Annotated in this window: 43 protein-coding genes, 1 tRNA gene, 4 pseudogenes and 3 riboswitches (1 of these 51 running past the window's edge); of the genes and pseudogenes, 15 read left to right on the top strand and 33 right to left on the bottom strand. The window is 46.9% G+C overall.

Features of this window, described 5'->3' with window-relative positions; all coding sequences use genetic code 11:
- The 19 genes and pseudogenes from ACWGOO_RS19055 to ACWGOO_RS18965 form a co-directional block, all read right to left on the bottom strand.
- Positions 1-2,646, bottom strand: partial view of a valine--tRNA ligase gene (locus tag ACWGOO_RS19055; protein ID WP_452485978.1) — the 5' portion only. Its footprint begins 21 nt before the window's first position; only the first 2,646 of its 2,667 coding nucleotides appear in the window; its start codon is at positions 2,644-2,646; its stop codon lies beyond the left edge, outside the window.
- A gap of 408 nt (positions 2,647-3,054) precedes the next feature.
- The gene (locus tag ACWGOO_RS19050) at positions 3,055-4,329 is read right to left on the bottom strand and encodes a LysM peptidoglycan-binding domain-containing protein (RefSeq protein WP_452485976.1); all 1,275 of its coding nucleotides are present in this window, start codon (positions 4,327-4,329) and stop codon (positions 3,055-3,057) included.
- Between the two features lie 125 nt (positions 4,330-4,454).
- Positions 4,455-5,366, bottom strand: a complete 912-nt coding sequence (locus tag ACWGOO_RS19045) for an RluA family pseudouridine synthase (protein WP_452485974.1) — start codon at positions 5,364-5,366, stop codon at positions 4,455-4,457.
- A complete protein-coding gene (gene hemL / locus ACWGOO_RS19040) occupies positions 5,363-6,667 on the bottom strand; it encodes a glutamate-1-semialdehyde 2,1-aminomutase (protein ID WP_452485972.1) in 1,305 nt (434 codons plus the stop codon). Before hemL ends, ACWGOO_RS19045 begins: the two co-directional genes overlap by 4 nt.
- Before the next feature lie 30 nt (positions 6,668-6,697).
- Positions 6,698-7,696 carry a porphobilinogen synthase gene (gene hemB / locus ACWGOO_RS19035; RefSeq protein WP_452485970.1) on the bottom strand — a complete coding sequence of 333 codons (999 nt, stop codon included), beginning with the start codon at positions 7,694-7,696 and terminating at the stop codon, positions 6,698-6,700.
- A 45-nt stretch (positions 7,697-7,741) separates the two neighbouring features.
- Entirely contained in the window at positions 7,742-9,295 is a 1,554-nt protein-coding gene (gene cobA / locus ACWGOO_RS19030; RefSeq protein ID WP_452485968.1) for a uroporphyrinogen-III C-methyltransferase, read from the bottom strand.
- Positions 9,296-9,299: 4 nt separating this feature from the next.
- On the bottom strand, positions 9,300-10,226 hold the full coding sequence (gene hemC / locus ACWGOO_RS19025) for a hydroxymethylbilane synthase (protein WP_452485966.1): 927 nt from the start codon (positions 10,224-10,226) through the stop codon (positions 9,300-9,302).
- Between the two features lies 1 nt (position 10,227).
- On the bottom strand, positions 10,228-10,875 hold the full coding sequence (locus ACWGOO_RS19020) for a precorrin-2 dehydrogenase/sirohydrochlorin ferrochelatase family protein (RefSeq protein ID WP_452486022.1): 648 nt from the start codon (positions 10,873-10,875) through the stop codon (positions 10,228-10,230).
- Between the two features lie 8 nt (positions 10,876-10,883).
- A complete protein-coding gene (gene ccsA / locus ACWGOO_RS19015) occupies positions 10,884-11,711 on the bottom strand; it encodes a cytochrome c biogenesis protein CcsA (protein ID WP_452486020.1) in 828 nt (275 codons plus the stop codon).
- A gap of 16 nt (positions 11,712-11,727) precedes the next feature.
- Positions 11,728-13,122 carry a glutamyl-tRNA reductase gene (hemA, locus tag ACWGOO_RS19010; protein ID WP_452485964.1) on the bottom strand — a complete coding sequence of 465 codons (1,395 nt, stop codon included), beginning with the start codon at positions 13,120-13,122 and terminating at the stop codon, positions 11,728-11,730.
- A 255-nt stretch (positions 13,123-13,377) separates the two neighbouring features.
- Positions 13,378-13,458, bottom strand: a pseudogene (locus tag ACWGOO_RS19005) (adenosylmethionine decarboxylase); the annotation flags it as partial.
- A 32-nt stretch (positions 13,459-13,490) separates the two neighbouring features.
- Positions 13,491-14,105 (bottom strand): ribosome biogenesis GTP-binding protein YihA/YsxC, encoded by a 615-nt coding sequence (yihA, locus tag ACWGOO_RS19000; protein ID WP_452485962.1) that lies wholly within the window; start codon positions 14,103-14,105, stop codon positions 13,491-13,493.
- A gap of 18 nt (positions 14,106-14,123) precedes the next feature.
- Entirely contained in the window at positions 14,124-16,460 is a 2,337-nt protein-coding gene (gene lon / locus ACWGOO_RS18995) for an endopeptidase La (protein WP_452485960.1), read from the bottom strand.
- Between the two features lie 111 nt (positions 16,461-16,571).
- Entirely contained in the window at positions 16,572-18,299 is a 1,728-nt protein-coding gene (lonB, locus tag ACWGOO_RS18990) for an ATP-dependent protease LonB (RefSeq protein WP_452485958.1), read from the bottom strand.
- A gap of 227 nt (positions 18,300-18,526) precedes the next feature.
- The gene (gene ispG, locus ACWGOO_RS18985; protein WP_452485956.1) at positions 18,527-19,645 is read right to left on the bottom strand and encodes a flavodoxin-dependent (E)-4-hydroxy-3-methylbut-2-enyl-diphosphate synthase; all 1,119 of its coding nucleotides are present in this window, start codon (positions 19,643-19,645) and stop codon (positions 18,527-18,529) included.
- A gap of 110 nt (positions 19,646-19,755) precedes the next feature.
- A complete protein-coding gene (clpX, locus tag ACWGOO_RS18980) occupies positions 19,756-21,012 on the bottom strand; it encodes an ATP-dependent protease ATP-binding subunit ClpX (RefSeq protein ID WP_452485954.1) in 1,257 nt (418 codons plus the stop codon).
- Positions 21,013-21,024: 12 nt separating this feature from the next.
- Positions 21,025-21,615, bottom strand: coding sequence for an ATP-dependent Clp endopeptidase proteolytic subunit ClpP (clpP, locus tag ACWGOO_RS18975; protein ID WP_452485952.1), 591 nt, complete (start codon positions 21,613-21,615; stop codon positions 21,025-21,027).
- A gap of 407 nt (positions 21,616-22,022) precedes the next feature.
- A complete protein-coding gene (tig, locus tag ACWGOO_RS18970; protein ID WP_452485950.1) occupies positions 22,023-23,336 on the bottom strand; it encodes a trigger factor in 1,314 nt (437 codons plus the stop codon).
- 142 nt (positions 23,337-23,478) lie between these two features.
- On the bottom strand, positions 23,479-24,390 hold the full coding sequence (locus ACWGOO_RS18965; RefSeq protein WP_452485948.1) for a hypothetical protein: 912 nt from the start codon (positions 24,388-24,390) through the stop codon (positions 23,479-23,481).
- Positions 24,391-24,648: 258 nt separating this feature from the next.
- Between ACWGOO_RS18965 and ACWGOO_RS18960 the strand changes: the two genes are divergently transcribed.
- Together ACWGOO_RS18960 and ACWGOO_RS18955 are read left to right on the top strand one after the other, a co-directional pair.
- Positions 24,649-24,722, top strand: a tRNA-Arg gene (locus tag ACWGOO_RS18960).
- A gap of 226 nt (positions 24,723-24,948) precedes the next feature.
- Positions 24,949-25,713: an exodeoxyribonuclease III gene (locus ACWGOO_RS18955; RefSeq protein ID WP_452485946.1), complete on the top strand. Its 765-nt coding sequence runs from the start codon at positions 24,949-24,951 to the stop codon at positions 25,711-25,713.
- Positions 25,714-25,781: 68 nt separating this feature from the next.
- Here ACWGOO_RS18955 and glpK read toward each other — a convergent pair whose 3' ends face one another.
- Positions 25,782-27,275, bottom strand: a complete 1,494-nt coding sequence (glpK, locus tag ACWGOO_RS18950; protein WP_452485944.1) for a glycerol kinase GlpK — start codon at positions 27,273-27,275, stop codon at positions 25,782-25,784.
- A gap of 30 nt (positions 27,276-27,305) precedes the next feature.
- Complete coding sequence (locus ACWGOO_RS18945; protein WP_452485942.1) at positions 27,306-28,127, bottom strand: MIP/aquaporin family protein; 822 nt, start codon at positions 28,125-28,127, stop codon at positions 27,306-27,308.
- 409 nt (positions 28,128-28,536) lie between these two features.
- Here ACWGOO_RS18945 and ACWGOO_RS18940 point away from each other — a divergent pair, with 409 nt between their 5' ends.
- Both ACWGOO_RS18940 and ACWGOO_RS18935 read left to right on the top strand, forming a co-directional pair.
- A complete protein-coding gene (locus tag ACWGOO_RS18940) occupies positions 28,537-30,066 on the top strand; it encodes a PTS transporter subunit EIIC (RefSeq protein ID WP_452485940.1) in 1,530 nt (509 codons plus the stop codon).
- 68 nt (positions 30,067-30,134) lie between these two features.
- Entirely contained in the window at positions 30,135-30,323 is a 189-nt protein-coding gene (locus ACWGOO_RS18935; RefSeq protein WP_452485939.1) for a hypothetical protein, read from the top strand.
- Between the two features lie 289 nt (positions 30,324-30,612).
- Here the strand turns inward: ACWGOO_RS18935 and ACWGOO_RS18930 are convergent, their stop codons facing one another.
- Positions 30,613-32,031 (bottom strand): alanine/glycine:cation symporter family protein, encoded by a 1,419-nt coding sequence (locus tag ACWGOO_RS18930; protein ID WP_283653027.1) that lies wholly within the window; start codon positions 32,029-32,031, stop codon positions 30,613-30,615.
- Positions 32,032-32,189: 158 nt separating this feature from the next.
- Positions 32,190-32,284: riboswitch (glycine riboswitch) on the bottom strand.
- A gap of 17 nt (positions 32,285-32,301) precedes the next feature.
- A riboswitch (glycine riboswitch) is annotated at positions 32,302-32,377 on the bottom strand.
- An 81-nt stretch (positions 32,378-32,458) separates the two neighbouring features.
- Here ACWGOO_RS18930 and ACWGOO_RS18925 point away from each other — a divergent pair.
- Together ACWGOO_RS18925 and ACWGOO_RS18920 are read left to right on the top strand one after the other, a co-directional pair.
- A pseudogene (locus tag ACWGOO_RS18925) lies at positions 32,459-32,566 on the top strand (PTS glucose transporter subunit IIA); the annotation flags it as partial.
- Positions 32,567-32,680: 114 nt separating this feature from the next.
- Positions 32,681-33,196, top strand: a complete 516-nt coding sequence (locus ACWGOO_RS18920; RefSeq protein ID WP_452485937.1) for a thioredoxin family protein — start codon at positions 32,681-32,683, stop codon at positions 33,194-33,196.
- A gap of 199 nt (positions 33,197-33,395) precedes the next feature.
- Here ACWGOO_RS18920 and ACWGOO_RS18915 read toward each other — a convergent pair whose 3' ends face one another.
- A complete protein-coding gene (locus ACWGOO_RS18915) occupies positions 33,396-34,754 on the bottom strand; it encodes a sugar phosphate nucleotidyltransferase (RefSeq protein WP_452485935.1) in 1,359 nt (452 codons plus the stop codon).
- Positions 34,755-34,912: 158 nt separating this feature from the next.
- Here ACWGOO_RS18915 and ACWGOO_RS18910 point away from each other — a divergent pair, with 158 nt between their 5' ends.
- Positions 34,913-35,608: a response regulator transcription factor gene (locus tag ACWGOO_RS18910; RefSeq protein ID WP_452485933.1), complete on the top strand. Its 696-nt coding sequence runs from the start codon at positions 34,913-34,915 to the stop codon at positions 35,606-35,608.
- A gap of 37 nt (positions 35,609-35,645) precedes the next feature.
- Here the strand turns inward: ACWGOO_RS18910 and ACWGOO_RS18905 are convergent, their stop codons facing one another.
- Genes ACWGOO_RS18905 through ACWGOO_RS18895 form a run of 3 tightly spaced genes read right to left on the bottom strand, consistent with a single transcriptional unit; the run spans position 35,646 to position 42,303 of the window.
- Positions 35,646-40,073, bottom strand: coding sequence for a hypothetical protein (locus ACWGOO_RS18905; RefSeq protein WP_452485931.1), 4,428 nt, complete (start codon positions 40,071-40,073; stop codon positions 35,646-35,648).
- Between the two features lie 50 nt (positions 40,074-40,123).
- A complete protein-coding gene (locus tag ACWGOO_RS18900) occupies positions 40,124-41,857 on the bottom strand; it encodes an ATP-binding protein (protein WP_452485930.1) in 1,734 nt (577 codons plus the stop codon).
- Positions 41,854-42,303: a hypothetical protein gene (locus ACWGOO_RS18895; RefSeq protein WP_452485928.1), complete on the bottom strand. Its 450-nt coding sequence runs from the start codon at positions 42,301-42,303 to the stop codon at positions 41,854-41,856. Before ACWGOO_RS18895 ends, ACWGOO_RS18900 begins: the two co-directional genes overlap by 4 nt.
- A gap of 45 nt (positions 42,304-42,348) precedes the next feature.
- On the opposite strand from ACWGOO_RS18895, the gene ACWGOO_RS18890 reads away from it, so the two are divergent.
- Positions 42,349-43,053, top strand: a complete 705-nt coding sequence (locus ACWGOO_RS18890; RefSeq protein WP_452485926.1) for a response regulator — start codon at positions 42,349-42,351, stop codon at positions 43,051-43,053.
- Here the strand turns inward: ACWGOO_RS18890 and ACWGOO_RS18885 are convergent.
- The 4 genes from ACWGOO_RS18885 to ACWGOO_RS18870 are packed head-to-tail and all read right to left on the bottom strand — an operon-like array spanning position 43,021 to position 47,494.
- Positions 43,021-43,932 carry a glycosyltransferase family A protein gene (locus ACWGOO_RS18885; RefSeq protein ID WP_452485924.1) on the bottom strand — a complete coding sequence of 304 codons (912 nt, stop codon included), beginning with the start codon at positions 43,930-43,932 and terminating at the stop codon, positions 43,021-43,023. The two genes, ACWGOO_RS18890 and ACWGOO_RS18885, sit on opposite strands and share 33 nt — an antisense overlap.
- Positions 43,892-45,118 carry a glycosyltransferase family 4 protein gene (locus ACWGOO_RS18880; protein WP_452485922.1) on the bottom strand — a complete coding sequence of 409 codons (1,227 nt, stop codon included), beginning with the start codon at positions 45,116-45,118 and terminating at the stop codon, positions 43,892-43,894. Before ACWGOO_RS18880 ends, ACWGOO_RS18885 begins: the two co-directional genes overlap by 41 nt.
- Positions 45,115-46,368, bottom strand: coding sequence for a transporter (locus ACWGOO_RS18875; protein WP_452485920.1), 1,254 nt, complete (start codon positions 46,366-46,368; stop codon positions 45,115-45,117). Before ACWGOO_RS18875 ends, ACWGOO_RS18880 begins: the two co-directional genes overlap by 4 nt.
- Positions 46,369-46,372: 4 nt before the next feature.
- Entirely contained in the window at positions 46,373-47,494 is a 1,122-nt protein-coding gene (locus ACWGOO_RS18870; protein WP_452485918.1) for a glycosyltransferase family 2 protein, read from the bottom strand.
- A 399-nt stretch (positions 47,495-47,893) separates the two neighbouring features.
- Between ACWGOO_RS18870 and ACWGOO_RS18865 the strand changes: the two genes are divergently transcribed.
- From ACWGOO_RS18865 to ACWGOO_RS18835, 7 genes and pseudogenes are all read left to right on the top strand, one after another.
- Complete coding sequence (locus ACWGOO_RS18865; protein ID WP_452485916.1) at positions 47,894-49,615, top strand: NAD-dependent malic enzyme; 1,722 nt, start codon at positions 47,894-47,896, stop codon at positions 49,613-49,615.
- Positions 49,616-49,639: 24 nt separating this feature from the next.
- Complete coding sequence (locus tag ACWGOO_RS18860; protein ID WP_452485914.1) at positions 49,640-50,593, top strand: AEC family transporter; 954 nt, start codon at positions 49,640-49,642, stop codon at positions 50,591-50,593.
- Between the two features lie 180 nt (positions 50,594-50,773).
- A riboswitch (TPP riboswitch) is annotated at positions 50,774-50,877 on the top strand.
- A 1,078-nt stretch (positions 50,878-51,955) separates the two neighbouring features.
- On the top strand, positions 51,956-52,513 hold the full coding sequence (locus ACWGOO_RS18855) for an ABC transporter permease (RefSeq protein WP_452485912.1): 558 nt from the start codon (positions 51,956-51,958) through the stop codon (positions 52,511-52,513).
- A gap of 6 nt (positions 52,514-52,519) precedes the next feature.
- Positions 52,520-52,948: an FtsX-like permease family protein gene (locus ACWGOO_RS18850; RefSeq protein ID WP_452485910.1), complete on the top strand. Its 429-nt coding sequence runs from the start codon at positions 52,520-52,522 to the stop codon at positions 52,946-52,948.
- 15 nt (positions 52,949-52,963) lie between these two features.
- The gene (locus ACWGOO_RS18845) at positions 52,964-54,172 is read left to right on the top strand and encodes a hypothetical protein (RefSeq protein WP_452485908.1); all 1,209 of its coding nucleotides are present in this window, start codon (positions 52,964-52,966) and stop codon (positions 54,170-54,172) included.
- Positions 54,172-54,831 (top strand): ABC transporter ATP-binding protein, encoded by a 660-nt coding sequence (locus ACWGOO_RS18840; protein WP_452485906.1) that lies wholly within the window; start codon positions 54,172-54,174, stop codon positions 54,829-54,831. The genes ACWGOO_RS18845 and ACWGOO_RS18840 overlap by 1 nt, the downstream gene beginning before the upstream one ends.
- Positions 54,832-55,265: 434 nt before the next feature.
- A pseudogene (locus ACWGOO_RS18835) lies at positions 55,266-56,187 on the top strand (IS3 family transposase); the annotation flags it as partial.
- Positions 56,188-56,226: 39 nt separating this feature from the next.
- Here the strand turns inward: ACWGOO_RS18835 and ACWGOO_RS18830 are convergent.
- From ACWGOO_RS18830 to ACWGOO_RS18820, 3 genes and pseudogenes are all read right to left on the bottom strand, one after another.
- Complete coding sequence (locus ACWGOO_RS18830; protein ID WP_452485904.1) at positions 56,227-56,421, bottom strand: XRE family transcriptional regulator; 195 nt, start codon at positions 56,419-56,421, stop codon at positions 56,227-56,229.
- A 61-nt stretch (positions 56,422-56,482) separates the two neighbouring features.
- A pseudogene (locus ACWGOO_RS18825) lies at positions 56,483-56,647 on the bottom strand (Spo0E family sporulation regulatory protein-aspartic acid phosphatase); the annotation flags it as partial.
- Between the two features lie 409 nt (positions 56,648-57,056).
- Positions 57,057-57,344 carry a YciI family protein gene (locus ACWGOO_RS18820; protein WP_452485902.1) on the bottom strand — a complete coding sequence of 96 codons (288 nt, stop codon included), beginning with the start codon at positions 57,342-57,344 and terminating at the stop codon, positions 57,057-57,059.
- Between the last annotated feature and the right edge of the window lie 327 nt (positions 57,345-57,671).

The following is a 57,671-nucleotide window of genomic DNA, read 5'->3' as shown; positions in this document are numbered from 1 at the left end:
CCGTGCGATAACTTTGGATCGTTTATCCGAATAATCGGCTTGCTTGGCCTTCTCTTCCTCGATGACTTTGGCTGGTGCCTTCGCCACGAAGCCTTGGTTGGACAGCTTTTTCTCCACACGCTCCACTTCACTGTTCAAATGCTGAAGCTCTTTTTCCAGTCTGCTAATTTCCTGGGCAATATCAAGCAGCCCAGCTAATGGCAGGTATAGCTCTGCTCCGCTGACTACAGAAGTCATGGCTTTATCTGGAACAGAGAGCTCCAATCCCACGTCGAATTCAGACGTATTACAGAATCGGCGTACATATACCCCATTGCGGTTAATGATATCGAGAACGGCTTGATCGCCGGGTTTTACGAGCAATTCGATCTTTTTACTCATCGGTACGTTCACTTCAGCGCGGATATTCCGAACTGCGCGAATCACGTCGATCAGCAAGTTCATTTCAGCTACCGCATCTTTGTCCTCGAAAGCCGAATCGTAAACAGGCCAAGCGGCCAGTGTAATCGTTTCGCCTTCATGCGGGAGATGCTGCCATATTTCCTCGGAGATAAACGGCATGAACGGATGAAGCATACGCAGTGTCCGATCCAGCACATACGCCAGTACGGACTGTGTTTTCTTTTTCGCCTCAACGTTCTCCCCATACAGGGAAAGCTTCGCAAACTCGATGTACCAGTCGCACAAGTCATCCCAAATAAAGTTATACAGAAGGCGGCCTGTCTCGCCAAATTCATAAGTATCTATTAGACGCGTGATGTCGCGTGAAGTTTCGTTCAAACGATGCAGGATCCAGCGGTCAGCTGTGCTCAAATCACCAGTAATGTCGATATCCGCCGCAGTAACTCCTTCCAGATTCATCAGCGCAAAGCGTGACGCATTCCAGATTTTATTGGCAAAGTTACGTGCCTGCTCTACCCGTTCCCAACGGAAACGAAGGTCCTGTCCAGGCGTGCTGCCTGTAGAAACCATGTAACGCATGGCGTCCGTACCGTATTTGTCGATTACGTCGAGCGGATCTACACCATTGCCGAGGGATTTGGACATTTTCTTTCCATCCGCATCACGAACCAGCCCGTGCATCAACACATCCTTGAACGGGATTTCCTCTGTGAACTCCAGCGCGGTAAAGATCATCCGCGACACCCAGAAATAAATAATGTCATAGCCTGTAACCAAGACATTGGTCGGGTAGTAGCGTTTGAGATCCTCAGTCTGTTCAGGCCAGCCCAGTGTCGAAAACGGCCACAAGGCAGAGCTGAACCATGTATCCAGCACGTCCTCATCCTGTTTCAGCTTTCTGCCAGCATATTCAGGCAAGGTTGTAGGGTCCTCCACCGATACAATAACCTCACCGGTTTCTTCATCGTACCAAGCCGGAATACGATGTCCCCACCACAATTGACGGGAAATACACCAGTCACGCACATTTTCAATCCAATGCAGATAAGTACGCTCAAAGCGATCCGGGACAAAGTTTACGCCATTGCCAGCCTTCTGCACTTCTATCGCTTTGGCTGCCAGAGGCTTCATTTCCACGAACCATTGTGTAGACAGATAAGGTTCTACAACCACACCTGTACGCTCGCTGTGGCCTACCTGGTGCACATGCTCTTCAATACGGATGAGTACGCCCTGCTCTTTCAGATCAGCGACGATTTGCTTACGGCAATCGCTGCGATCAAGACCCTGATATTTGCCTGCTTCGGCGTTCATCGTACCTGTTTCGTCCATAACGGTAATCTGTGGCAACTGGTGACGTTGTCCCATTTCAAAGTCGTTCGGATCATGAGCTGGCGTAATTTTAACAGCACCGCTACCAAAATCTTTATCTACATAGTCGTCCGCAATGATCGGAATTTCCCGCCCGATAATCGGAAGCACGAGTGTTTTGCCGATCATATGCTTGTACCGTTCATCCTCAGGATGTACGGCTACCGCTGTATCGCCCAGCATGGTTTCAGGACGCGTAGTGGCTACAGTGATAATCCCGCTGCCATCTTGAAGCGGATATTGCAGGTGATACAGATTTCCGTTTACCTCTTTGTATTCCACTTCAATATCTGACAGAGCCGTACGTGCAGCAGGGTCCCAGTTAATGATGCGTTTACCGCGATAAATCAGGCCCTTCTTGTACAACTTGACGAATACTTCGCGAACGGCTTGAGACAGCCCTTCATCTAGCGTAAAACGCTCACGCGAATAATCAAGAGAAAAACCCATTTTTTCCCATTGATTATGAATATTGTCCAGGTAGAGATCCTTCCATTCCCAAACCTTCTCCAAAAATTTCTCACGTCCCAGATCGTAGCGCGTCAAGCCTTCCTCACGCAGCTTCTGCTCTACCTTCGTCTGGGTAGCAATGCCCGCATGGTCTGCCCCTGGCAGCCACAATGCGTCATAGCCCTGCATCCGCTTGGTGCGGATAATAATGTCCTGCAAAGTAAAATCAAGAGCATGTCCAATGTGCAGCATGCCTGTAACATTCGGTGGTGGAATAACGATTGTAAAAGGTTCTGCCTCTGGAAGTCGCCCAGCGCGGAAATACCCCTTCTCCATCCACGTTTTGTACCACTTTTTCTCTGCTGATTTTGGATCGTACGTTGTCGGCATTTCCAAGGTTGTCTTGTTGTCTTGTTCTGACATATCAGGATACCTCCATGATTTTTCAATTGGCAAATAAAAAAAGCCCTTCATCCTCAAAGGACGAAAGGCTGTTCTCTCGCGGTACCACCTTTGTTTCACCCCTAGTGTATGTATCCACTGATCCATTACACATGGTGTGACACTTATGCAGATAACGGCTGCGGACCGGCCTTATTCTACCGTGAACCTCGTACCTTCCGTTGGGATTAAATGAGGGACCGTTCAAACAGGCGACTCCCGGGTGACTTCGGCCAGTAGCTTCCTGTGGAACCTCACAGCGCTGCAATTCCACTCTCTGAAGGGCTTGCTGCCTACTCTTCCCGATCTCAGTCTTTCAATAGCTATACCACATCATACATTTCCCATTGATTATAGTCAACACCCGTAGCTCATTTTCCAATGACCGGATTAAGGGATGTACAATACCTGCCCTTCTTCTACATGATGCTCTCCCAGCCTGTTATACAGTTGCAGTTCCCGTGTGCTGAGTTGATAGCGATCAGCGATCGTTTCCAGTGTATCTTCACGCTGAACGATGCATAATCGGACCTTACGGAAAGGTGTTTCATCCTGTGTATGGAAAAAAAGGTTTTTCCATTTGGCATCCTCACGCTCTTCTTGGGCTTTCTGCGCCTGACCCTGCGGTTCATGCTCCAGTTGCTGCTGGAATTCCGCTTCCTTCACCGAACGACTGGATTGGAGCAATGATGAGTAGACCACCGGGTCCGGCTCGCCTGCTTTTTCGTCCTTTTTGCTGTTCAGTGCCACGCGCATCTCCGGCTTATCGTCGGCAACAGTGCCATGGAACACAGCTTCCAACTGCGGCTCCAGATAGATCTCCGACTCCGTCGCGGGATGCGGTTCAGCCAGCAAAGGATCATAGACCCCATCGGGAGCTGTGGAGGATATTTTCGGCTCATTTCCCGGCCAAGCTTCCTCTTGCTGAAATCCCCATACTTCTGGTGTCTCATGCTCGTGCTTTACCTCGGAAGTGCTATCTTCAACAGCTTTACCCGCCCAAGGATCATAGATCCGGTTCGGGTCTACAGCAGGCTCATAACCTTGCTGTTCCGATGATGACTTCTGCTCCCCATACTCTTGCGATGGCTGTTCCCAGGAAGCGTACTCTTGCTGAGCTGGCACCCTGTATGAAGATTCAGACTCCGTCGCGTGATCGGATACAGAATTCTGAGTGGCATAAGTTTTTTCCTGACGCTGCTCTCCATTCGTGGAAAAGGGGTGAGCGGGATGTTCAGGTGCGTGCACCACCGTAAATTCCTCATCCAGCCAAACCGCTGTCTCCTCCGCATGGGAGCTTTCCACCCCGTGCAGGGAAAGAACACCTGTAATATTCAGACTACGTAATGACAGCAGGTCCACATCAAAATTCTCAATCTCGACTGAGATGTCTTCCAGTCTTCCTACCCGATTCAGTGGAATCGTAATTTCCACAGGGATCAAATGATGAAGCTCGTTCGTTACCTGTTCAGGTGTGCGGTACACGCCCTCCAGCAGCAAATGCCCTCGCAAAGCGGCATGGTCGCCGTGGGTTACAACCTGAATGCGTGGCAGAAGCTCAATTCCCTCCAACTCAGCAATCCCGGCAGCTTCCTCCGTCAAATGAATGCGTTCATAAATATCAAAACGCAAGCCTTGCGGCTGATCATTCTGTTGTTTGTTCAAGGATGGCATCCTCCTTTGGGCAGCCTCCGCACATCCTCTGACTCCTGTCAGGCGCACGGAAACTCCATATTGCAAACCGTTTCTAGGTTCAAGTATATGCGCCAAAATAGAAGGCATGCCATCTTTTATAGCTGTTGATGCAGCTTTTGAAAATCATCCGGCCAAGCATCTTCCACAGTAATCGTTTCACCACTCAGCGGATGACGGAAGGTAAGACGCTCTCCGTGCAGCGCCTGCCTGCCAAAATCAGCAGCCCGTCCCCCGTATAATACATCCCCCAGTAACGGATAGCCCGCATGACTAAGATGAACGCGAATCTGGTGCGTTCGGCCTGTTTCCAGTGTTAAATATACGAGGCTAACCGCCTTTTGACCGCTCCCCCACACTTCACCAAGTTCCACATGGGTAACCGCACTCTGACCGGTCGGAGAAACACGGCGACGTTGCTTGTGATGCCTGTCCTTACCAATCGGCCAATCCAGCCTCCGCAGTGATGAAGGGACTTCACCCCGTACCAAAGCTACATACCGGCGACCGATATCCTTGGCCCGCATTTGCTCGTCCAGCTTCAGCAACGCGAATTCATTTTTGGCATATAGCACCGGGCCTGTCGTATCTGTATCCAGACGATGCACATGCCGTACTGCCGCATGGATGCCATTCATTTCATAATACGATGCGACCGCATGATCCAATGTCAATGGACCCTCTTTTACAGCTCCGTCCGGATGTACCGACATACCCGCCGGTTTGTGTACGACCAGGCAAAAATCATCCTCATACAGCACCTTCAAATCGTACCAGCGAGGGGTCACGCCAAGGTCCGTAACGGGAAAAAGGGCCAGCCGCAGCCGATCCCCCGCAAGTTCAACCTGCTTTTCGTGTCGTAGTCTGCGCCACAGCTTGTCCGGTAGCTCCAAACGGTTCAGCAACCAGTGATCTACAGCATCGGTGCGATGTTCACCCTCTGTGATTTCCCGTCCCGGTGTGACTTCCAGCCACGGCCCCCGTCTTTTCCAGCCGCCTTGCCAGCTCATAAACGTTTGAGCGCGCGATAGTTCGCTTCAATGGTAGCATCAATATCTTCCACCGTATGCACACCCGATACAAACATGCCTTCAAATTGGGATGGCGCCACACTAACTCCCTCGTTCACCAATTCGGTAAAGTAACGACGGAAATGGTCCTGATTACTTGTTTTGGCGGTATCAAAATTGACGACCTTCTCTTCCGTGAAAAATGGACAAACCATGGAACCTACACGGTTGATCGTGACAGGTATGCCCAGCTCACGTGCATTACGTTCGAATCCGGCCTGAAGCCGTGCTGCCCGTTCTTCCAGTCGATCATATACTTCTGGAGTCAGCAATTTAAGCGTCGAATAGCCTGCTGCCATAGCCAGCGGATTTCCGCTAAGCGTACCCGCCTGATAGATCGGACCGGAAGGTGCAATCTGTTCCAGAATATCACGACGCCCGCCATAAGCACCTACAGGCAGTCCACCGCCAATGATTTTACCCAGGCATGTGAGATCCGGGATTACACCAAAGCGACCTTGAGCTGAATGAAGTCCTACCCGGAATCCAGTCATCACTTCATCAAAAATCAGCAAGCTTTCATATTGCCGGGTTACTTCGCGCAGTCCTTCCAAAAATCCGGGTTGTGGCGGTACGACTCCCATATTTCCGGCTACCGGCTCGACAATAATTGCAGCAATTTCCTCGCCAAATTTTTCAAAAGCCAGCTTCACCGCAGCCAAATCATTGTAAGGAACGGTGAGCGTATGGCTAGCTACAACCTTAGGTACACCGGGACTGTCGGGCAAACCCAGTGTTGCCACACCAGAGCCTGCTTTAATCAGCAAGCTGTCCGCGTGACCGTGATAAGAGCCTTCAAATTTAAGGATTTTGCTGCGGCTCGTAAATCCGCGTGCAAGTCGAATCGCGCTCATCGTTGCCTCGGTTCCCGAGCTGACCATGCGAACGATATCCATGGAAGGAACACGCTCACAAACGAGCTTCGCCATTTCGGTTTCCGCCAACGTTGGCGCTCCGAAGCTGGTTCCTTTGATAACAGCAGCCTGTAGAGCCTTAACGACCTCAGAATGCGCGTGTCCCATAATAAGCGGTCCCCATGAACATACATAGTCAATATAGGATTGACCGTCGATATCATATACTCTTGATCCTTCTCCACGGTCGATGTAAACGGGCGTAATACCGACAGATTTAAAAGCCCGTACCGGACTGTTTACGCCACCCGGAATATATTGCTTTGCTTCATCAAAGGCTGCTTTGGAGCGCGCATCTTCGCGCACTGTTCGTTGTTCGTTGATCATTCTGATCACTCCTGTCTTGTGAAAATGGACTTATTGCTTCAACCATCTTGCTGCATCCTTAGCGGAATAGGTAATAATCATGTCCGCACCCGCACGCTTCATGCTTGTCAGAATCTCCAGTACCATTGCTTTTTCATCAATCCAGCCTTGGAGGGCTGCCGCCTTGACCATCGCGTATTCACCGCTGACGTTGTAAGCCACCAAAGGCAAATCAAACTGGTCTTTAATTGTACGCATCACGTCCAAATAGGAAAGGGATGGCTTCACCATCAGCATGTCCGCACCTTCCAGCACGTCGGATTCTGCTTCTCGCAATGCTTCACGTGCATTCGCAGGGTCCATCTGATAGGATTTGCGGTTACCGAATTGCGGTGCAGAATCCGCCGCTTCCCGGAAAGGACCATAAAAAGCAGACGCATATTTGACGGAATACGACATTATCGGAATATGCGAAAAGCCTTCCTCATCCAGCCCTTGTCGAATCGCCTGCACAAAACCGTCCATCATATTGGATGGCGCGATAATATCAGCGCCTGCTCTGGCTTGAGAAACAGCTGTACGTACCAGCACCTCCAGCGATTCGTCATTCAGCACTTCGCCACATACCTCACCATCATGCTCATGCATGTGGACCATGCCGCAATGCCCATGATCCGTAAACTCACACAAACAAGTGTCAGCCACAACCAGCAGATCGGGATAACGCGACTTGATCAGACGTGTAGCTTCTTGAACAATACCATCGTCCACAAAAGCCGAAGTGCCCAAGCTATCCTTCGTCTCCGGAATGCCAAACAGGAGCACGGCAGGAATGCCAAGCTCACTAATTTCTTTCAGTTCTTCCTCCAGTTGATCCAGAGAAAATCGGTACACACCCGGCATGGAGCTGATTTCTCGTTTCACTCCTGTACCGAATGTTACATAGATCGGCTGGATAAAATCAGCCGGACTCAATACCGTCTCACGCACCATACTGCGGATGGCAGCGGATTGACGCAAACGGCGATGTCTGGTAAAAGGAACACTCATGATTGCAAACCTCCAGTTTTTATACTTTCATTTGGTAAAATAATATTATGATGTCATAGCATTCGATTGTTTCCAGTCACATAGCGATTGGATCAGGCTTTCAATGGTTGCTTTTTCGGCCATGAAGCTGACGGTCAGGCCCGCTCGGGTCGCTGTTTCTCCGGTGAGAGGGCCAATCACAGCAATCGTCACTCCTTCCAGCAGCGACAGCGGATCTTCGACTCCCATCTGCTTGAGTGCTTCCAGAAAAAAGGTTACTGTTGAGGAACTGGTAAAAGTAATCGCATGGATGGCACGTTCCTCAAGCAGCTTGAGCAGCTCATCATCCTGCGCGTTTGCCGCCAGCACGGTTTGATACAAATCGGCCTCGGTCACCTCAAGTCCAAGCTCTCTCAGCTTCTCCGGCAGCCAGGACCGAGCGAGATCGCCTCTGGGCAGAAATACGTTCTGCCCTGCCTGCAAATCCTGCTCAAACGCTTCGAGCAAGCCCTCTGCCTGAAAAGGACCTTCGATCTGCTCCGCTTCAATTCCGTGCGTCCGAAGCGCTGTTGCTGTAGCTGGTCCGACTGCGGCAATACGCGCTTTGAACAACGAACGCACATCCTTGCCTTGTTCCTTCAGATGAGTAAAAAAGTATTCCACTCCGTTGACACTGGTAAAAAACACCCAGTCGTATTCGGGTAGTCGCGCAAACGCCTCTTTAATTTGCCGTTGTGTCGGCTCATCCGAAGGGACAACCGTCTGGATGACAGGAAATTCATAAGGCTCTCCACCAAGCTCCTCAATCCGATGAACCAGACTGCTGGCCTGGGCACGCGCACGTGTAACTAAAATCCGCTTGCCGAACAAAGGCATATCCTCAGCCCATTTTAACTGTTCACGCTGATTAACCACTTCTCCGACGACGATAACGGCGGGAGGCTGAAAATTCGCGGCTTTCACCTTGGCCTCAATATCTGCCAGCGTACCCACCAGTGTATCCTGCTCCGCCCGGGTTCCCCAACGGATCAAAGCAACGGGGGTGCCAGGCGGCTTGCCGTGCTTCATCAGTTGCTCACTAATATAGCCGATCTTCGCCACACCCATCATAAAGATCAGTGTACCCGTTGCGTTCGTTACTTTATCCCAATGAATACTCTTATCGAGCTTGTCCGGACTTTCATGACCCGTAATGATAGACAGCGATGAGGCCATATCCCGGTGTGTGACCGGAATGCCCGCATAGGCAGGTACACTGATCGCTGATGTGATGCCGGGTACGATCTCATAGGAAATACGGTGTTTGCGCAGCAGTCCGGCTTCTTCGCCGACCCGCCCAAAAATGGTGGGGTCCCCGCCCTTGAGCCGGACGACCGTTTTTCCTTCTAGAGCCAAATCCACCAGCAGCTGATTGATTTCCTCTTGCTTCATGGTGTGACGATCCGGCAGCTTGCCGACATATATTTTCTGAGCACCTGGCTTCATCAACCCCAAAAGGCGAGGGCTTGCCAGTCTATCATAGACAATAACATCACCCAGTCGAATACATTCCCAGCCCTTGACCGTAATCAGTCTTGCGTCTCCAGGTCCTGCGCCTACTAAATAAACCTTTCCCGCCATTCCATCATCCCCTTACCTGTGCCAGAATCTGTTCCGCTCCTTTGGCGATCAAGCTGGTCGCCACCGCTTCTCCCAGTTTTTGCGGATCATTTCCCTGAAGCGTTTCCTTCAAAATAACCTCGCCATCCGGCGAGCCTACCATACCCGTGAGGCGGATCTCCTGGTCAGCCCAGACTGCGTGGGCGCCGATTGGCACCTGACATCCCCCATTGAGCACGCCAAGAAAGGTTCGTTCTGCCGCAACTGTAGCCGAGGTATCCTCGTCGTTGTACAGGCGCAGCAATGCCAGCAGCTCTTCATCGTCTGCACGGCACTCAATACCAAGCGCTCCTTGTCCGACTGCTGGCAAGCAGGCTTCCTCCGGTATATAGGACGTGATTCGGTCTTTCCAGCCCATCCGGTTCAAACCTGCCGCAGCCAAAATAATGGCGTCAAATCCTTCAGTCTCCAGCTTTTTCAGGCGGGAATCAATATTACCGCGCACAGGCTCCAATTGAAGATCAGGTCGTAATGACTTGATCTGGCTGGCTCTGCGCAGGCTGCTCGTACCCACCTTCGCCCCTTGCGGCAGGTCCTCCAAGCTCTTGGATCCCAGGGTAACGAGACAATCCCGTGGGTCCTCCCGACGCGGCACCGCACCGTTTACCAGCCCTTCAGGCAATTCTGACGGCATATCCTTCATACTATGTACTGCCATATCAATTTCACCAGCCAGCATGGCCTGTTCAATTTCTTTGACAAACAGCCCTTTGCCACCTACCTTGGACAAGGTTACATCCAAAATCCGGTCGCCCTTGGTCAATATTTTTTTTACGACAAACTGCATATCTAGCCCATGCTCCGCGCACAGCACGTTCAAATCCTCTATGACATGCCCGGTCTGAGTTAGCGCAAGTGCGCTCTGTCTGCTACCTACCACAATTGTTCGCATACTATTCCTCCTGATTTTGCGCAATCCATATGTCCATCTCTTCTTGCGTCCATGCAGCAAATTCCTGACGTCGTATTTGCTCCAAAATTCCGCTGCTCGCCAAACGTCTCAGCAGTTTCGCCCTTTGCTGCGGGGAAGATACGATATGTTTAATCGCTTGCCGCATATCGTACATGAAATCCAGATACGGCTCGTATTCCCTACCAAACAGCGTATCCAAAGCCGATGTAATTTCGGACGTAACAGCCGGACCTGCACCTGCGGTGGATATGCTGATCGTTAGTCTACCCCGCCGGATGATGCCCGGCGTTATAAAGTCCGCCTCTTCCGAACGATCCGCCACATTTACCAGTATACCCCTTTGCCCGGCCTCATGCGCAACCGCATTGTTCACTTCTCTCCGGTCGGTCGTCGCATATACAAGAAAGGCTCCCTGGAGGTCACCCTCGCGGTATACGCGATTTACCCAGTGGAGCTGCTTATGATCGGCCAGAGCCTGTAAATCCGGCGTTATATTCGGACTGATGACGGTAATGAACGCCCCGCTTTCCATCAGTCCCTTTACCTTGCGTTCCGCTATCCTTCCGCCGCCAACAATACAACAGATCTTATTTTTACAATTCAGCGAAATCGGCACAAAATGCTGCAAACGGCCACTCACTCTCCCGTCCACTGATGAAATACAGACCAGGAATTCAGCAAAAAGTTTAGAATCAATAGCGTGTAGCCCACTAATGCCCACTTCGCCATTACGAGGCCCGACTTCTGATTGAATTTTTTGCTCACTAAAAATACAATATACACGCACAGGGCTAGCGCTGTCATCCATACTTTCGTATCCAGTAGCAGACGCCAGCGTTCTTCAGCAATAATAGAAATGACGGCAACTATAATGGAGACCCCAAGCAAAGGAGTACCAATCAACAGCGCCATATGGGTATACCGATCCATCATTTCCAGACTGGGCAGACGCCGGATTGTATCATTCCATTTCTTGACTTTCAATTTACGATGCAAAAAAAGATAGAGCCCCGAAAATACAGCCGCTACCGTCATGGCTACAAAGCCAAGATTAGCCAAAGCGATATGGATGAGAAGTAGCCCATGCACCGTATGCCAATTTCCAAGCGGATTGTCGGTGGGGTCCATCCATATATTATTAAGCACAAGAACCGCAAAGCTAATAATGTTAAGCAGCAATACTGCAAATTCCGACCGCTGATAGCGTGAGAGAATTAAAGAAATCAGGACCAAAATAAATGAAAACAGAAATAAAAAATCATAGGTTACGAAAATAGGAAGATGTCCCTCGTTCCAGGTTCTTATCCCCATATATACAAGCTGGAGCAGAAGAACGACAGCAAGAAGCCCTGTACCTGTCCGTTTGGCACTCGCATTACGGCGAATGCCATCCGAGAATACAAACAGAAGGCTCAGGGCAAAAACGTAAATCATCGAATCATATATAAGCGTGCTTAAAGCCACGTTCACTCACCCGCCTTTACAGGCCAGCCGGCGCAAACGACGCTGGCGAGGCTTGGGCCTGGCCAGATTTTTCATGAATACTGGCCTTCGGTAATATTAGCGCGGATGCATCGCTTTTATCTACTTGCTGAGCGGCGTCCTCCAAACGATCCTCCAGAGCAAAAATGTGGCTAAACAGTTCAAGCGCCTCATTCCCCTGCTTTTGGACAGCCAGTTCCTTCACCGAATTAATCGGATCATGCATCATCTGGTTCAGCATGCTCTTCGTCAAGCGGCTAATCACTTTGCGTTGTCGTTCATCCAACTCGGGAAGCTTGTTGAACAAGCTTTCCAGCGTATCTTGATGCACGGACTCTGCTTTTTCCTGTAAAGCACGAATCACTGGACGCACTCCCATCGTTTTTAACCATTGATAGAACTCGCCAAGTTCTCCTTCGATCATATGCTCAATTTTAGCAGCCTCAGTACGGCGCATTTCCAAATTGCTCTCCACGATGCCTTCCAGATCATCAATATCGTAGAGAAAAACATTCTGCAATTCACCAATACCTGGGTCCAAATCTCGTGGAACCGCAATATCAATCATAAATAAAGGACGGGACCGACGACGTTTCATATTGGCTTCAACCCGCTCGCGATCCAGAATATATCCTTGTGCACCTGTCGAGCTAATGACAATGTCCACATCCGCCAACCGATTCATACCTTCCTCCATCGTGACCGGCGTTCCATGAAACTTGGAAGCCAAATCTTCTGCTCTGGATAAAGTCCGATTCGCCACAATGACCTCGGCTGCTCCACCGCTGTACAAATGCTTAACGGTAAGCTCGCTCATTTTACCCGCGCCGAGAATCAGCACTTTTTTATCGGTAAACATCCCAAAAATTCGTTTGCCCAGTTCAACTGCTGCATAGCTGACGGATACGGCGCTTTCTCCAATGGACGTCTCTGAATGGGCACGCTTGCCCAATGTGACAGCCTGCTTAAACAACATATTAAACCACGTTGCCGTAATTTTCTGGGATTGAGCCTGAAGAAAAGCGTTCTTCACCTGTCCCAAAATTTGTGTTTCTCCGATTACCATAGAATCCAAACCACAAGTCACACGGAACAAATGCCGGATGGCCTGCTCGTCCTCATATATATATAGATGCTGTGTGAATTGATCGCGAGGAATGCCGAACCATTGCTCCATAAAACTGCGTATAAAATAACCGCACATGTGAAGGCGGTCCACCACGACATAAATTTCAGTCCGATTGCAGGTTGCGACAATTACGCCCTCCAACACACTTTTGGTGAGTTTGAGTTGTTCCAGCGCTTTTGACAAATCTTGTTCTGCAAATGTAAAACGCTCTCTGACTTCCACAGGCGCCGTACGATAATTCAACCCAACAACGACAATGTGCATTGCAAATTCACCTGCCTAAACTGTAATAAGAATAACCACGGTTATTATAAACTATGTTAATTATATCACAGAAGTCCGAATCTCCTCCGGCTGTTTTATGAATTGTTTATGAAAATTGGATGGCAAACTCAAACATCCAATACGTTCTGTATCGTTTGATATAGTTTGAACCATTTTCAAAACAAATAACCATGGATTAAATCCATGGTTATAGTGTGTGACTCGCAAATGGCTCCATTGAAAACGATTTTATACTCATTCGGCGTACTTGCACTCCGGTGTCTCCACCTGAAGTTCTCCCAAGCCACGAACCAGCTTCTTCGCATATGTCTTTTCCGATAGAGCGCTCTTCATGAACGTCCTTCTTCTTAAATTTCCGGTTGTTCCTCGTCTTCTTCGTTCTCAATATAGCTGGAGATGACTGACCATAGTTCGTCCTTACCCATGCCTTCTTCAGATGAAAAGGGGATAAATAACCCCCCTGGAAGTATTCCGAGTTCCTGCTTTATTACTTTATAATGCTTTTCCCGCCGTGTTTTGGGGATTTTATCTGCCTTCGTGCCTACAACGCATACCGGAAGCCCGTGATGGCGCAGCCAGTCGTGCATCATAATATCATCTTTGGACGGCGGATGGCGCAAATCGACCATCTGAAGCACCAGCTTGAGCGGCTCCCGTTCCAGCAAATACGACTCAATCATTTGCCCCCAGGCTTTGCGAGACGTTTTGGATACCTTTGCGTAGCCGTAACCCGGAAAATCGACGAAATAGAGATCATCATTAATCCGGTAATAATTAAGCTGCTGGGTTTTCCCCGGTGTAGAACTGGTGCGCGCCAAGTTTTTACGACTAATCAACCGATTAATCAGTGACGACTTCCCGACATTGGAACGCCCCGCCAGAGCAATCTCCGGCAAAGCGTCCACAGGGAACTGGTCGGGGCCAACCGCGCTAATAATAAATTCTGCTTTTGTTACTTTCATTGTGTCCTTAATTCCTCTCTAATGTACCCTTGCCTGCTCAACCAAAGCGTGCTCTAGCACCTGATCCATATGGGCAACGGGAACAAATTCAACATCCTGCCTAATACTGTCGGGAATATCCTTTAGATCCCGTTCATTATCCTTGGGAAGCAGAATTTTTTTATAGCCTGCCCGGTGGGCTGCCAGCGACTTCTCTTTTAATCCACCAATCGGCAGCACGCGGCCGCGCAGGGTAATTTCACCCGTCATAGCCACATCCTTGGATACATGACGGTTGGTCAGAGCTGAAATCAACGCTGTAGCAATGGTAATCCCCGCCGAGGGCCCATCCTTTGGAATTGCTCCCTCCGGAATGTGGATATGAATATCGTTTTTCTCATAAAAGTCCGTATCAATGCCCAGCTCAACCGCTTTGGAGCGAGTGTAGCTAAATGCGGCCTGCGCGGATTCCTTCATAACGTCTCCCAGTTTACCGGTAAGAATCAGCTTACCGCTGCCGGGTACGACTGTCACTTCAATCATCAGCGTTTCACCGCCGACCTCTGTCCACGCCAAGCCTGTAACCGTACCAATCTGGTCTTCCAACTCCGCTACACCGTAACGGAATTTGGCGACGCCTAAATAATCTTTCAGATTGTCCGGTGTAATTTGAATTGGGCCTTCTCTGCCGGATACCACTGACTTCGCAGCCTTGCGGCATAGAGAAGCCATTTGCTGTTCGAGATTCCGCACGCCGGATTCACGGGTATATTCACGGATAACACACAACAGCGTATCCTCCCCGATGACCAGCTGTTCCTCTTTCAAACCATGCTCTCTCTTCTGCTTGGGCAGTAGATAACGATTGGCGATTTCGAGCTTTTCCAGCTCGGTGTAACCCGGAATGTACAGTGTCTCCATCCGGTCCATCAGTGGACGCGGAATATTGTGCGCGGCATTGGCTGTCGTCACGAACATCACATTGGACAAATCGAAGGGCAGCTCGACAAAATGGTCACTGAACGTATTGTTCTGTTCAGGATCAAGCACCTCCAGCAGCGCCGCCGAAGGGTCGCCTCGAAAGTCAGAAGCCATTTTATCAATCTCATCCAGCAAAAAGACCGGATTAGACATTCCTGCCGTCTTCATCCCCTGAATGATCCGCCCTGGCATTGCGCCTACATAAGTCCGGCGATGGCCACGAATTTCCGCTTCATCCCTCACACCTCCCAGGGAGATGCGAACAAATTCCCGACCCATGGACTTGGCGATGGAACGAGCCAGCGAGGTCTTGCCGACCCCCGGTGGCCCTACGAGACACAGAATCGGCCCCTTAATGGTCTTCACCAGCTTGCGTACAGCCAGATACTCCAGCACCCGCTCCTTTGGCTTATCCAGTCCATAGTGGTCATTATTCAGTACCTCTTCAGCCTTGACGATGTCCAGGTCATCATCCGTAAACTTGTTCCATGGCAGACTTAACAGCCAATCGACGTAATTACGGATCACCCCGCTCTCGGCAGAGCTTGCAGGCATTTTCTCCAGACGGTCGATTTCCTTCTCGACCTTCTCCTTCACAGAAGCGGGCAGCTCCAGTTCACTTAGCTGATTGCGCAGTTCTTCTACTTCTCCCGCGCGACCTTCCTTCTCGCCAAGCTCCTTCTGGATCGCCTTCATTTGCTCACGCAGGTAATATTCCTTCTGCGTTTTCTCCATCTGTTTCTTCACACGCTGGTTAATTTTACGTTCCAGCTCCAGTACCTCACGCTCGTTATTCAAAATATCCAGAAGCTTCTCCAGACGTTGAGTTACGTCGATCGTCTCCAGTATATCCTGCTTCTCCTTGATTTTGAGCGTTAGATGGCTTGTAATCACGTCAGCCAGCCGTCCGGGCTCCTCAATGTCGGATACCGCAGCAAGAGTTTCGGGAGTTACCTTTTTGGACAAGTTGATATAATGCTCGAACTGGGTCAAAACAGTGCGCATGAGCGCATCCGTCTCGGGATGCACGTTTTCTGCCTCATGCAGTTCCTTCGCCAGTACCTCATAATATTCTTCATTGTCCGTATATTGAATAATCTCGGCACGTTCCAGCCCTTCCACCAGCACCCGAATCGTTCCATTGGGAAGCTTGAGCATCTGGCGCACTTTGGCTACCGTGCCGACTCGAAAAATATCCTCTTGTGCGGGTTCTTCAATATTCACTTCTGATTGAGAACACAGGAGAATCAAATTATCTTCAACCATCGCTTTTTCCAAAGCCTTGACCGATTTTTCCCGGCCCACATCGAGATGCAGAACCATGCTCGGGTAGACCAGAAGTCCTCTTAAAGGCAGCAAAGGAAAACGACGACCTTTTGCCTTGTTGGGTCCCATCGCTTTCGCACCTCCAGTGATTCTCAGGTTCCGGATTTTACAATCCTTCACGTTGTTATCTTTCGTATTTTATCAAATGTTTTATGAAAAAACCAATGAAAGGGTAGTTCATTAGCAAGATCCTGTGTCCGATATCGTCCCATTATGCGTCCCATCGGCCTGTAACAAGGAAGATGGGGATGGGCGAAAAGTCTCAATTGGCGTGTGCACAGGTAATTCTGACGTCAATTCTTCTCCAAATACGTGCCGGAATACTTCTGTAACCGACTGCACCGGAATGACTTTCAAGCCTTCAATACTGTAAAAAAGAGACTGCCAGTTGTCCTGCGGGATGATCACCTTTTTAGCTCCTGCCTGAAAAGCAGCCTCAACCTTGGCTAATACGCCGCCAATCGGTTTGACACGCCCGTGGATGCTAACCTCCCCGGTCATCGCAATTTCGTGATCCACCGGAATTCCCCGCATTGCGGAAGCAACAGCCGTTGCCATCGCAATGCCTGCCGACGGGCCATCTACTGGTGTTCCTCCGGGGAAATTAATATGTAAATCGTAATTCGACGGGGACAATCCGAGCGTACGTAAAACGGTCAGTACATTTTCCACAGAGCCTTTAGCCATACTTTTACGCCGCAGCGTACGGGAGCCGCCGCCAATTTCTTCCTCATCGACCACACCTGTAATGTTATAGGTTCCCTTTCCCGCAGGAACCGGAACTGCTGTAACCTCAATTTCCAGCAGCATGCCCATATTCGGGCCATATACGGCCAAACCGTTAACAAATCCAATTTGCGGCAGACCCGGTATTTTCCGGTCAGGACGCGGCTGAATTTGGCTGCTGCCTGCTACCCACTCCACATCCGAGGCATTCAGACGTTCCCGTTTCTCCGTAAGTGCTAATCCAGCAGCAAGCTGAATCATATTGACGGCCTCCCGGCCATTTGTAGCGTAGCGCTGTACAACTTCAACCGCCTCCGGACAAGGACCGAAGCCTAGCTTGTGGACGGCATCCTCAGCAATACGAGCAATTTCCTGCGGCTGGAGAGCACGGAAGTAAATTTCCATGCACCGGGAACGAATGGCAGGCGGCAGCTCATACGGCGAACGGGTCGTCGCACCTACCAAACGGAAATCAGCAGGCAAACCATTTTGGAAAATATCATGGATATAAGCAGGAGTATTCGAATCCTCCGAGTTATAGTACGCGCTCTCCAGAAATACTTTTCGGTCCTCCAATACTTTCAACAGCTTATTCATCTGTGTGGGATGCAGCTCGCCAATTTCATCAATGAACAACATACCGCCATGCGCCTTCGTTACCGCTCCGGGCTTGGGCTGCGGAATACCCGCCACTCCCATCGCTCCAGCACCTTGATAAATCGGATCATGCACCGAACCAATCAACGGGTCTGCAATACCCCGCTCGTCAAAACGGGCAGTCGTCGCATCAATCTCCGTAAATTTGGCGTCTCCCTTGAACGGGGAGGACAGGTTTTTCTTAGCCTCTTCTAGAACCACGCGCGCAGCAGCCGTCTTGCCCACTCCTGGCGGGCCATAAATAATAACATGCTGGGGATTCGCACTGCATAACGCTGCCTTGAGCGCACGCAGTCCGTCCTTCTGACCGACAATATCCTGTAATGTGGCGGGACGAGTGCGTTCAGCCAACGGTTTGGTTAATGAAATGGAACGCAGTTTGCGCAGCTTATCCAGCTCCTTGCGGGATTCCCGGTCCACTGCGCTGCGGTTCGTCTTCTGGCTCCGCAAAAGGTTCCAAAAATACAGACCGATGACAATCCCAAAAAACATTTGTACCAACAACAAAATCATAGTAAAGTCCATCGTATTTCCTCCGTTTCTCATCTCAGCATTTTGAAAGATGCAGCTAAAATGCCGTCTATGAAAAACAGTATTTCCTTTTCCCCAATAGCTAAACGGCAGTCTTCCAAAAGATCAGAGAGAAAATAAAAAACACCGCAAAGAACAGTTCTGTAGCAGAGCTGCCCTCCACGGCGTTTAAATGATGGCCATAAAATATGATTATGCCTCTTTATGAGAACCGATTTTACCTATACCTTCTCGGCTGTATGACGTTCCTCGCGACCCGGAATTTTACCCGTCTCTTCATACGCCTTGACGATGTTGTCAATTTCTTTTTTCAATTCGTCAACCATGTCAGCCTCGGGAACTTTGCGGATCATTTTTCCGTAACGGAACAGAAGTCCTTCCCCGCGTGCTCCGGCAATACCGATGTCGGCTTCCTTTGCTTCCCCTGGACCGTTCACCGCGCAACCCAGTACTGACACTTTAATCGGCACCTTGAGTTTCGCAATATAGTCCTCGACTTCGTTGGCAATAGAGAACAGATCAATATCCAGACGTCCACAAGTCGGACAGGAAATCAAAGTCGCAGCATTCGTGATCAGCCCAAAAGTTTTGAGCAGTTCCCGCGCAACCTTCACTTCTTCCACTGGATCGGCACTCAGCGAAATACGCATAGTCGAGCCAATGCTCGCTGCCAACAAGGCACCCATTCCCGCTGCACTCTTGACGGTTCCGGTAAAGAGCGTACCCGCTTCGGTAATACCCAGATGTAACGGATATTTGATGATTTCGGCTGCCTTCGTATAAGCAGCAATCGCCATAGGTACGTCAGATGCTTTCAGCGACACGATAATATCGTGAAAATCAAGCTCTTCCAGTATACCGATATGATACAGCGCGCTTTCTACCATAGCTTCTGGCGTAGGATAGCCGTACTTATCCAGCAAATGCTGTTCCAATGACCCGGCATTCACACCGATCCGAATCGGAACTCCCTTTTCCTTGCATGCCTTAACGACAGCTTCCACTTTTTCACGACGACCAATGTTGCCGGGATTGATACGAACCTTGTCAATTCCGTTTTCAATCGCCAGCAGAGCCAGTTTGTGATTAAAATGAATATCCGCTACGAGTGGAATATGGATCTGTTTTTTAATTTCCTTAATGGCTGCGGCAGCTTCCTCATTGTTGACGGTGACCCGTACAAGTTGGCACCCCGCCTCTTCCAAACGGAGAATTTCAGCGACGGTAGCTTCCACATCTGCTGTCTTGGTCGTACACATGCTTTGGATAATGACTTCATTGCTGCCGCCAATCGTCAGATTCCCGACTTTAACGGGACGTGTGTCTTGTCTTAAGAACATATACTTTTCTCTCCCATTAACGCCAAACCTCCACCCCATAAAACCTCATATGGGTTTAGTGAAGTGGAGATCCGGCTTCTCATGTTGTAGAGATCGCGAAGTATCAATCCTTAGGCGCTCTCTTCTTGTTTTTTATCCTTATCTGTACCACCGAGTTCCGGTGCGATTTTATCTTTTACAACCTGCTCATTGATGACACAAGTCGTGATATCATCACGGGAAGGAACCTCATACATCACATCCAGCATAATGCCTTCAATGATCGCACGAAGACCACGGGCACCCGTGTTACGCTTGATGGCTTCACGAGCAATGGCTTCCAGAGCATCTTGCTTAAACTCCAAAGTAACATTATCCAGTTCAAGCATCTTCTGATACTGCTTGACTAACGCATTTTTCGGCTCAGACAAAATACGAACCAATGTGTTCTCATCAAGCGGCTCCAGCGTAGAAATAACCGGCAAACGTCCTACAAACTCCGGAATCAGGCCGAATTTCAAAAGATCCTCAGGCAATACCATAGAAGTATATTCGCCCGGTTTCAAATCCTTTTGATCTGTAATCGCATTAAAACCGATGACTTTCTTGCCAACACGACGTTTGATCATTTGCTCCAGACCGTCAAAGGCACCGCCACAAATGAACAGGATGTTCGTGGTATCAATTTGAATGAACTCTTGATGCGGATGCTTACGCCCCCCTTGTGGAGGTACAGAAGCAACCGTGCCTTCCAAAATTTTAAGCAAGGCCTGCTGTACACCTTCACCCGATACATCACGCGTAATGGACGGGTTTTCGGATTTGCGGGCTACTTTATCAATTTCGTCGATGTAGATAATGCCGCGTTCGGCTTTTTCCACATCATAATCGGCAGCTTGAATCAATTTCAGCAAAATGTTTTCAACGTCTTCGCCTACATAACCCGCTTCCGTAAGGGAAGTAGCATCTGCGATGGCAAAAGGAACGTTCAAAATTTTAGCCATGGTTTGCGCAAGCAACGTTTTACCTGAACCTGTAGGTCCGAGCATCAAAATGTTACTTTTTTGCAGTTCCACATCATCAATTTTGTTTTGCGTATTAATACGTTTATAGTGGTTATATACCGCTACAGACAACGATTTTTTCGCTTGATCCTGACCAATGACATATTGATCCAAAATGTCACGGATTTGCATTGGTTTCGGAATGTCTTTCAGATCTACTTCTTCCTCATGACCCAGTTCCTCTTCCACGATTTCCGTGCACAACTCGATGCATTCGTCACATATATATACGCCCGGTCCGGCAACTAGCTTGCGAACCTGATCCTGAGATTTACCACAGAAGGAACATTTCAGTTGTCCTTTTTCATCATTAAATTTAAACATAGAGCCACCCCTTTACAGATTAATCGGTCTAGACAGCACCTGGTCGATGATACCGTATGCTTTTGCCTCTTCCGCTTCCATGAAGAAATCCCGGTCAGTATCACGTTCGATTTTTTCGAGAGGCTGACCCGTTCGCTCTACATAGATTTGATTCAGCTTGGCACGCGTTTTGATAATCCAGTCCGCATGGATCAGCATATCGGAGGCTTGCCCCTGAATGCCGCCCAACGGCTGATGAATCATGACTTCGCTGTTGGTAAGCGCATATCTCTTGCCTGGCGCACCTGCTGTGAGCAGCAAAGAGCCCATACTTGCAGCCATGCCTACACAGATTGTCGATACGTCCGGCTTAATGAATTGCATTGTATCATATATACCCATGCCCGCAGTTACAGAACCGCCCGGCGAGTTAATGTACAAATTAATATCCTTCTCCGGATCTTCCGCAGAAAGGAACAATAGCTGTGCAATGATTAGATTGGCAACATCGTCATCAATCGGGCCACTCAGGAAAATGATGCGATCCTTAAGCAACCGCGAGTAAATATCGTAAGATCGTTCTCCTCGATTCGTTTGTTCCACAACCATAGGGACGAGACTCATCACGACCAACCTCTTTTCTTTATTAAAATGAACACCAGTATTCATCCACTTCCTTAAGTCTCGTTAGAACGGAAGCGGCAAGCATGAAACGGGAACACCTTATAAAATATTTTAACATGTTCAGAGTCTCGTGTCATATTTTCATCCGCTCATATATACAGTGCGGGCTGTTATACAACATGCTTAGCCGAGACCTTCTCATATTTAACCATGTTTTGTATGTATGTGCAAATATACAGCAGTGACTTATGTACAACAAAGCGCAACTCACAGCACTTTCCATAAACGACTAAAATATGGATTGCCCAAGGTGAAAATAAGGCACGTAACTTTCACTACGTGCCTTATCTCTATATAATTGCTACGTTGCAGCCTGTTCGACATACCCCGTATATTCTATCGTTGGATTACTCGGCAACTTCAGCTGGCGCTTCAACTTCTTTGCTGTTTTCCAACAACAAAGCGATCGTTTTGCGCAGTGAAATTTCTTCTCTCAGGTTTGCGAACGAGCCGTTACCTTCCAGAATACCGCGGATTTCTTCAACCGAACGTTTGTAAGCTTCAGCCATGTTTTTCAGCTCTTCATCAATTTCCGCTTCGGAAACTTCGATGTTTTCCGCTTTAGCCACTTGCTCCAGCACGAGGTTGTTGCGTACACGCTTCTCAGCATCAACTTTCATTTGCTCTTCCAGATCTTCCTTGCTTTGGCCGGAGAATCCGAGGAACATTTCAAGGTTCATGCCTTGGCTGCGCAGACGGTTGTCGAAATCGCGAACCATGTTTTGCACTTCACTTTTAATCATCGCTTCAGGAATGTCGATTGTTGCGTTCTCAGCAACTTTCTCTACTACCGCACCCTCACGGGCAGCTTTAGCTTCGTTTTCCTTACGCTCCAGCAGTTGCTTTTTCAAGTCTTCCTTGAATTCAGCCAGTGTATCAAATTCACTTACGTCTTTAGCAAATTCATCATCCAGCTCAGGAAGAACTTTGCGTTTCAGTTCATGAATCTTCACTTTGAAGACTGCTTGTTTGCCAGCGAGATCAGCAGAATGGTAGTTCTCAGGGAACGTTACTTCAACGTCCTTGGAATCGCCTGTGTGCAAACCGATCACTTGCTCTTCAAAGCCAGGAATGAACGTATTGGAGCCCAGCTCCAGAGAATACTTCTCGGCTTGTCCGCCTTCGAATGGTACACCATCCACGGAACCGTCAAAGTCGATAATAGCCGTATCGCCCGATTGTGCAGCTTCTTCATCAACGACAACCAGTTCGGCATGACGTTGTTGCAAACGCTCCAGCTCTTGAGCCAGCTCTTCGTCGGTTACTTCGAGTTTGCTTGCAGGCACTTCAACGCCTTTGTACTCGCCCAAAGTCACTTCAGGTTTAACAGTAACCTTGGCTTTGAATTTGAAAGATTCGCCTTTAGCGAATTGATCAATTTCAACGTCAGGGCTGTCTACCGGGAAAATATCCGTTTTTTCTACAGCTTGGCTGTAGGCTTCTGGCAGCAGGAAGTCAATTGCATCCTGATACAAGCTTTCAATACCATAACGTTTTTCAAAAATAGGACGCGGTACTTTACCTTTACGGAATCCTGGTACACTTACTTGTTTAGCCACTTTATTAAAAGCTTTGTCGAGTGCAGCGGCTACACGATCCGCGTCAACCTCAACTTCAAGAACCCCAAGGTTCTTCTCTATTTTCTCCCAAGTTGCTTTCATTTTATGCTTTCCCCTCCAACAAAATCTTCACTTAGTTTTCATACAATCAACGCACACAAAATAACCACTATAGTATATCTAACATTACTATCTTTTTCAAGGGCAGCCCCTTGAATGCTTCACAGGTAAACGTTCTCGGCCGTTATGGAGTGTTCATTCCCGCCGCTACGAATAGACGCATCGACCGATATACCTGCTCAAAACGGAAGCGCAATGCATCGGTAATGCCATATATAGCACGGGTTTCTTCCTCATCCTTGTTGCCGCTCAGACTCTCTGATACCGTCTGGTGGAGTGCTGCCGCCCAAATATCCGGCATCCCGTCCTCCTCCACCAGCATTGACCTGTAATCTTTCGTACCGTACACCGCCATCACAAACTGAGACCATAGCTCCTGCGCAAAATAGAACAGCGTAGGCTCATGCACCTCAGTCTGATCGGCCACCCGCTCCAGAATACGCATAATCGGCTCAGGAAATTCATCCGGCTGCAGTGGAATCGACTCAATCTCGATTTCCGCCTTCTCATCTCCCCGGCTGATTTCGATCGTCCCTTCCATTCCGCGTCGCCGCAGTGTCTGCAAAACACGAAATTGAAGCAGAGGGTGGATTTCCCGTTCCTTAATCCAGTTAAGCAGCGCATCGTCGATTTCCGGCAGATCCAGATAAGACAGTTGTTCCAGCGCTAAAATCGTCTGTTCCGACAACGGTTCATCCATAGCCATACGTAGCAGCTTGTTGCCGTAGCCTGCATCCTGCTCCTGCTTGAAGCGCGCATTTCGGCGTGCCAGCTCTGCTTCACTGACCTCATCTTCTTCCGTAGCGTCCGTTTCCGTCCCTCTGTCGGCATACTGTGGAAATGCGGCTTCCAGCCATTGTAAAAGAGCATCCCACTCTTCGTATTGCTTCTGTTCCTGTCCCTGACACTGCATCAAAAAACGCAGCATCGCCATCGCCTCTCCGTAACGTTCGTTTTCAAGCATCACAGTGAGTTGAATTTGATAGTAGTCCAGTGTCTTCGGAAACAAAACAATATTATTTTCTTTTGTCGTCACATTGGAGTCCTTTATTCAAGGCACCCCCTCTCCACCGCAAGCTAAAGTATTTGTAGATTATATGAGAAACAGCGGCCGAAGTCCAACCTCTCGTCTTCCACATATTCACCTGTATTCTAACATAACCTTTTATGAGGCAAAAAAAACGATAACTACTTTGATTTTTATGCTAAAGAAAGCCTGAATACCGGATATATACGAAATAAGACTTGAATCTTTTTTATCCATGTGATATATTAATCTTCGCTTGAATTTTATGTCCCAGTAGCTCAGCTGGATAGAGCAACGGCCTTCTAAGCCGTCGGTCGGGGGTTCGAATCCCTCCTGGGACGTTATCGTGAGAAGCTTCCGTAAGGGAGCTTTTTTTCGTTTTACAACCCCCCGCACAAAAAATATATCCTAATTTTAATGTAGAAAAGTTCGTATCCACTTCAAAAAACGCTGAGAATGCTATCATCTATAATGTTGAATATTTTCCGACGAGCATGAACTAAACGAAGTGCCACAGAAATAAAGCAGTATGCCTACATGTTTAGTACGGCAAGGGAGAATGAATAAATGAAAATCATATCATGGAATGTAAATGGTTTAAGAGCTTGTGTGACCAAAGGATTTTATACCTATGTAAAAGAAACAGATGCTGATATATTTTGCGTGCAGGAAACCAAGCTTCAAGAGGGACAAATCGTCATGGAGAACATGGAGGAATACACGCAGTATTGGAATTATGCCGAGAAAAAAGGATATTCCGGCACCGCTATTTTCACCAAAATCAAACCGCTTTCTGTACATTATGGCCTGGAAGAAAATGAAGAACCTGAAGGTAGAACTATTACTCTGGAATTTGAAAAGTTCTATCTGGTCAATGTGTACACACCTAATACCAAACGGGATTTGTCCAGACTGCCTTACAGACTGGAATGGGAAGACCGATTCCGCAGCTATCTGCAACAGTTGGATACGTTGAAGCCTGTCATTGTTTGCGGCGATTTGAACGTGGCCCATCAGGAAATTGACCTGAAAAATGCGAAAGCCAACCATGGAAATGCCGGATTTACGCCCGAGGAACGTGACAGAATGTCGCAGTTGCTGAACGCTGGATTTATAGATACTTTTAGACACTTTTATCCCGACCGGACGGACGTTTATTCCTGGTGGTCCTACATGCCAAAGGTGAGAGAACGGAACATCGGCTGGCGAATTGACTACTTTCTCGTCTCGAACAGACTTCGCCCGTTGTTGTCAGATGCGAAGATTGATTGCCATATTACAGGCAGCGATCACTGTCCCATTATACTTGAGTTGCAGGATATTTCAGCATAATTCCTCTTTAAAACTATGACAAAAGGCCGCTCTTTACAGAGCGGCCTTCTTTTTCACGGTTACATCACTCATTTGTAGGCCATCGTCGCGTTCACAGCCTTTTTCCAGCCCTCATACAAACTGCTGCGCGTTTCTTCATCCATACCGGGGGTAAAAGATCGCTCCACCCTCACACGCCTGCGCAGCTCATCCATGCTCTTCCAATATCCAATCGCCAACCCTGCCAGACATGCGGCTCCGAGTGCCGTCGTCTCATGGATCACAGGCCGTTCTACTGTGGCATCCAGAATATCGCTCTGGAATTGCATTAGAAAATTGTTCAACACGGCTCCCCCATCCACTCGCAACGTCTTCACTGCAATGCCGGAGTCAATTTCCATCGCGGCAAGCACGTCCTTCGTCTGGTAAGCAAGTGCCTCCAGTGTTGCGCGGATAAAATGTTCCTTTGTCGTGCCCCGTGTCAGGCCAAACATCGCTCCACGCACCTCACTATCCCAGTACGGACTGCCCAGTCCGACAAAAGCAGGTACCAAATACACCCCTTCCGAAGAGGAAACGCGGGCTGCATAGGCTTCACTGTCCTTGGCTTCACGAAACATGCGCAGACCGTCACGAAGCCATTGGATCGCCGAGCCCGCTACAAAGACACTTCCCTCCAGCGCATATTGCACCTTGCCTTCCTCCAGCCCCCAAGCGATGGTCGTAATAAGTCCGTGCTTGGATTCCACGGGTTGATCGCCCGTGTTCATCAGCATGAAGCAACCTGTGCCGTAAGTATTCTTGATCATCCCTTTTTCGTAACAAGCCTGACCAAATAGAGCCGCCTGCTGGTCACCCACTGCGCCAGCAATCGGTATATTTTGACCAAAGAAATGATAATCCACGGTATGCGCATATACCTCGGAAGAAGGCCTCACTTCAGGCAGCATGTTTTTTGGCACACCTAGAATGTCCAGCAGCTCTTTGTCCCACTTAAGCTCATAAATGTTATACATCAGCGTTCTGGCTGCGTTGGAATAGTCGGTCACATGCGCCTTGCCGCCGGACAGCTTCCAGATCAGCCACGAATCAATCGTACCGAGCAGCAAGTCCCCTCGTTCCGCCTGTTCCCGCGCACCTTCTACATGATCCAGTATCCACTTCACTTTTGTGCCTGAAAAATACGGGTCAATCAACAGCCCTGTTTTGCTGTGGAATAGCTCTTCATGCCCTTGCTGCTTTAATGCTTCGCAGATTTCCGAGGTTTGGCGCGATTGCCATACGAGTACATTATACACAGGCAGTCCTGTATTTTTGTCCCACACCACTACCGATTCACGCTGATTGGTAATACCGATGGCGGCAATCTGGTTCGCTTTTACACCGGATTCGGATAGACAGGATGCAATGACCCCCAGAATGGAACTCCAGATTTCATTCGCATTCTGTTCCACCCAGCCGGGATGAGGAAAGTATTGCGGAAACTCCCGCTGAGCCGAGTACACCACATCTCCTTTACTGTTGAACAAAATCGCTCTTGAGCTAGTCGTTCCCTGATCCAGTGACAAGATATATTTTTCCATCGTTGTTCTCTCCCCTGTAATGAATCCATTTTATGCTGTCATTTTATGAGCTTTATCACTTTTATAAGTACGGCTGAAACGAAAGGTAATCAAAAGTACCACTACAATCATACCCAGCACAATCCAGAAAACTGGAGTCATATTCCCTTTAAATACGGTCTGGTAAAACAGCCCTCCGAAAGAGCCCCCCAGCAATGGCCCTACAATCGGCACCCAGGCATATTTCCAGTTCGATATTCCTTTACCAGGAATCGGCAGCAGCCAATGCACAAGACGCGGGCCCAAATCTCTAGCCGGATTAATAGCATAACCTGTCGTCCCGCCGAGGGACAAGCCGATGCTGACAACCAGAAAACCCACAATGAGTGGATTCAGTCCCTCAGTGAAGGAGTTGGCACCGAATGACTGCAAAGCAAGAACAAAGATGAAAGTACCTATCATTTCACTAAGCACGTTGGCGAATGGGTGATCAATAGCCGGTCCTGTAGCAAATACACTGAGTTTGGTTGCTGTGTCCTCCGTCTCTTTCCAGTGGAGCAAATAATGCAAAACCACAATCACGGCACCCGCCATGGCCCCAAGAAGCTGAGCTGCAATATAGCCCGGAACATCCCTCCACGGAAAAGCTCCCTGAAATGCAAGCGCCAGCGTCACCGCCGGATTCAAATGTGCTCCGCTGATCTGACCAACTGCATATACCGCAACGGCGACCGCGAGTCCCCAACCGAATCCGATCACAATCCAGCCAGAGCCGTGGGCAAATGATTTTTTCAGGGACACCCCTGCGCATACTCCGCCACCTAGGGCAATAAGGATCATCGTCCCTATGAATTCGGCTGCGTATGGCGACATACAACCTACCTCCTTAATAGATCAACCGATTTTCAATCGCTTTCACCGCGCACAAAAAAAGAAAAGCCATCACAAACCGCCCCCCTGTGCTCTAACATGGGATGTCTGTGTGGCTCTCTTGTCTCCGTCACGATTATTAACTTAAATTTGATATTATATAAGCATGTAAGCGATGTCAACTGCGGATTTACGTTTTTCTATGTACTAAAATAATCATTGACCCTATCAGATTCCCTGATTTATAATGTAAAAAAATGGGTTGACCAATCTTTTGGCATACGACCAGGCTCATAGTTATGAGCTAGAAAGCGAAAGGAAAGAGATCCGCTTTGCGGTTCTTTTTTGTTGTCCGGTAAGGATTTCAGGATGATACGACGCTCCCAAACTTGACGAAGAAGGGAAGAATGTTATGCTGAAATTTCTGCAAAAAATCGGCAAGTCGTTCATGCTTCCAGTAGCCACACTACCCGCCGCAGGGATTTTACAAGGATTGGCTCTGATTAACTATGAAACGGATATACCGCTGGGTCCCGAAGTGGGCGGATTTCTGAATCATTATGTTACTCCTTTTCTGAACGAGGGGGCGGGTGCCATCTTCGGCAATCTGGCGTTCATTTTTGCCATCGGTGTTTCCATGGGCCTGGCCGGGGATGCTGTAGCTGCACTATCAGCAGTCATTGCCTACATGGTGCTGACCCGCATTTTGGCGGCAGTACCGGGCATATTTGCATATATCCCGGATGACGTCAAGCTGGACATGGGGGTACTGGGTGGTATTTTTATCGGCGGATGGTCTGCTTTTCTGTTCAAAAAATATCACAACATCCAGCTTCCGGATGGGCTCGGTTTCTTCTCGGGCAAACGTTTCGTCCCTATGATCACGGCCTTCACGACCATGATTCTGGCCATTCTGCTCGGTATGATCTGGAGTCCGATACAAGATGGGATTACAGCCTTTGGCAACTGGATTGTCGGCTTTGGGGGAATCGGGTCGATGGTATTCATGATTGCTAATCGGCTGCTGATCCCGCTCGGTTTGCACCATGTATTGAACTCTATTGCGTGGTTTCAAATCGGTGACTACACTAATGCAGCAGGCGAGGTCGTTCATGGTGACCTGACGCGTTTCTTCGCGGGCGATATTTCGGCAGGTATGTTTATGTCCGGCTTCTTCCCCATTATGATGTTCGCTCTGCCTGCGGCTGCCCTCGCGTTTATTCATACGGCCAAACCGGAAAAACGTAAAGCGGTCGCCTCCATCTTCATCGGTTCTGCGCTGGCATCGTTCCTGACCGGAATTACCGAGCCCCTCGAATTTTCCTTTATGTTCGTTGCACCGTTGCTTTATGGCATCCATGCACTGCTTACAGGTCTGAGTGGTCTGATCATGTACCTACTGGATGTCAAACTCGGCTTTTCTTTTTCGGCAGGACTCATTGACTATCTGGTCAATATGAAGCTCTCCACCCATCCATTGCGAATGATCCTCGTCGGGCTTGCTTTTGCCATCGTATACTACTTCCTGTTCCGATTCATCATTCTCAAATTCAACCTAAAAACCCCTGGGCGTGAAGACGATGCAGAAGACGGCCTCCTGTTTGACACTAACGAACCCAAATCCAATGAAAAGGCGAGTGCCGCATCCGATAGTCAGTCCAGTCATGTAGGCAAGGTGGTGGCCTATCTCGGCGGTTCAGACAATATCCAAAGCATCGATGCGTGCATCACACGGCTGCGTCTCGTCGTCAAAGACGACAAAGCGGTTAACGACCAAGCTCTCAAACAGCTCGGAGCGTCGGGAGTCATCAGGCTTGGCAGCGGTACGGTACAGGTTATTTTCGGTACGCGATCCGAAATTCTGAAAGACGAAATACAACGGCTAAACCATTCACAACTTGTTCAGCAGGTAGACCATCTCAGGCAGCAAGAAGGGAAATGACGTGAAGACAGCTTTGAACAAGCAGGTCTGCCCAGTGATTCTGCAAAGGTCAGTGCTACGATTCGCACATGGGCGACTATATGGCCACCGGAGAACAGCTTCAGCAAAAGGTCGGAAGCCGTTCGTTTTTAGCCGGCAATATTGTAAACGTTTATATTCAGATGCTTGCCCAAAATACGGACCTGTACTTCAAGCGGACGGCAGCTACATCGGTAATCAATCCCCCTCATACCGTTTGGGCTGGCAAACCGCCGTGACTTTTCACAAAAAGCAATTTACTCGCCAATACGGATGGCTGAACCCCCGAATGGAATGCTTCGGTCCATAACGGAAAAGTTTCCTCTTTTGTAGGCGCAATCTGGATGAAGCAAGTTCTAACGGAGGCCGCGCCGGATACGCATCTATAGAGCGCCAGCCAGCTTTATCCTGCTCTAAACGCAAAAAGGGAGTTCCTCCCAGCTTGTAATGGCTGAGGGACACTCCCTTTCGTTATCCTTGCAAATGATCTTGCAGATTCAATATTCTTAAATCCGAATATCTCGGACTTTATGAGCTGACCGTTTGTCCTTTTTCTTCTATTTCTATGGCTGCACCTGCACTGGCACCTGCAAGTATTCCTTTTTTCTTGTCAGGATACAAGGAATCCATATAGGTACGGGTTTCAGCAACGACAATTCCTGACAAGCCGAGCAGTGCAATCAAGTTCGGGAAGGCCATCATGGCGTTAAAGATATCTGCCAGCAACCAGATCGCATCCAGCTTAATAAACGCGCCGCCGGCAACCAACGCAATGAACAGATAACGATACGGCTTAATCCATTTGACACCCAGTAAGTATTCAACACAGCGTTCTCCATAGTAGTTCCAGCCAAGCATCGTGGTGAACGCGAACATAATCAGAATGATTGTGAGCAGTTCCGCACCCAGCGGGAATGCGCTCGAGAAAGCTTGCTGCGTCATCAAGCCCGCATCAGTAGGACCGCTCCATACGCCGCTAACCAGCAGCGTCAACCCGGTCATCACACAAATAATCATCGTATCTATAAAGACGCCTGTCATGGAAATCAACCCCTGCTCCGCAGGCCATTTGGTTTTGGCGGCTGCGGCTGCAATCGGTGCGCTTCCCAATCCGGCCTCATTAGCAAAAATTCCTCTCGCTACCCCGCTGCGCATCGCCAGCATAATTGTAGCCCCGGCAAATCCACCCGTCGCAGACGTCGTAGAAAATGCCGAATGCAGCACAAGCGCGAGTGCGGCAGGAATCTGATCGGCGAACCGAATCAGTACGATCATACAGATCAGCACGTACAAGCCTGTTTTGAAGGGAACGACTTTTGTTGATACCTTGGCAATGCTCTTGAGCCCTCCAATGGTAACGAGTCCCGTAAGGGTAGCAATGATCAATGCCGTTACAATCGGCGGAACACCAAAGCTGTTTTCGGTCGAGGATACAATCGCTTTGACCTGCGGAAATGTTCCAATCCCGAACAGCGCCACCAGCATTCCGGAAAAAGCGAACAGCATCGCCAGCGGTTTAAAGCGGCGTCCAAGCCCTTTTTCAATATAATACATCGGGCCGCCGGAAAATTGTCCATTCCGATCCTTCACCCGGTATTTTACCGCAAGCACACCTTCGGCATATTTCGTCGCCATCCCGAAAAAGGCTGCAACAACCATCCAGAACAAGGCACCCGGTCCGCCCAGTTTTATCGCTGTCGCGACGCCGACAATGCTTCCTGTACCTACTGTGGCCGCCAGCGCCGTACTCAGGGCCGCAAAACTGCTGACATCCCCGCTGCCTTCATTCGGGGCCTTGCCGATCAGCTTGATCGCCAGGGGAAGGCGGAAGACCTGCAACATTTTCAAACGTATGGTCAGCCATAGACCTGTTCCCATGACGAGAATGATCAGAGGAGCACCCCATATCCAACTGCTAATCGTTTCTAGCACATGTACCAAATTCATTTCAACCCGCTCCTCCAGCATATTAATAAACAAAAAAGAGTCAAATCCGCTGATTCGACTCCTGGAGAGGTTAAAGGCACGAAAAAATACAACCATCTTGTGCAGGATCAGCCACTAACAGCTCATAAAAAAGCCTAGGGCATCCCCTGTCACAGGTTATTCGCGTCTCTGTCCTTTTGCCTGAGAGTTTAAGCAGATGATATCTGCGGTGCACCTTCGGCGCCCAATTAAGGGTCTCTCCAGAGTTCTGTCCGTTTACGGTCCCACTTGTTGCTGTAATCAGCCAAGCACCTGAGAGTTTTGCCCCTTCGGTCGGAACTTACGTTCCATCTCCCGCAAACATCAACCAGACATATGAAATTGTTTTTTATTATACAAAAAAATTTCAGCTTTTTACAAGTGAAAAATTTGTGAAGTCGTTTCGTTTTTTTTTGAAAAGCACGTAAAAGAAGGCGATATGGTTAAGCAAGGGCAACTGTTGCTGGAATTTGATATCGAGCAAATTAAAGCCGCAGGCTTTACAACGGCTACGCCGAAAGCTTTCCAGATGGAGAGCTTCTTTTTCGTACATAGTGAGACAAGTATTACAGCGAAAAATGGAAATATCATTTATGATATGTATAGGGTTGTTAAATAAAGGGGGATTTCCGTGAAAAAAGGATATATCATCGGTTTAAGTGTGATTGCGCTGCTCGTCATTGCTATCGCTATTTCGGCTGTGTTCAAGTTTCAGGATCTGGAGCAGGTTGTTCAGCAGAAAGACAAAGAGATTCAAGCGAGCAAAAGCAATTATCCCGAAATATATGACCACTTGAATGCAGTTACGTTTGATGGTTTTAAGAATTTAATTCAGCAGGATCAAAGTGTGTTTGTCTATGTCGGCAGACCCAGCTGTGGTGACTGCAACCGTTTTGAGCCTAACTTTAACAAGATGATTGAACAGTATCATCTGGACTCCAAAATTACTTTTTTCAACGTACATAAAATTCATGAGGACAAGCCCCAATGGAATCAATTCAAAGCGGATTACAACGTTAAATACACCCCCACTATTGCAGAATTCAGACAGGGCAAGCTAGTTGATAAAATAGAATGGACGCCTGAAAGAGACCTCAGTACGGATGTCGTAAAAGAGTGGCTGATTTCCAAGAAGCTTATTCTATAAGCCTCTTGCTACGCTATGCATTACGGTACACGTACAAGCTGTTTATGCGGAAAAAAGGTATTCACGCGTTCAACGCATGAATACCTTTGTTAAGTAAATAAATATAAATTATCCACTATTAAAAAATAGTTCCTACTCCTTCATCACTACCTTCTGATAGCCTCGTTCATCTACATCCGAGCCCTATACTGTAGGTACTTCATAGGGTATGAGTGTCAAGCGGATCGGGAAATTCATATCGGCTAATATCCGTTTCCGATACGATATGTCCGATTTGTGACTCGATGAATTCCAAATCCCCCTCTACTGCTCCTATAAAATGCTTTGCACCGGGTTCTACGACGATGACCTCACCGGGGCTGACCGTCTGTGTTACGCCATTGATACAGACGCTTCCGATTCCTGAGACAATGGTCCAAACTTCTTTACGGAACTGATGCTCATGATAGCTGATAAATCTTCCAGCCGAAATGACAACACGTTTGGTAACTGTCTGTAATCCACTTGCCGCTTGTTGATGGGATAATACAGTTTGTTTCCCCCAGAAGCGCTCTTCAAAACGCGGGCCGATTTCAATTTCCGCCACCATATCCTTAATGCCTGTAGAAGATTGTCGATCCGTGACCAGCACGCCATCAGGCCCAGCAACGACAATAATACCTGGAACATTCCAGATGCTAACCGGAATTTCCAGTTCATTGATAATATGCGAATCATGTGAAGCTTCTGAAATATAGCCAGGACCGCTCAGCTTCGAACTCATTTCCCGTACCAACGAATCCCAGGTCCCCAAATCCCTCCACTCTCCATGGTATGGAAGCACGGAGAGCTTACGTGTCTGCTCTACTACCGCAATATCGAAGCTAGTTTTGGGTAAGTCTGCATAATTTATCGAAAGAGATTCATAGTCTGCTGGTAAACCCTTTTGCTCCAGTATGTCCAACAAAAAACCAAGTCTGAAAGCAAACACTCCGCAATTCCATAAGGCTCCTTCACGGATCAACGCTTTCGAACGGACGAGATCCGGCTTTTCTACAAATGAGCTAACTCTATAAAATGGCTGGTCAAGCGAAGGAGATGACGAAGGCACAATGTACCCGTACTTATCTGAGGGCTCGGTCGGAGCCGCTCCCATCAGTGCGATATCACTCCCCGACTGCTCTAATATAGAAGGAAGTCTGCGCAGATGCTCAAAAAATTCATCTCCCGCATATCCATCCACCGGCATGACGCCTACGATTTCATCGCGTGAGGCACCTGCAACATCATGCAAGTAGGCTGTAGCCAGTGAAATGGCTGGAAAGGTATCCCGCTGAGTCGGTTCCTCTATGACCACAGCATCTTCGCCAATTTGCCCCCGAATCAGCTCGGCCTGAGCCCCACTTGTTGAAAAATAGGCCTCATCCGTCAAATTCGCTTCATCTATTTGTCGCCATATCCGTTGCAGCATACTTTCGGGCCGTTCATCATGACGCAGAATTGAAAGAAACTGCTTGGGACGGTTCACATTGGATAAGGGCCAAAGACGTTTACCCGATCCTCCGGATAATAAAATCATTCGCAAAGAAGCAACCTTCTTCCTCTAAATTAATATTTTTTATATATAGGACTATTTGTTTTTCGTATTTTTGCCGAATACATAAGTATGTATTATCACGACAAATACATGATTATGCAATGTTTATTGTATCTTTGTCCATACAGGAGATGTCAGTTATGCCTATAAAAATACTCATCATTGAAGAACAAAGAAGTTTGGCTGATATGATTGCTCTTCATCTTCAGGAGGAAGGTTATCATACCGAACTTATCTATGATTGTAAACTTGCAATTCCTACACTTATGCGTTTTAAGCCGGATATTATAGTGACCGATTTGATGTTTTTCGGTAGAGCCGAATGTGCACTAATCGGCCAAATCCGTCAATTTACAACGATTCCTATGCTGGTGATCTCCAACAATACCCTTTTGAATATAAGAGTTAAAGCACTGGATGACGGGGCGGATGATTTTTTATGCAAGCCATTCAGCCTGAGAGAGCTAAACGCCCGTATTAAAGCCTTACTGCGCCGCTGTGGCCGCAACATCCCTGTCGAGTCCCAAGCCATAACCAAGAAGCTCAAAAAAGTGCGGGTCTGGGTGAATGATTATCGTCACAGCCTGTTGGTCGATGACCGGGAGGTTGAAGTGACTCAAATCGAATTTTCCATTATAAAAGAACTATCCTGCTATCCGGGGAAAGTCTTTACCCGCAGCGAGCTAATGGACAGGATTAAAGGCGGAGACGGTGCCTATCTTGATCGCACGATTGACGTACATATCTCCAGTCTCCGCAAAAAAATCGAACGTGACCCCAAAAATCCTCAGCACATCCGTACAGTTTGGGGCCGGGGGTACAAATACGAGATGTAACCGTGTCGTCTAATGGGTTGCATCTGGTAACTTTCTTTTATGGATTCTTTCGTTTTTTCCATCGTTGATAGGGAAGAAAACAAGCCGCTCCACCAAGGTTCCCAATTATGAACAGTATCCAGCCAAAGCGGTAGGCGGAAGCCAGAATAATGACGACCTTGCCGTTTCCGCTGCCACTGGTTATAAATCCAGTAGTCACTCCGTTCACTGACAGGCGGGCACGCTGGGTTTCACTTCCCAGTCTGAATTCCCACAGTGGATTGGGCGACTCGGTTTCCCGAATCAGTACCTGCTGATGCGTCGGATTATACAGCGTAAAGCTGCGTTCCATGGAATTTTCACGAGTATCCTGAATACGTTCTGAAGCATAGGGAGCTATAAAAAAGGTTTCCATATCGGTTCCCTCAAACAACGTAAATTGATCCACTGTAATCATCGCTTGATAAGGAATGATGGAGTAATTCTTCATTTGAAATAAGCCGGACTGCTTCTTATGCGCATGTGCCAAAATCTGAAACTGCATAAAGGCGGCCCCTGCCGGAGCCTTCACAATCTGATCATAATGATTCCATTGCTCCTTATCCCTCTCCTCCACCTCGTCAATATAAGAGGTTTGGAGAATTTGGGAGGCTTTATTCAAAAAAGCGATCTTCATATGCCGGCTTCCAATTTGCTCTGACTGCGCATCCAGTTGTACGGAATACTCTTGCAGCGGCTCAGCCTTCATCTTCTTCGACGCATATATATTCCAATCACATGAATAGCTCGGCGCGTAACGGATGGACAATCCCTCGTCGCCTGATGACATACTCGTCTTGCCAGGCTGAATATCCGCCACGCAGCCTACATCATTGCTTAAAGATTCATTCGTGTTGTTCTCTGGCATAACCGTCACTTCCTGCGCAGCCATCCGATGAATATCTCCATACCCGCTCATGGACGGCACCTGACTGTCCAACAACAGCGTTAAGTGATACTTCCCTTTGGTCAAAAACAGATTCTTAAACTCTACACGTCCATAATCGTTCAGCAGACTGGGAATTTGAATGATTTGTTTGGCAAAGCTATCCTGATTCGGCACCGTTTCAATGACCCGTTTTTCGGATGAAGAGGTGGTGGGCAAGCGCTTATACAACTCACCAGTATGAATCGTTCTTGCCAGCACCTCTCCTGTCTCTTGATTCGTCCACTTCATCGTTAGTGACCCCGGATACCCAGAGGGTAAATCAGCCAGAATAGCTGTGGAGTAAGTGCCTGTTTTGACGACTTCCACATCCCTGCTTAATGAACCTTTCTGATAGCTGATTCCCCGTCCCATACTAAGTCGTGGTAGAGCACGTTCCGTCTGTACATTTCCTTGAGCGTTAAAATCGTTCTCTGCCTCCAAGGTGAAAAAAAGCTTGCCCCGCTTCAACGCCTGCTCTACCGGAAAAGATAACTCGTCCATCTGGTCTGTAGGTACAATTGCAAATTGATTGACCGCATTAAAGCCTTTCAGGTTATTAACCGTGATCGGGGTATCTCCTTTGGGGAAGGCATGCTCTCCCAGATCGACCCATTGGAATTGGTTTAAGCCCTCATTATGGGTCTTGATGTTAACCACTCCGTCCGGCAGTGTGACTTGCAATTTCCCGCCTGCCCTATTCATAAACACTCTGGCATACACATGCGAGGTTTGCGGTTGATCCAGCTTTTTATGCATTGTAAATAAGTTGGGTTTGCTGTATTTCCCCAAATCACGTAGCTGGATATCATGAATCCACCAGTAGTTTTTTTGCTGTGGACGCTGCAGGGTTAACAAATCCATTCGCATCCAATAGCTGCCGGGCGGCGACACATATTCCCCGTAAAATTTTACACTGTCAAAATTATACCCCTCCGAAGGCGCTACGACATAGCTAACCCCCAGCTCACGCATTTGCTTATCATAAAACCTCATTTTTACATGCATTTTATTCGTCCCACGACCGGAAACGGTGATTTGGAACTGATACGGATTATTTTCCTTGGCTTCCAGCAAACCGGATCTGGCAACCTGCCATATATTGCTAGGGTCTCCCTTCATTATCTCGCCGTGCAGGGTCGGCACTTCATTCGAATCCTCACGCGGATTGGCCTGCACACTGAACAACTGCGGATTATCTGGCTTGAAAAAGGTTTCATTCCGTAGCATGGAGTCAAAATCCACGACCGTTTTCCCTTCGATGCTGCTGATCTGATAAGGAGCCACATCCAGTTTCTTACTGGCAAAGGTGACCGCAATCCCTGCATCCATTTCCATATCGAACGGAAAGTTCCGTATATTTTGGGAGGATAAATACCACAGCCAATCGTTGTTCGAGGCAAAGGTTTTGGACCATTTCAAAAAAGCATTGCCATCCTCAATCGCATCAAAAGGCCGCAGGTAATCCTCTGCCGGAAGCTGTGACAATAGTAAATCGTTAAAGGAGGCCGCTTCCACATAATCCTCCTTGTTGACCGTCTGAATGGTTTTTAGCTCAGGCTTTAACGCACTGAATATTACCCCGAAGCGACTAAAATCAAATCCAGGCAGATGACTGTAACTCTCCAGTCGGCTAAAGCCGTAAGGTGTCACAATTTTACTCGCAAGGATGTTCATATAGGGCGGTGCCTGATTCAGATTAAATATGGAAAATAGCCCGTTTTTGTAGATACGTTTCAGTCCAGTCTGACCTTCTAGCTGAGACAGGTGGAAATCCTGCCGCTTCTCCTGTCCCTCATATTCGTCATGGTAGACCAGTTGATTGACCCCAAAAGTGGAAAATAGCCAGCCTAACCGGGAGCTCAACCCATTGTCCATGACATACTCCAGAAAGTTTATATAGTATGCAATCCCGGGGTCATTGCCTTCATGGTGGAAGATCGTATTTTTAGGAGAAGAGTATACCTGAAAATCTCCGGTTGCCTTCTCGTTTGCGGTCTTCCCTTTATTCCATTTGGGCGTGGCTACGCCGTTAAAGCTCTGAATCATATTATCGGCAATCGGAAAATACAAGGCTTTGCTGTCGAAGCGATCCGGGTCTGTCAGCTTTTCAGCCATTTGGCTGTAAGCCTCCGGCACTTGAACCGGCTTGTAATATCCCTCAATGAATTGGGTACGTAAGGGTGCAAAATACAATCCAAGGCACAGAACGACAATGACAAGCGCCAACCTTTTATACATTCGATGCAGCAGCGATGATCCAAACCATTCCATAAACTGAATCACGCCGAAGGTCAGCAGTACCCCGAAATTAAGGGCAATCAGCCCGATAAACTTGTTGGGATCACGGAAAACCGAGCCAATGACAGGGGTCTTCGTCACCAGAATGACAAACCACTTGGCAATGGACGGGAAGGTTGTCCCGGTGGCGGTAACTAGAAACATGAGCGTAAGCAACGAAAAGATCAGAATGATCGGATTTTTGTGTGAGCGTGTCACCATCGCATACCCGATCAATAGCAGCAAAAATCCCCCTCCTGCATAAAACGTGGCAGGCAGTGAGGAAAAGGGGAACATAGGCCACCAATAGCTCAGCAAATAGCCCACATTATATAAGTTGCTGTTACGACTGAACAGGGACAAAGTATCGACGACGTTGATATTATGCTGCGATGCCTGAGCGTCCATCACCATACTGCCGAGATACAGGGACAACCAATAAAAACTGAGCAGGCCGAAGAATACGCCAAAAATGATCCCTTTACGCAAAAAATTGCCGTATAACGGCTGTAAATAGGTGCGACCGGCCTTGCGGTGCGTCCAGGTCAGTTTGATCAGTAGGAGCATGGTGAACAAGCCCAAATAAATCAGGCCGAAGAAAAAATAATGAATCGCAGCGGCGCTGACGGTAAATACCGCAGCCAACAGGAACAAGTCTATCCAGTTCCGCTGGTACAGCTTGTGTGGATTATAGTTTTTAATTTGCTGAATTTGGAATTTGGGATCAACCGCGCTGAAAAAGAAGCGCAGAAATAACGGAAACAAGCTATATCCACAGAGCAAATAAATATGCTGAATGCGGAAAATAACCCACGGATTCAGTGCATAAAACAGTGCGCCGATCATGATGGCAAAAATGCGGGTTTTTGTAAAGCTCGGTGAATAATATACACTGACCAGCCGCTTGGCAAAGGCATACATCGAAAATGCCGAAACAAACAGCAGACCCGTGATAAACGACTTGAGCAAGACCGGGCCGCTTTCTCCGAATAGCAACGAAAGTCCGTAGAAGGGCAAGATATATAGGATACGGGGAGCATTGAACATGGTAGAGGTAGACCACCGTTCGTTCCATACCCCTATAATTTCCTCCAGATACCGATGAGAGGTAGCTCCAAAGGCAATGTCGCTAAACACAATTTGCCCTGGCCCATAGATGGGTGCAAGATATGCAACAATCGCAATCAGCATCAACATCATGGCCACCATATCATAGCGATAGCGAAATATCCATTTTTTCATGCTCGGCCCCCTCTCTTGAACTTATCGGTTTATCTGTCGTTCTCTTTGGACTATCTTCTCAAGCGAACAATCGCCTGCAAGCCTTGATCCATATTACGCAGCTTTAAACGACCGCCTATCGTCTTCAGGTATGCATCCATATGATACAGGCTGAACGTATGCTCCTGCGAGTTTTGGGAATGGTCCGGCTGGAAATAACTCCAGCGCATCTTGTCATCAATACCGCCGCCCGTATCCTCAATGGTAATAACGATTTCTTCTTCTTCCAGCCGCGAACTGACTTTAAGCACGTGAGTCCGTCGCTTGAAGCGCAGACCCGTTCGGCTTTGATCCTGATTCTCTGGTAGCTCATCCGCTTGGGCCATCGCCTGCACCGCATTTTCCAGCAGTCCCTGAATCGTCTTGTACAGCATCGGAGCTTGTGCTGCAATCGATGGAACAGGCTCTTGCCGCAAGATTACCTGAATATCCTTCATGTTCAACGAACGGTTCGCCCATTTCAGCGACTCGGACAATACTTCATTCATATCTGTGAAGCTAATTCCACTATTATCATGCATCTTATCTTCCAGTTCATCGCGCAAGGTACGTACTCCAGCCAGCAACTCTCCCAGTGAGGATTCCTGTCTGAGACGACCCTGGATGAAATTCTCATTCAACTCTCGGAAATACTCCAGCTCCTCATGAGATGCTCCTTTTCCCTGGCTGGAAACCGCTTCAAAGCGGTTTGCCAAATCATGATAGAAGCCCAGCAGCTTCAAATCATCACCGCCCGTCAGACGGGCAGTCTGTTCTTGCAGTTCCTGTAGCCGTTGCTCAATCGTCTGCATTAACGGTAAATAATACGTGTCCTGCTGCTGTCGTATATCCTCATCCCGCCGTTGGTCACGCACCTGATTATTTACGATGGCATCCTTCTCAATCCGTTTGTGCAACTGTAAGAGCATTGCCCATAGAATGAGTAGTATCAGAGCCATAACCATCCACAACTGTTTGCGAAAAGAGTTGATCCGCTGGGCAATGTCCTGACTGACATCTTCAACCGATATGTAAAGTGCCTCTTCCCCAACGCGGCTGAACCCTATTCCATGCTTCTCTCCGCTATCTTCAATAACGCCCGTATTACCCTCCAGTAGCCTGCGGGTTACGAACGTAATATCCGTTCGATTGATATCCGGTGGATTGCGGGAAGCTACGACCTTAAATTTATCATTATAAAATAAAACCTCGTGCTGATTGATCGGTTTACTTTTAATGATTCCGCTAAGCATACCAGCGTCAACCGTACGCACCATAAAGCCGCCTATCTGCGCCCCTTGAATCCTGCACACCATGTACTGGACAGGCTGATGATCCTCTGTCACAAAGGGGCTTACTGCACAGCCGTTTTGCAGCCATTTAATCTGCTGCACCACGCTTTTCATCTCACGATCTTCTCGTCCGACAATCACATGATACTGTTCATCCAGCACATAAAAGGACCCGGTTTCACGCTTAAATTCATCGGGGTACTGGCGTTTCCTCTGATTCAGCATATCTCTGCCCAGACTGGACGACAGCTCCTTCAGTTCAGCCTGCCATACGGCATAGCGCTCGGTTATGCTGCCGGACAGTTCCTGCACCTCATGCTGGAGCTGCTCGTTCTGAATTTCCGCCAAGTGACTGCTGAATTGCCGTACGACAAACCATTGAAGCACAGCAGCCAAGAACATAGTCGCGCACAGAACGATCAGGTACAGGATCAGCTTTTGCCAACCCGGTTTCAACAAAGCCCATTGCTTCATGCTCCCCTGTCCCCTCCATTTTGTTCAAGACGGCCCAAAATAGCCTGCAGCAGGCATTCCAGCTCGTAACTGATCAGCGGTAGCCGTGCACACAGTAACCGGGGAGTCCGGCGCTGGAGTGCGGCAAACCTTGCAGCGGTTTCCGTTGCCCCGTCCGTCAGTAAAATTAGTTCGCATGTTTTTGCGATATATAAGCGATCCAGTTCTTCTTCGCTGCATTCACGTAGGTCAATAATGTAAATATCATGACGATCATCCATATGCTGAAGTTCGCTGGAGATGGTCAGGGTCACACTCGTATGCCGAGCAGCATGATACTGGTGAAGCAAACGCATGCCTTTTTCCCAGAGCGCATGCTCAACCGAATCGAATCGTTCACAAAAAAGACGCAGCGCCCGTTCTGTATTGACATCTTTCAAAAATGCCAAAACGCTGATATTATACATGTAGTTCCTCATTTCTTACTTCCTGATTGGAGTTGCGCAGTTCTTATGACACCCCAAACCATTCTATTTGTTGACGACAGCCCTATGGTTTTGTCCCTGCTTGAACGTACATTGTCGGAAGAAAGGTTCACCTTACATACCGCTCATACCCCTAAAGAAGCATTGCAGGTGCTGGAGCAGCAACCGATTGATGTCGTGGTTTCCGATCTGCTTATGCCTGGTCTGGACGGTATTACCCTCCTTCGTATGATCAAGGAGGATTATCCTCATATCGTACGGATCATTTTGTCAGGACACCTGCATACGCAGACCATTTTATCCGCGATTAATCAAGTGGGCGTATTCCGCTTTTTGACGAAACCACTGGAGCTGGATGATGACACGCTGAAAAGGATACTGTACGAGGCGCTTGATGAGGCCAAGCTGAATCGAAGCCGCCTGCATACAGATCAGAGCGTCGCTTCCGCCCTGTCGGTATTTGTAGACAGCATTCTGAATGCTCCGTATCGCCCTTATGTACTGCTCAATGAGCAGCATATCGTAACTGCTGTACATGCTGCGCTCGCTGAGCTGTATCCTGTGGGCAGCTCACTTCGTCATCCTGACCGGCAGGGTATTCAGTTAACCGAGCATTCACTTTATATACCGTATGAGGAGTCGGAATCTTCCGATCCCGACCTGTATACGCTGGATACGCTGACTGTGGGACATGTATCCTTACGTCTTATCCGCCTTAGCGAGATCGCCTGAGTGACGGTTGCCGCCCTTTAACACGGCGGCAACCCCAATCACAGTCAGGCATGTATACATCCACAACATGCCTACCGTCAACAACGGGTGACGAATATAGCTTTTCAAATTCCCCCATGTATACAGCACCGGACGGAAGAAGTACCAGCGTTCGAGCGCCTTTCGCAAGCCACCCTCCTCGGATGACATCGTACGATCCATTACTGAAAAATAGTAGGCTTTTTTACGTAATACATCTTGCAGGTATACCTGTTTTTCATCATGATATACCCGTGTAAATACCGCCCGGCGAATGACTCCACCAGATTCTACATAGCGCAGGGTCGGCTGTATTTCTTCGAAAGCAATCTGCTCCGCATTAAAGCCACCTGTCGATTCGTAAGCGCTCATTCGCCAGAAGCGTGCCGCTTCAATGGAGCGTTTTCCCAAGGTTTCACCCGCGTTGTTAATTACATTTCGCTCGAAGACTTTCACTTTGGAAAAAAAATTGTCCGCTTCCGAGTACGCCTCTTCAGGAACGACCAAGGCGCCGATATCCTGATGATCATCAAAAAAGTCGATGCTCTGCTGAATCAAATGCTCTGCTAAAATCATATCGGAATCCAATACAAGTATGTATTCCGCACCCAAGCGTTCCGCTTCCTCAACCGCCCTGACTCTTGCGATTCCCCGCTCCCCATGGGGAAGCTCCAATACCGTAACGGGTACTGAACTCCCTGCCGATAGCGTACGAATCACCTCCACAGTCCGGTCATCCGAGCCATCATCGGCAATCACGATGTGCAAATCCTTGTAATTTTGTCCCATACAGCTTCGCAAGCACGGCTCTATTGTCCGTTCATTGTTGTACGTGGAGAATAGAATGACCACTTTGTCCACTCTGTTCCGCCTCCTTTACCCAATCTCCCATTAACTGCTCAAATGCAGTCGCCGTATGATTAAAATGAAATCCCAGCGCATACTGATACGCCCGCTCTCGCATGGCCATATAGTCTTCGTCGCCGCTTGCTGCTCTCTCCATTTGTTCAGATAATCCCCGGACGTCGCCGTGAAAGCAGAGGTATCCGCTTTTCCCAAAATCCGTCGCATCCACCAGTCCGGGTGAATTACTGACGATGCTGGGAGTCCCCACAGCCGCTGCTTCAGTAATCGTCAAGCCCCAGCCTTCACGCAGGGAAGGGAAGACGAGCGCGTGGGCACGACTCATTAGCTCCAGTTTATGCTCTGCTGAAACGAATCCATAAAATGTAATATCCGCTTGTGATTGTCCCTGTTCATCCGGTTCTCCGTAGGTCAAACCATACCGTTTCATAATCGGCAATAATTGTTCTGCTACATAGGTTTTATCGGTTTTTCCAGCGATCCATAACATAGCCTGGGGAAATTTTTTCTTGAGCCTTCCAAAAGCTTCAACCACCAGATCAATGCCTTTATATTTCACAAAGCGCCCGGCGTACATAAAGGTCGGATTGGACTCCTTGGCTAAAAATCGTTCCCGAGGCCAGTGTTCAAACTCAATGCCTTCAGGTAACAGATGAACACGGTCCGGGTGAAAGCCCAGCTTGAGCAGATCATAACGGGTAGATGGGGATACGGTAATTGTCCGATCCTTACGAGCAAGCTTGAGCATCAAGGGCTCCAAGCGATATCCGATATGATTAAGCGGAAATCCGGCATTTTCAAACCATATTTCCCTTGTTAGCTGATGTATAAAGAAAATACGCTTGGGCGCCTCCACCCAAAAACGAGTGAAAAACTGATGCGTGTTCGCCTGATTAATCACATAATTAATATGCTCGCGATGATGGCGATAATAGCGCATGGCATAATAAATGACGCTGTAAATGTTGCCTTTCCGGATATACGTAATTCCGTCTATGATTTCTTCTTCAGGCATTCCCTCGAACCTGGGTGAAAAATGAATAAACTGAAAACGATCTTGCTGCGAGCGTTTGAGCATTTCGTGGGTGAAAATTTCAGCTCCCCCGCTTTTAGGTGAACGAATATCACGCCAGGAGAGCAAAAGAATTACGGTTTTACCAGTCTGTTCAGGTATTGTATTCACGGGGTGAATCCCCCCTTTATTTTTATTTTGAACAAATATACATAGGCATCTACCACAAAGTAGAGAGACATGGCGCCGTAAACAATCAACTCGGATAGCAGAAAATCAGACGGGTTTTGATGCGCCACATGAAAGGCTGCCAATAAAGTCGCAGATCCGGCCAGCAGCCCGAACATAAATTTGCGTCTGCCCACCAACACATGCACATGAACAAAGAACAGCACGATGGAAAACAGCCAGTACACCCATCCTCCCAACGGAATATAGGCTTCTGCCGACTGGTATGAAGCCCCGAATAGTACGGGAATAGAAGGCGGGAACACAAAGGTGGTACCCACATATACACAGATCGCTGCAACAGCCATTAATCCGGCATAGACGGCAACCAGCTTGCGTAAGGCTTGGCGGTCATGACCCTGCGCACCGAGCTTTGGAATAAAGGCGGCAATCAGGCTGTACGACACGTAATAGACCAACTGGCTGTATTTCAGCGCAATCGCATAGCCACTGGCCTGTTCGGGAAAGTAATGCTGCACATACAACATGTCAATGGAGATGCAGAACAAAATAAATAAATTCGTAATAAGACTATCCGTAAAATCCTGACCTAGTGATTTCCATAGCCCGGAAGATATACGTTCTCCAGTCTGACCGAGGATGGATAAGCCCCGAACCGAAACAGCCCAACCGTGAAGCAGCGACAGCAGCATCCCCCCACAGCTTGCCAGCAGCAAAGCCTCCAGCCTAAGCCCTGATGCAGTCAGCATAAAAAACAGGCTCAGCTTTCCTACAACCTCAATGTAATAGTTGATATTGAGCGCCAGCATGCGTTCTCTGCCCTGTAAATCTCCACGGCACGAGCTGACGAGAATATGCAGCCCTACCAAGCCGTACAGCATGAACAGCGGGCTAGATTCCACGCCTAATAACGAACGCAGCAGCGGATGAAGCGCCAGCAATATCGCCATGGCAAGCACGGTCAGCAACAGAGGCGCTTTTAGCAATAGGGAACCGAGTGGCAGGCTACGCAGCGGAAGTTTCTTGTCTCCCTTGGAGACCAGCTTGGCTGTTAATAGCTGAATGGACAGGCCCAAAACGGACAAAAGTGCAAAAAGGGCCAACAGCGCATTCGCCTGACCATAAGCTTGTCCGGGAAGATACCAGCTCGCTGCAATATGGAAGAAAAAATTAAATCCGTTCAGCAGCACATTAAATAGAGGAAACATCAACGTTCGCAAGCGGTTTGTCACGTTCTTATCTCACCCGCCGATCCAGCCGCCAAATATCAATGATGGAGCGCAAAAAACGAATGGAATCCTTCCAGACATGGATATGCGATCCGTCCCGGTCAATACATTTGACGGGTAATTGCAGTACCCGAAGCTGGAGCCGCTTGGCGATAAACATCATTTCCAGATCCAACGCTAGTCCAAGCTGTTCCTTTAAATGCGGGAACATCCGCTTCACAGCAACCGAACTCATTACTTTAAGCCCTGTCTGGGAATCCACCACACCTGTCGGTAAAAAAGGCCGGGAAATGACACGTTTGCCAAAGCTGACTACAGATCGTAATAAGGAACGGCTTTCAGCCGTCTTATCCTTGGTACCAATTACCACATCATAGTAGCCCTGCCGAACGACATTAATCATTCTGGCAATATCCTCAATAAAAAAGGAGTCATCCGCGTCCACAAAAACGTAGTAATCCGCGCCGATAGTACGCATCCCTTCCAGATACGTTCCTGCCTTGCGGGTATTGCGTCCCAGTTCCCTGGTTTGAAGCAGCGGACTCAGATTCTGATTAATCCGGTTCACGGACAGGTCTGTCGCCGCCTCCAGCGCTTTGATCAAGGCATTCGTACCATCATGACTGCCGTCATCAATGAGATAAATGGAGCCCTCCACAATATGGCTGCGGATAAAAGCTTGCAGCCGTTCAGCAAACTTCTTGACATGAACAAAACGCTGTTCTTCGTTATATACAGATAAGATGAAAGCAATATGTCGGCTTTTGGCCGAATACTCGGGATAGAGCAAGCTTTGAATTTCGGAAAGCATCTCTTCGTTGTCATTGGCTTGCCAAAACAGCAGGCGCAAACGGCCTATTCCGGTAATCTGCACCATATGCTGATCACTGAACGGATGCGATACATCCGTCACCAGTAACAACGGCATCTGCGGAAAGCGACTGCGGATCTGATTCGCTACCCGCACGGCCTCCTCCGGCTCCCTATAATCGATCAGGCAACAGCATGCGTCCTCATAGACTGAGGCTGCCTCCGGGTTCCTGCAATGTTTATATTCGTAAAAATAAATCACGTTGGGATATTCAATAGCCCTGTCATTATCGCTAAAAATGGCTATAGGTCCCTGCACATAAACCTCTCCTTTTCCTTCGGATAGTTCTATTTTGTTGAAAAAAAATTAAAAATGTTAGCTTTAAGCGATTAAACACGGATGCGAATCCTTCATATTTTTTTAATAAAATAACTCGCACACCTTGATATATATGGATAATGTCGAAACGAGATTGATATTTCACATTTACCAGAAAACAAGCATTTAGACCTACTACATCCTGTAAAAATAAGAGTCAAAAGACCTTCATTTCCATTTTCTATATGTAGTTCTTTTTGATCAAAAGTAGAATGCATTATGGTTATTTTGTCATAGAAAAATAGGCGAATAAAACAGATTCACACGTCCATACTATGGACAACATGTCATCTTTCGACACGAATGGTCATCAATATGAATAGAAAGAAGGTTATTTCAATGGATGCATTTTATGTGAATAAGGACGGATCATTATCCACCCCATTACGGGGCAAGGATGTGTTAGCGAACCCCCTTTTGAATAAAGGTGTCGCTTTTACAGAAGAAGAACGCAAAGAACTAGGTTTGGAAGGAATCCTTCCTCCCACTGTCCTTTCACTGGAAAAACAGAGTGTACGGGCGTATCAGCAATTTCTGGCACAACCCACCATGCTGCGTAAAAATGCTTCTCTCAACGACCTTCACAATCGAAATGTCGTACTCTACTATCGCCTGCTTACCGACCATTTGAGTGAAATGCTGCCTGTGGTCTACACACCTACGGTAGGAACCGCGATTCAAGAATATAGTCACGAGTATAACCGCCCTGGGGGCGTATATTTGTCGATAGATAACCCGAACGGCATTGGACAAGCATTCTATAATTCCGGTTTGAGCGGTGAGGATGTGGATCTGATCGTTGTGACGGATTCGGAAAGTATTTTGGGTATCGGTGACTGGGGTGTCGGGGGGATTAACATTGCTATTGGCAAGCTTGCTGTGTATACAGCTGCGGCAGGCATTCATCCTGGGCGGGTACTGCCGATTGTACTGGATGTAGGCACAAATAATGAAAAGCTGCTGAATGATCCGCTGTACATCGGAAACCGCCATAAGCGGGTTCGTGGAGAAGCCTATAACCAGTTTATTGATACTTTCATCAGCAAAACGCTGGCGCAATTCCCGAAGGCGCTTTTGCATTGGGAAGATGTGGGCAGCGTGAACGCACGCCATATTTTAGGGAAATACGGTCAAAGCATGCTCACCTTTAACGATGACATTCAAGGCACAGGAGCGGTAACCCTGGCTTCGATTCTTTCGGCGATAGGTGTCACCAAGATTCCACTGCATGAGCAAAAAATACTTGTCTTCGGCCCAGGAGCGGCAGGGATTGGTAACGCTGACCAAATTCGGGGTGCGATGATCGGGGACGGCCTTTCGGCGGAGGATTCATTCAAGCCATTTTGGGCCTTTGATTATCGCGGGTTGTTAACAGACGATATGGAGGATGTACTGGATTATCAGAAGCCGTATGTACGCAAAAAAGAGGAAGTCAGCTCATGGACCCGTTCTGATGACGGAAAAATACCGCTGCTTGAGGTCATCCGTCAGGTGAAGCCTACTATATTGATCGGAACTTCCGGTGTAGCGGATGCCTTTTCTGAAGAAATTATCAAGGAAATGGCGAAGCATGTAGAACGCCCGATCATTATGCCCATGTCCAATCCTACAAATCTTGCAGAAGCGGTACCCGAGAATTTGATACGGTGGACCGATGGCAAAGCATTGATCGCTACGGGAAGTCCCTTTGAGCCTGTCAACTATAACGGTACGAAATTTGAGATTGGACAGGCGAATAATGCCTTTGTTTTTCCGGGACTTGGTCTGGGCGCGATTGTGGTCAAAGCCAAAAGGATCACCCCTGCCATGTTTACAGCCGCAGCAGATGCCGTGGCCAATGGTGTAGATTCGAATGAGCCTGGCAGTGCGCTGCTCCCCCATATCCGAAAATTACGTGATGTCTCATACGCGGTTGCGGTTGCAGTTGCGAAGGCCGCGATTCAGGATCAGGTAGCCCAGGCACATATTTCAGATGTTGAGCAAGCCATTCGGGATGCAATGTGGAAACCGGAATATGTGAAGGTCAAAGCAGTGGAAAGCGTAATACAACACCCTCATTAATGGGGCTTTCAGGAGGGTCAATCCATGAGTGTCGGACATATTTTTTACATTTTGGTGCCTATTTTCTTCGTTATTATTTTAGGGTGGTTCGCAGGCCATTACAAAAGCTTCGATGCCTCTTCCTCGAAAGCCCTAAATTCACTGGTTACCAAATTTGCGCTGCCCGCGCATTTATTTATCGGCATTACGACCACCAGCAGGAAATCCCTTATCGAGCAATGGCCTTTCTTGCTGGCTCTATTCATTGGTGTTGTGGGCTTTTATGCCGTCCTCCTGCTGGTGGGTCGGTTTGCGGTGAAGCAGTCGGTAAAGGATGCATCCATGTTTGCTTTGAACTCGGCACAGCCGACATTTGCCTTTATGGGCATTCCGGTGCTGGGTGCCATCTACGGTTCCTCTGCTGTCGCCATTCCGATTGCGCTTACCGGGATCGTAGTCAATGCCATTCTTGATCCGGCGGCTACGATTATAGCTACCGTCGCCGGCCGGAACTCAGGCAAAGAACGGAATGGGCACCTCGGGAAGCTCATTTGGGACTCCATTCTCGACGGCTTAAGAGAACCGCTGGCGCTAGTGCCGCTTATTGGTGTTATTTTGACCTTGTTTGGCTTCCACTCACCGGATTTGTTGAACAAATCGTTCAATCAAATCGGGGATATTACATCCGGGGCTGCTTTATTCGCGGTCGGTGTGACCATCGGCGTGCGCAATATCAGTTTCAGCATAACTGCCATTGCCATCGCGCTGTTAAAAACGATTGTACAGCCTCTATTGATGCTGCTGATTGCCTACCTATGCGGCCTTTCGTCTACCGATACTGTGAAGGCGATATTGCTCGTTTCCTTTCCAGGTTCAGCAGTCGCTGCTATGATCGCTACGCGTTTTGAAAGTCTGGAATCCGAAACAGCCTCCTCCTTTGTCATCAGTGCTGTCATCTCTCTCGTTACACTCCCTGTGCTGATTTCGCTATTGGTGTAAATTGTTTCACCTTAAACGCACTGGTCGAAGTGTTGACAACGGTTATTAACGTTCCCTGGAAAAGGTCAGCTCAGGAATAGTTGGAGTTGACTCCTGTTCAAGCACAAACAGCCGCAGAGCTAATGGATGACGGTTTGACATAGCGATTGAACGAATATACAGTAGTAATCAAAAGAATAGGAAGTCCACTAGGGGAGCCCATTATGGCTGAGACAAGACCGTATCTTGGATCCTTTGAACCTGATCTAGTTCGTACTAGCGTAGGAAAGTGGAGCCTTCGAATATAAGGTCCCTGGTGTTTTTTTGCGCATTGGACCTATGATAAAGCCGCTCCAGTTTTCGGGGCGGCTTTTTATCGTTGTTCCGGAACTGTATTCTTCGGGACTTCCTGCTCTTCATTTTGTTGGAGGTGGGAAAAATGAGCTTTACACAAGAGCTCCGTCGGCAGGCGAATGACATTTTCCAAGCAATTTCTGAGCATAGCGGATATGGCCAAAATAGCGGGTGCTGTACGAGCTCGCCAAACTGCATGCGGGCTCGCTGGAGGGGCATGTATCTATTCGTGAAGCAGTCTTCCTGAACAGATAGGCTGCTTCTGTTTATAGAGCATATATCACTTATCCATGACTTGGGTGCAGACAAAAATTTTTTTCTTTGAGGTAGTATACATTCCCTCGCCTCAAATCCAAATTAATTCATACTTAACCAATTCACTCCTTTTTATTCACAAAAAAATGGACTAGTAGTATAATATTTTACAGGTATCAAGGTGAATTCTGAAGAAAGGGAGTTTATTTAATCATGAAGAAAAAAATTATAGGCCTTGCATTGAGTTCGTGTCTTTTATTGGGGAGTATTCCCGCGTATGCTGCTGACAGTACGGTAGAACCTAACCAAGCAGTTGATCCAAACTTGGTAATTTAAACCAATGGAGAATTGACTATCCCTAATAATGTAACTCTTTATTCAGCTACTGCGTTAAACAATGCTTCTATAATATACGATCACAATTCGAGAATTGATTGGGATAAAGGAAACAGACAGGTTTGGGGCAACACTCAGGCCCAGCAAGGGAATGTAAAGCTAGACAGTTATACGAGAGCACGTTTTGAACATACATGGATTCAGGGTGGATCAACTTATGGAGATTCTGGACGGGTATGGAGCACCAAACAAGGAAGATCCTATGCTCGTTCTAGTTGGGAAAACTATAACTCATTAAATTCCGGTGTAGCCAAAACATACTACGGTATCTAACTTTTTAACGAATTATTTGCGATATGAATTTCTGTTTTTAGTAATTTCATTAATAAACAATTCCACTAAACAATTCACCTTGTTACCTGCCTTGGAGGATACATGATGAACAATATTCGTATAACTCGTGTCAAAGTTTTAGATGTGTTTTTATTTGTCGCTATTACCCTGTTCTGTTTCGCTTGCTTATTTACATTGTTTTATAATGAAAATGTAAATCTCGTAAAAAAACTAAGCAATAACTTTTATGATGATAATGCCTTGTTTTTCAAAACATCGAAAACTGAACTTGACTTCCCTTCTTTATATGAGGCACTACCAAATGATACTGTATTATTCGGAAGGTTTTTTGGGCAAGGAGAAGATATTCGGGGTGTTATATATAAGGGGGACTATGTTCCACCTAACTTAACAAGTGGAAGGTTTTTTTCTGAATCTGATTTCATATCTAATTCGCATGTTGCAGTTATTGGTAATGATGTTCCTGTAAACAAAACCATAAATGGAAAAAAATATGTCGAATATAATCATATGGATTACGAGGTCATAGGGATTATTGGTTACAATATACCTACTAGAATAGATCGGACAATTTTACTGAACTTGAATGCTGATAATATCACTTCCAGTGTTGAATATATGGTTAGCAGTTCAACCATATAAAATGGTTTGAATTTTATTGGCAACGAAAAAATATTCGGGCAAGTTTCTGTATACGATAAGGAAAGTGTTAATATTTTGCATTTAGTTGATAGAGGTAATAATCAAGTAATTACATCCATCATTTTTATTATCGTACTCTTTGTAAATAGCTTATCCGTAATGATCTTTTGGAGCGAAAAAAAGAATACTGAAATGAAGATCAAATGGAGCAACGGGTACACTAAAAAGAAAATATTAATAGATGTGTGGAAAGATTTTTTCCCCATACTATTGTTGAGCTTAATATCGGCTCTTGGTTCTTCTTGGCTTTTCGGAAAATATATGCAGAATGTCGATCTAAGCCTTCAACCAGCTCTGTTAGGGGCGACGATCTTGCTTTTATTGTTTTCATTTTTAGTGGTCGGTATCTCCTATATAAAGATGACACAAAGGTGATCTGTGATGCTCAATTTGTTTATTGATTCATTAAAACAACATAAACGAAAAACCATACTTGCTGTCTTACAATGTACTGCTTCGTACATTTTGGTTATTTTGACATTGAGCCTAGCTACAAATACACATGAGCTTGCATCAAATGTTCAAAATGCTGCATCCTCTTTATACAAGGTCAATGACAATTTTTTCAATGATGAGGAAAAGAACTTTCTTGCTCAATCGGATAACCTCAAGGTCTTAAATGAGCTGTACGAGTGGGAAAAAACGAATCCAAGTTTTAAGTATATTATTGCAAGCAGACAGAATCTTTTTCTAGATGTGCAAGGCTTACCTGCAAAGTTTCAATATGGATATGAAGCTGGGCACGAAACTCCAGACGCATATGAAAGTATTCAAGTGAATCAACCGTTTATTGACCACTTTGCTATCCACGCTTCTGAAGGTAGAGTATTTCAAGCTGGAGATTATAACGCGGAAAATGACGTTATTCCTATAATTTTGGGTTATGAATATAAGGATTATTTTAACTTGGAACAAATCATAAACGTGGGATATATGGGAGTAAATTTAAAGTGTAAAGTAATTGGTTTTTTGGAGCAGCATAGCTTTTATAATAACGGATACGCTTTGAAATACTTGGATCGACTTATTGTATTCCCATCTTTGGAAGTGGACAATATCTATGCGCAAGATAGAAGTTTTATGTTAAAACTATTTTGGGATAAAACAAGTGGCTACATCCAATCTTCTCTTTCGGCACAGAAAATCCAAGAGCTGTTCACGCAAAAAAGTTTGCAACTTGATATCGAGCCATATGTTGTGGAAGGAGTCTCAAATTTTTATCTTACGATGTGGGGGCTAGAAGGAGAGCAATTACAAAAAGTGCTTTTTATATTTTCTCTTGTCATTGCCTTTGCTGCGCTATTCAGCCTTTCAACAAATCTCATAGCTAAAATCACTCTTCGTAAATACACATATGGAATCATGATTGCAAACGGAACAAGAAGAGCAGTAATAAATCTTTCAATTCTTTTTGAGATATTTTTTATCAATTGGGCATCACTATGTATTGCCGCTTTGTTTTCATTTGTGATTTCTAAAAATATAAATATTCCTATTCTACTTATTTTCAGTTTCACACTTTCACTACTATCTTTTATTCCTCCATGGATTTCTGTGAATAGATTAAAATTGTCGAAAACAATACGAGGTGGGAACTAATGAGTGTAATTGCATTAAAAAATATAAATAAATCATACGGTTCAAGAACGATACTTTCCGACGCCTCTTTCAATGTAGATCATGGAGATTTAGTTGGAATCATAGGCAGAAGTGGGTCTGGAAAAACTACCCTGTTAAATATTTTAGGGTTTATAGATATTGCAGATAGTGGGGAGTATTTCTTTGATCGTCAACTAATTAAGCCCAAAGATGAGAAACGAATGACTGTGTTAAGAAGAGATGAAATCGGATTTATTGTACAAGATTATGGCTTAATTAAAGAAAGAAGTGTTTTTTATAATATTGCCTTACCTTTATTGAGTCAGAACACACCTAAAAAGGAAATTAAGCACCGTGTTGATTCTATCGCGGAGCAACTTAAAATTTCTGACTTAATTAATGAATATCCTTATGAAATTTCTGGAGGCGAAGCTCAAAGAGTCGCAATAAGAAGAGCGCTTATCAGAAAACCGAAAATAATATTGGCAGATGAGCCAACAGGTGCTTTAGACGAATCAGCAGAATCAGACATACTGGAAATACTTCATGCTCTTAATAAGTCAGGTGTCGCAGTTGTACTGGTAACTCACAATCAGGTTGTTGCAAATATATGCAAGAAGTTATATGCAATAGTAGATGGGAAAATCCTTCCTGTGTAACAAATATACTACAAAATGCTTTAGTGCAAAGGTACAACCTAATAGAATGTCACATCCCTGTTACTTGGATGTGGCATTCTTATGCCAATTTGCTGCCGATTCCTATATTTTTATCATACCTCGTAAAAACAGCTATTGGATTGTTTCGTCACATACATATAAAAATTCAAACTCAGCGGATTTGCAATTTTCTACTTTCAGGATTATACCATCTGGCTCGCAGATATTGTAGTTCTGTTGTATCTCCCACAGTTAGCCAGAGTAACGGAATGGATTATGGACTTTCTTCTGTGGAGAAGCCATCCCCCAAATGTCATAGTTATACATGTTGAGAACATTTCCTTTTGAATCACGTAGTTCCACGATGTGGATCGATTACATTAAAATGAGCGCTTGTAGAATAAACCTATCATACTAAGGAGCGGATCTCTACAATGCCAAAACAACGTCGTACGTTTACAGCAGAATTTAAAAAGCAAATGGTTCAGCTTTTATAACAACAGGAAATCCAGAGTAGCCATCGTGAAGGAATATGGCCTCACAGCTTCAGCTTTAGACCGTTGGATCAAGCAATCACAGACAACAGGTTCCTTTCCGAGAAAGACAATCGCTCTTCCGAAGAAAACGAACTGATCGCTTCGCGAAAGGAAAACGAGCGTCTGAGGATGGAGAATGATATTTTAAAGCAAGCCGCGCTGATCATGGGACGAAAGTGGCTATCATCCAGAATAATCGTGATAAATACTCGGTATCAGCAATGTGTGACGTCCTGCAAATCGCAAGAAGTACCTTCTATTACGAAGCCAAAGAACAGACTACAAAAGAAAACGATGTAACAGCAGCCATTCGTGACATTTTCCACAAGAATCGAAAAGCCTATGGCACACGAAAAATTGAAAGTCAAGCTCCATGAATGCGGATTCATCGTGTCCAGACGCCGAATTGAGCGGATCATGAAAGAGCAAGGGCTGGTTTCTACGTACACGGTGGCACAATATAAGTCTCACAAAACGGCTTGTAATGAAGAAACTACAGCGAATACATTGAATCGTGAGTTTGCTCAAACGGTGGTCAAACGCTTCGTGGTCAGTGGCTTAACCTATGTGAAAGCCCAGAACCGATGGCACTTCATCTGCGTGCTGGTCCTCATAAGAATGCAACATTGATTTCCCGCGCTTTTGCGACGGGGAAAGGCGATCTGCGTCAGATTCAGTGGTTTCATACAGACCGTGGCAGCGAGTTTAAAAATCAGAAGATAGTGAGCTTCTGAGCACGTTTGAAATCGGACGATCACTTAGTATGAAAGGTTGTCCGTATGACAACGCCGTGGCAGAAGCTACTTTTAAGGTGATGAAAAGGTTGTACCTTTGCCGTTTCAAAAATAGATAAAATACGTTATTCTTCAATTCCAAGCAATTCGGATACTTGTTTTCTATATCTTGTAGCCTTGCGTGTCCCGTGAATAAGATTAGACAATCTGGAAGCCGGAATATGATATGTAGTACAAAACGTTTTTTGATCCATTCTTTTCTCGACCAGTTTTTGTTTGATCTCCCATCCAAAAGGGGTTACAGCATTTCGTCGATTCAACCTCATGACCTCCAAGCCTGATTTTTATAATCACAGTATGATGCAACACATAATACACCCATGAGCTTAATGTATACGTTTGGTAATGATTCAACAGATCATCCAATTTCTTAGATTGTTCAATCACTTTGGGATGTGTTAAAAATCCATACTTTTTCTGGACTTGGTACAGTTTCCTCCTAGCTCTCTCGACACGAAGTAAAGTCACACCTTGATTCATCAGCATGATCCCCTCCTATATGTAATATTTTAGAATAAGAGGTCGTTTTTTGGATTCAGAGATGATGCTCCTAGCAAAAAAGGAGCTGTTCTAAAGGTTCGCATAAACTGGAAACCCGCAAGTTTTCGCAAAAGAACCTCCGTTTCCACTAATAAAGTGAGGACAGAGGTTCCTTTGGTTTGTTGATTTTTTTTATTCCCGTGTTGGTTGGCCTACATAGATCATCCTGCTAATAAAATGACTATTGTTATTGCTGCAAAAATTTCCCTCTCATCGTTCTTCCCCCTAAACGTAAAAAACACCCCACTGGCTTTAGCCAACAAGGTGCTACCGATGCTTTTGGATTTATATAGTAAGTATGATCGTTTTGGGTGATTCTGTAAATACTTATATGTATGCTTCATACTGATCACCTCTATGTTAAAAACGACCTGAATAGCTCATCGCATTTCGTGATCTCAACTTGAGTGATCTCATATTCCGCAATTTGATTCATGTAAAATGGATCTTCATTCAAAATATTCTCTAATACATCTTTACTTTGGACATTGACCAAAATCACTCCTCCAGTCCTCGGAACCTTCCTTCCCGAAAAAACAAAGTTTTTAGCCTGATAATGTTTATCGAGAAATTTCACATGCTCTTCGAGATAACGCTCTACTTCGTTAAGAGGTTTTACATATTTTAGACTGACAATATACACTTTAGACACTTCCTTCATTTAAAATTAAAAGACCTTAGGTTAAACCATAAGGTCTTTCTATCGGTTCTTTTGAAATGTACAGCGGTGCTTCCGTATGTGTTACAGCTATTATAGTTGGTTTGGGTGATTCTGTAAATAATTTATATGTATGATTCATGCTAATCACCTCAGTAATTCATTCGGTGATCGGTGTGGTAATTCCTTCAATAAAACAATCCCCGCCGACCAGTTATGAACTGACCCCAAAAAGTTAGACACAGACTGACTTAGGCTGCTACATAGGACTGGATGCGGTATTCTACCGGCGACAGTCCTCTGAGCTTTTGT

This window comes from Paenibacillus sp. NPDC055715 (assembly GCF_053617595.1).
Note: the sequence above shows the minus strand (reverse complement) of the source record. Positions and strands in the feature narration are given on the sequence as shown.

Coding starts and splice junctions, on each gene's coding strand:
- ACWGOO_RS19045 (WP_452485974.1), bottom strand. CDS start 5,366: ATGAGCTGGCAAGGCGGCTGGAAAAGACGGGGGCCGTGGCTGGAAGTC.
- hemL (WP_452485972.1), bottom strand. CDS start 6,667: ATGATCAACGAACAACGAACAGTGCGCGAAGATGCGCGCTCCAAAGCA.
- hemB (WP_452485970.1), bottom strand. CDS start 7,696: ATGAGTGTTCCTTTTACCAGACATCGCCGTTTGCGTCAATCCGCTGCC.
- cobA (WP_452485968.1), bottom strand. CDS start 9,295: ATGGCGGGAAAGGTTTATTTAGTAGGCGCAGGACCTGGAGACGCAAGA.
- hemC (WP_452485966.1), bottom strand. CDS start 10,226: ATGCGAACAATTGTGGTAGGTAGCAGACAGAGCGCACTTGCGCTAACT.
- hemA (WP_452485964.1), bottom strand. CDS start 13,122: ATGCACATTGTCGTTGTTGGGTTGAATTATCGTACGGCGCCTGTGGAA.
- yihA (WP_452485962.1), bottom strand. CDS start 14,105: ATGAAAGTAACAAAAGCAGAATTTATTATTAGCGCGGTTGGCCCCGAC.
- lon (WP_452485960.1), bottom strand. CDS start 16,460: ATGGGACCCAACAAGGCAAAAGGTCGTCGTTTTCCTTTGCTGCCTTTA.
- lonB (WP_452485958.1), bottom strand. CDS start 18,299: ATGGACTTTACTATGATTTTGTTGTTGGTACAAATGTTTTTTGGGATT.
- ispG (WP_452485956.1), bottom strand. CDS start 19,645: ATGTTCTTAAGACAAGACACACGTCCCGTTAAAGTCGGGAATCTGACG.
- clpX (WP_452485954.1), bottom strand. CDS start 21,012: ATGTTTAAATTTAATGATGAAAAAGGACAACTGAAATGTTCCTTCTGT.
- clpP (WP_452485952.1), bottom strand. CDS start 21,615: ATGAGTCTCGTCCCTATGGTTGTGGAACAAACGAATCGAGGAGAACGA.
- tig (WP_452485950.1), bottom strand. CDS start 23,336: ATGAAAGCAACTTGGGAGAAAATAGAGAAGAACCTTGGGGTTCTTGAA.
- ACWGOO_RS18955 (WP_452485946.1), top strand. CDS start 24,949: ATGAAAATCATATCATGGAATGTAAATGGTTTAAGAGCTTGTGTGACC.
- glpK (WP_452485944.1), bottom strand. CDS start 27,275: ATGGAAAAATATATCTTGTCACTGGATCAGGGAACGACTAGCTCAAGA.
- ACWGOO_RS18945 (WP_452485942.1), bottom strand. CDS start 28,127: ATGTCGCCATACGCAGCCGAATTCATAGGGACGATGATCCTTATTGCC.
- ACWGOO_RS18940 (WP_452485940.1), top strand. CDS start 28,537: ATGCTGAAATTTCTGCAAAAAATCGGCAAGTCGTTCATGCTTCCAGTA.
- ACWGOO_RS18935 (WP_452485939.1), top strand. CDS start 30,135: ATGGGCGACTATATGGCCACCGGAGAACAGCTTCAGCAAAAGGTCGGA.
- ACWGOO_RS18930 (WP_283653027.1), bottom strand. CDS start 32,031: ATGAATTTGGTACATGTGCTAGAAACGATTAGCAGTTGGATATGGGGT.
- ACWGOO_RS18915 (WP_452485935.1), bottom strand. CDS start 34,754: ATGATTTTATTATCCGGAGGATCGGGTAAACGTCTTTGGCCCTTATCC.
- ACWGOO_RS18910 (WP_452485933.1), top strand. CDS start 34,913: ATGCCTATAAAAATACTCATCATTGAAGAACAAAGAAGTTTGGCTGAT.
- ACWGOO_RS18905 (WP_452485931.1), bottom strand. CDS start 40,073: ATGAAAAAATGGATATTTCGCTATCGCTATGATATGGTGGCCATGATG.
- ACWGOO_RS18900 (WP_452485930.1), bottom strand. CDS start 41,857: ATGAAGCAATGGGCTTTGTTGAAACCGGGTTGGCAAAAGCTGATCCTG.
- ACWGOO_RS18895 (WP_452485928.1), bottom strand. CDS start 42,303: ATGTATAATATCAGCGTTTTGGCATTTTTGAAAGATGTCAATACAGAA.
- ACWGOO_RS18890 (WP_452485926.1), top strand. CDS start 42,349: ATGACACCCCAAACCATTCTATTTGTTGACGACAGCCCTATGGTTTTG.
- ACWGOO_RS18865 (WP_452485916.1), top strand. CDS start 47,894: ATGGATGCATTTTATGTGAATAAGGACGGATCATTATCCACCCCATTA.
- ACWGOO_RS18860 (WP_452485914.1), top strand. CDS start 49,640: ATGAGTGTCGGACATATTTTTTACATTTTGGTGCCTATTTTCTTCGTT.
- ACWGOO_RS18855 (WP_452485912.1), top strand. CDS start 51,956: ATGAACAATATTCGTATAACTCGTGTCAAAGTTTTAGATGTGTTTTTA.
- ACWGOO_RS18840 (WP_452485906.1), top strand. CDS start 54,172: ATGAGTGTAATTGCATTAAAAAATATAAATAAATCATACGGTTCAAGA.